At 36.5% G+C, this 50,404-nt stretch carries 49 protein-coding genes and 2 pseudogenes (1 of these 51 cut by a window edge); 40 read left to right on the forward strand and 11 right to left on the reverse strand.

The features are described 5' to 3' along the window. From EUBDOL_RS09145 to EUBDOL_RS09200, 12 genes are all read left to right on the forward strand, one after another. On the forward strand, nt 1-47 hold the 3' end of the coding sequence (locus tag EUBDOL_RS09145; RefSeq protein ID WP_040463704.1) for an acyl CoA:acetate/3-ketoacid CoA transferase. It extends 1,498 nt beyond the left edge of the window; only the last 47 of its 1,545 coding nucleotides appear in the window; the start codon falls outside the window, past its left edge; the stop codon is at nt 45-47. An 82-nt stretch (nt 48-129) separates the two neighbouring features. Beyond that, on the forward strand, nt 130-1,173 hold the full coding sequence (locus EUBDOL_RS09150; protein WP_004800656.1) for a threonine aldolase family protein: 1,044 nt from the start codon (nt 130-132) through the stop codon (nt 1,171-1,173). Further along, a complete protein-coding gene (locus tag EUBDOL_RS09155) occupies nt 1,166-2,398 on the forward strand; it encodes a helix-turn-helix domain-containing protein (RefSeq protein WP_004800657.1) in 1,233 nt (410 codons plus the stop codon). The genes EUBDOL_RS09150 and EUBDOL_RS09155 overlap by 8 nt, the downstream gene beginning before the upstream one ends. A 111-nt stretch (nt 2,399-2,509) precedes the next feature. After that, entirely contained in the window at nt 2,510-3,736 is a 1,227-nt protein-coding gene (locus tag EUBDOL_RS09160) for an MFS transporter (RefSeq protein ID WP_040463706.1), read from the forward strand. 26 nt (nt 3,737-3,762) lie between these two features. Continuing rightward, nucleotides 3,763-4,344, forward strand: a complete 582-nt coding sequence (locus EUBDOL_RS09165) for a nitroreductase family protein (RefSeq protein ID WP_004800659.1) — start codon at nt 3,763-3,765, stop codon at nt 4,342-4,344. A gap of 455 nt (nt 4,345-4,799) precedes the next feature. Beyond that, nucleotides 4,800-5,171 carry a GntR family transcriptional regulator gene (locus EUBDOL_RS09170; RefSeq protein ID WP_004800660.1) on the forward strand — a complete coding sequence of 124 codons (372 nt, stop codon included), beginning with the start codon at nt 4,800-4,802 and terminating at the stop codon, nt 5,169-5,171. Between the two features lie 3 nt (nt 5,172-5,174). After that, a complete protein-coding gene (locus EUBDOL_RS09175) occupies nt 5,175-6,026 on the forward strand; it encodes an ABC transporter ATP-binding protein (protein ID WP_004800661.1) in 852 nt (283 codons plus the stop codon). Next, complete coding sequence (locus tag EUBDOL_RS09180) at nt 6,023-6,679, forward strand: ABC-2 transporter permease (RefSeq protein ID WP_004800662.1); 657 nt, start codon at nt 6,023-6,025, stop codon at nt 6,677-6,679. Before EUBDOL_RS09175 ends, EUBDOL_RS09180 begins: the two co-directional genes overlap by 4 nt. 252 nt (nt 6,680-6,931) lie before the next feature. Then, nucleotides 6,932-7,600 (forward strand): response regulator transcription factor, encoded by a 669-nt coding sequence (locus tag EUBDOL_RS09185; RefSeq protein WP_004800664.1) that lies wholly within the window; start codon nt 6,932-6,934, stop codon nt 7,598-7,600. Beyond that, nucleotides 7,597-8,589: a sensor histidine kinase gene (locus tag EUBDOL_RS09190; protein ID WP_004800665.1), complete on the forward strand. Its 993-nt coding sequence runs from the start codon at nt 7,597-7,599 to the stop codon at nt 8,587-8,589. The genes EUBDOL_RS09185 and EUBDOL_RS09190 overlap by 4 nt, the downstream gene beginning before the upstream one ends. Before the next feature lie 107 nt (nt 8,590-8,696). Further along, a complete protein-coding gene (locus EUBDOL_RS09195; protein WP_022420712.1) occupies nt 8,697-9,464 on the forward strand; it encodes an ABC transporter ATP-binding protein in 768 nt (255 codons plus the stop codon). Beyond that, nucleotides 9,457-11,448, forward strand: a complete 1,992-nt coding sequence (locus EUBDOL_RS09200; protein ID WP_004800667.1) for an ABC transporter permease — start codon at nt 9,457-9,459, stop codon at nt 11,446-11,448. Before EUBDOL_RS09195 ends, EUBDOL_RS09200 begins: the two co-directional genes overlap by 8 nt. A gap of 213 nt (nt 11,449-11,661) precedes the next feature. On the opposite strand, the gene EUBDOL_RS09205 is transcribed toward EUBDOL_RS09200, so the two are convergent. Continuing rightward, nucleotides 11,662-13,536: a coiled-coil domain-containing protein gene (locus EUBDOL_RS09205; protein WP_004800668.1), complete on the reverse strand. Its 1,875-nt coding sequence runs from the start codon at nt 13,534-13,536 to the stop codon at nt 11,662-11,664. Next, the gene (locus tag EUBDOL_RS09210; protein WP_040463707.1) at nt 13,533-15,605 is read right to left on the reverse strand and encodes an efflux RND transporter permease subunit; all 2,073 of its coding nucleotides are present in this window, start codon (nt 15,603-15,605) and stop codon (nt 13,533-13,535) included. The genes EUBDOL_RS09205 and EUBDOL_RS09210 overlap by 4 nt, the downstream gene beginning before the upstream one ends. A 136-nt stretch (nt 15,606-15,741) precedes the next feature. On the opposite strand from EUBDOL_RS09210, the gene EUBDOL_RS09215 reads away from it, so the two are divergent. The 17 genes from EUBDOL_RS09215 (at nt 15,742) to EUBDOL_RS09295 (ending at nt 31,746) form a co-directional block, all read left to right on the forward strand. Continuing rightward, nucleotides 15,742-16,359, forward strand: a complete 618-nt coding sequence (locus EUBDOL_RS09215) for a TetR/AcrR family transcriptional regulator (RefSeq protein ID WP_004800670.1) — start codon at nt 15,742-15,744, stop codon at nt 16,357-16,359. Between the two features lie 967 nt (nt 16,360-17,326). Continuing rightward, complete coding sequence (locus EUBDOL_RS09225; RefSeq protein ID WP_004800676.1) at nt 17,327-18,619, forward strand: RnfABCDGE type electron transport complex subunit C; 1,293 nt, start codon at nt 17,327-17,329, stop codon at nt 18,617-18,619. Nucleotides 18,620-18,632: 13 nt separating this feature from the next. Beyond that, nucleotides 18,633-20,141, forward strand: coding sequence for an RnfABCDGE type electron transport complex subunit D (locus EUBDOL_RS09230; RefSeq protein WP_004800678.1), 1,509 nt, complete (start codon nt 18,633-18,635; stop codon nt 20,139-20,141). A gap of 12 nt (nt 20,142-20,153) precedes the next feature. Beyond that, nucleotides 20,154-20,663, forward strand: coding sequence for an FMN-binding protein (locus EUBDOL_RS09235; protein ID WP_004800679.1), 510 nt, complete (start codon nt 20,154-20,156; stop codon nt 20,661-20,663). A 15-nt stretch (nt 20,664-20,678) separates the two neighbouring features. Beyond that, nucleotides 20,679-21,338, forward strand: coding sequence for an electron transport complex subunit RsxE (rsxE, locus tag EUBDOL_RS09240; RefSeq protein ID WP_004800681.1), 660 nt, complete (start codon nt 20,679-20,681; stop codon nt 21,336-21,338). 3 nt (nt 21,339-21,341) lie between these two features. Then, complete coding sequence (locus EUBDOL_RS09245; RefSeq protein WP_004800682.1) at nt 21,342-21,923, forward strand: electron transport complex protein RnfA; 582 nt, start codon at nt 21,342-21,344, stop codon at nt 21,921-21,923. Nucleotide 21,924: 1 nt separating this feature from the next. Further along, nucleotides 21,925-22,095: a hypothetical protein gene (locus EUBDOL_RS11580; protein ID WP_004800683.1), complete on the forward strand. Its 171-nt coding sequence runs from the start codon at nt 21,925-21,927 to the stop codon at nt 22,093-22,095. A gap of 23 nt (nt 22,096-22,118) precedes the next feature. Then, on the forward strand, nt 22,119-22,427 hold the full coding sequence (locus EUBDOL_RS09250; RefSeq protein WP_040463782.1) for an RnfABCDGE type electron transport complex subunit B: 309 nt from the start codon (nt 22,119-22,121) through the stop codon (nt 22,425-22,427). 82 nt (nt 22,428-22,509) lie between these two features. Continuing rightward, nucleotides 22,510-23,730, forward strand: coding sequence for an RNA polymerase factor sigma-54 (locus tag EUBDOL_RS09255; RefSeq protein ID WP_004800685.1), 1,221 nt, complete (start codon nt 22,510-22,512; stop codon nt 23,728-23,730). Beyond that, on the forward strand, nt 23,730-24,230 hold the full coding sequence (locus EUBDOL_RS09260; protein WP_004800686.1) for a PTS sugar transporter subunit IIB: 501 nt from the start codon (nt 23,730-23,732) through the stop codon (nt 24,228-24,230). Before EUBDOL_RS09255 ends, EUBDOL_RS09260 begins: the two co-directional genes overlap by 1 nt. 3 nt (nt 24,231-24,233) lie before the next feature. Beyond that, nucleotides 24,234-26,954, forward strand: coding sequence for a sigma 54-interacting transcriptional regulator (locus tag EUBDOL_RS09265; protein ID WP_004800687.1), 2,721 nt, complete (start codon nt 24,234-24,236; stop codon nt 26,952-26,954). A 70-nt stretch (nt 26,955-27,024) separates the two neighbouring features. After that, entirely contained in the window at nt 27,025-27,489 is a 465-nt protein-coding gene (agaB, locus tag EUBDOL_RS09270; RefSeq protein WP_004800688.1) for a PTS galactosamine transporter subunit IIB, read from the forward strand. 21 nt (nt 27,490-27,510) lie between these two features. After that, entirely contained in the window at nt 27,511-28,317 is an 807-nt protein-coding gene (gene agaC / locus EUBDOL_RS09275) for a PTS galactosamine transporter subunit IIC (RefSeq protein WP_004800689.1), read from the forward strand. Beyond that, nucleotides 28,304-29,104, forward strand: coding sequence for a PTS galactosamine transporter subunit IID (gene agaD, locus EUBDOL_RS09280; protein WP_040463708.1), 801 nt, complete (start codon nt 28,304-28,306; stop codon nt 29,102-29,104). The genes agaC and agaD overlap by 14 nt, the downstream gene beginning before the upstream one ends. Before the next feature lie 61 nt (nt 29,105-29,165). Beyond that, on the forward strand, nt 29,166-29,936 hold the full coding sequence (locus tag EUBDOL_RS09285) for a Cof-type HAD-IIB family hydrolase (RefSeq protein ID WP_004800691.1): 771 nt from the start codon (nt 29,166-29,168) through the stop codon (nt 29,934-29,936). 365 nt (nt 29,937-30,301) lie between these two features. Then, a complete protein-coding gene (locus EUBDOL_RS09290; protein ID WP_004800692.1) occupies nt 30,302-30,547 on the forward strand; it encodes a hypothetical protein in 246 nt (81 codons plus the stop codon). Continuing rightward, nucleotides 30,544-31,746: a patatin-like phospholipase family protein gene (locus EUBDOL_RS09295; RefSeq protein WP_004800693.1), complete on the forward strand. Its 1,203-nt coding sequence runs from the start codon at nt 30,544-30,546 to the stop codon at nt 31,744-31,746. The genes EUBDOL_RS09290 and EUBDOL_RS09295 overlap by 4 nt, the downstream gene beginning before the upstream one ends. Before the next feature lie 233 nt (nt 31,747-31,979). On the opposite strand, the pseudogene EUBDOL_RS09305 reads toward EUBDOL_RS09295, so the two are convergent. The 3 genes and pseudogenes from EUBDOL_RS09305 to EUBDOL_RS09315 form a co-directional block, all read right to left on the reverse strand. Continuing rightward, a pseudogene (locus EUBDOL_RS09305) lies at nt 31,980-32,729 on the reverse strand (IS3 family transposase); the annotation flags it as partial. A gap of 63 nt (nt 32,730-32,792) precedes the next feature. Continuing rightward, nucleotides 32,793-33,683 (reverse strand): IS3 family transposase, encoded by an 891-nt coding sequence (locus tag EUBDOL_RS09310; protein WP_303395100.1) that lies wholly within the window; start codon nt 33,681-33,683, stop codon nt 32,793-32,795. Beyond that, nucleotides 33,680-33,970 carry a transposase gene (locus EUBDOL_RS09315; RefSeq protein WP_004798671.1) on the reverse strand — a complete coding sequence of 97 codons (291 nt, stop codon included), beginning with the start codon at nt 33,968-33,970 and terminating at the stop codon, nt 33,680-33,682. Before EUBDOL_RS09315 ends, EUBDOL_RS09310 begins: the two co-directional genes overlap by 4 nt. 98 nt (nt 33,971-34,068) lie before the next feature. Between EUBDOL_RS09315 and EUBDOL_RS09320 the strand changes: the two are divergent. Then, nucleotides 34,069-34,566: pseudogene (locus EUBDOL_RS09320) on the forward strand (transposase); the annotation flags it as partial. Between the two features lie 175 nt (nt 34,567-34,741). Here EUBDOL_RS09320 and EUBDOL_RS09325 read toward each other — a convergent pair. Beyond that, nucleotides 34,742-36,067: a class II D-tagatose-bisphosphate aldolase, non-catalytic subunit gene (locus tag EUBDOL_RS09325; protein WP_004800697.1), complete on the reverse strand. Its 1,326-nt coding sequence runs from the start codon at nt 36,065-36,067 to the stop codon at nt 34,742-34,744. 115 nt (nt 36,068-36,182) lie between these two features. Next, nucleotides 36,183-37,109: an RluA family pseudouridine synthase gene (locus tag EUBDOL_RS09330; RefSeq protein WP_050750095.1), complete on the reverse strand. Its 927-nt coding sequence runs from the start codon at nt 37,107-37,109 to the stop codon at nt 36,183-36,185. Between the two features lie 126 nt (nt 37,110-37,235). On the opposite strand from EUBDOL_RS09330, the gene EUBDOL_RS09335 reads away from it, so the two are divergent. The 6 genes from EUBDOL_RS09335 (at nt 37,236) to murQ (ending at nt 42,382) form a co-directional block, all read left to right on the forward strand. After that, nucleotides 37,236-37,619 carry a desulfoferrodoxin family protein gene (locus EUBDOL_RS09335; RefSeq protein ID WP_004800699.1) on the forward strand — a complete coding sequence of 128 codons (384 nt, stop codon included), beginning with the start codon at nt 37,236-37,238 and terminating at the stop codon, nt 37,617-37,619. 156 nt (nt 37,620-37,775) lie between these two features. Then, nucleotides 37,776-38,615, forward strand: a complete 840-nt coding sequence (locus tag EUBDOL_RS09340) for a MurR/RpiR family transcriptional regulator (protein WP_218915110.1) — start codon at nt 37,776-37,778, stop codon at nt 38,613-38,615. 80 nt (nt 38,616-38,695) lie between these two features. Then, nucleotides 38,696-39,160 (forward strand): PTS sugar transporter subunit IIB, encoded by a 465-nt coding sequence (locus EUBDOL_RS09345; protein ID WP_004800701.1) that lies wholly within the window; start codon nt 38,696-38,698, stop codon nt 39,158-39,160. A gap of 12 nt (nt 39,161-39,172) precedes the next feature. Continuing rightward, on the forward strand, nt 39,173-40,762 hold the full coding sequence (locus EUBDOL_RS09350) for a PTS system mannose/fructose/sorbose family transporter subunit IID (protein WP_004800702.1): 1,590 nt from the start codon (nt 39,173-39,175) through the stop codon (nt 40,760-40,762). After that, nucleotides 40,752-41,462, forward strand: coding sequence for an N-acetylmannosamine-6-phosphate 2-epimerase (locus EUBDOL_RS09355; RefSeq protein WP_004800703.1), 711 nt, complete (start codon nt 40,752-40,754; stop codon nt 41,460-41,462). Before EUBDOL_RS09350 ends, EUBDOL_RS09355 begins: the two co-directional genes overlap by 11 nt. Continuing rightward, nucleotides 41,459-42,382 carry an N-acetylmuramic acid 6-phosphate etherase gene (gene murQ / locus EUBDOL_RS09360; protein WP_004800704.1) on the forward strand — a complete coding sequence of 308 codons (924 nt, stop codon included), beginning with the start codon at nt 41,459-41,461 and terminating at the stop codon, nt 42,380-42,382. Before EUBDOL_RS09355 ends, murQ begins: the two co-directional genes overlap by 4 nt. A 119-nt stretch (nt 42,383-42,501) precedes the next feature. Here murQ and EUBDOL_RS09365 read toward each other — a convergent pair whose 3' ends face one another. Together EUBDOL_RS09365 and EUBDOL_RS09370 are read right to left on the reverse strand one after the other, a co-directional pair. Further along, on the reverse strand, nt 42,502-43,377 hold the full coding sequence (locus EUBDOL_RS09365; RefSeq protein ID WP_004800705.1) for an NAD(P)-dependent oxidoreductase: 876 nt from the start codon (nt 43,375-43,377) through the stop codon (nt 42,502-42,504). A gap of 18 nt (nt 43,378-43,395) precedes the next feature. Then, nucleotides 43,396-44,262, reverse strand: a complete 867-nt coding sequence (locus EUBDOL_RS09370) for a hypothetical protein (RefSeq protein WP_004800706.1) — start codon at nt 44,260-44,262, stop codon at nt 43,396-43,398. Between the two features lie 93 nt (nt 44,263-44,355). Between EUBDOL_RS09370 and EUBDOL_RS09375 the strand changes: the two genes are divergently transcribed. Continuing rightward, complete coding sequence (locus EUBDOL_RS09375; protein ID WP_004800707.1) at nt 44,356-45,522, forward strand: cation diffusion facilitator family transporter; 1,167 nt, start codon at nt 44,356-44,358, stop codon at nt 45,520-45,522. A 12-nt stretch (nt 45,523-45,534) separates the two neighbouring features. Here EUBDOL_RS09375 and pgeF read toward each other — a convergent pair whose 3' ends face one another. Beyond that, complete coding sequence (gene pgeF, locus EUBDOL_RS09380) at nt 45,535-46,302, reverse strand: peptidoglycan editing factor PgeF (protein WP_004800708.1); 768 nt, start codon at nt 46,300-46,302, stop codon at nt 45,535-45,537. Nucleotides 46,303-46,437: 135 nt separating this feature from the next. After that, nucleotides 46,438-46,947, reverse strand: a complete 510-nt coding sequence (locus tag EUBDOL_RS09385) for a peptidoglycan-binding domain-containing protein (protein WP_004800709.1) — start codon at nt 46,945-46,947, stop codon at nt 46,438-46,440. 109 nt (nt 46,948-47,056) lie between these two features. On the opposite strand from EUBDOL_RS09385, the gene EUBDOL_RS09390 reads away from it, so the two are divergent. From EUBDOL_RS09390 to EUBDOL_RS11585, 3 genes are read left to right on the forward strand one after another with little or no spacing between them, the layout of a single operon-like run. Beyond that, on the forward strand, nt 47,057-48,364 hold the full coding sequence (locus EUBDOL_RS09390; protein ID WP_004800710.1) for a M18 family aminopeptidase: 1,308 nt from the start codon (nt 47,057-47,059) through the stop codon (nt 48,362-48,364). A 57-nt stretch (nt 48,365-48,421) separates the two neighbouring features. Then, entirely contained in the window at nt 48,422-48,850 is a 429-nt protein-coding gene (locus tag EUBDOL_RS09395; RefSeq protein WP_004800711.1) for an MSCRAMM family protein, read from the forward strand. 44 nt (nt 48,851-48,894) lie between these two features. Further along, a complete protein-coding gene (locus EUBDOL_RS11585) occupies nt 48,895-50,364 on the forward strand; it encodes a GNAT family N-acetyltransferase (RefSeq protein ID WP_235713709.1) in 1,470 nt (489 codons plus the stop codon). The last annotated feature ends 40 nt before the right edge of the window (nt 50,365-50,404 follow it).

A 50,404-nucleotide genomic window follows, 5' to 3' on the forward strand; every position in this document is an offset into this window, starting at 1 on the left:
TGATGGACGAGCGTCTATTCCAACCGGAAATTATGGGATTGAAATAGTGATAAAACAGGGAGTCGAGAAAGATTCCTTGTTTTATTTTACTGTAAATCGCGATATAATGAATAAAAACGGAGGGATTGTATGAAATATAGTTTTACTAATGATTACAGTGAGGGAGCACATGAAAAGATTCTAGAGGCGATAGTGGAAAGTAATCGTAAGCAAAGTTCGGGATATGGGTGTGATGATGATTGCAAGGAAGCAGTTAAAAAAATAAAACGTGAATTGCAATATGAGGATTGTGATATTCATTTTCTTGTTGGAGGAACACAAAGCAATTTAGTAGTTATTGCAAATGCATTGCGTCCTCATGAAGCAGTAATTGCGGTGGACAGCGGACATATCAATGTTCATGAAACAGGTGCAATTGAAGCAAGCGGACATAAGGTTATTGCGGTAGCGAGTGTTGATGGAAAGCTAACGTGTGAAGAATTGCGGAAGGCTTTTATTTTGCATAGTGATGAACACATGGTAAAGCCTAAAATGGTATATATCTCCAATGCAACGGAAGTCGGAACTGTTTATTACAAACAGGAATTACAAGAGCTTTCTGCCTTGTGCCATGAATTAGGATTGTATTTATTTATGGACGGAGCAAGACTTGGCAGTGCACTAACAGCCAAGGATAATGATGTAACACTTTTGGATATTTGTCGTTATACTGATGTTTTTTATTTGGGTGGAACAAAAAACGGAGCTTTGTTTGGGGAAGCTGTCGTTATTATAAATAAGGAATTAAAAAAGGATTTTCGTTATGTAATGAAGCAGCGTGGAGCGATGCTCGCAAAAGGTAGATTGTTGGGGATTCAGTTTGATAAGCTTTTTGAGGATCGACTGTATTTTCAGCTTGCAAAGCATGCGAATGATATGGCTCAAAAGCTTCAACAATGCTTTTTGAAAAATGGATATAAGTTATATGTAGCATCAACAACAAATCAAATTTTCCCAATCGTTGATAAAAAGATATATCATCAATTACAAAAGCAATATGAATTTACGAAATGGTGTGATATAGATTTTGAGCATTATGCTTTGCGCTTGGTTACTTCGTGGGCAACTCCGCAAACAGCTGTTGATGAATTTTGTGCATATCTTACAAACATAACGGTTAAAACTGATGCATAAGATTGCAGGCTATTTAATTCGCTATCATCGAAATAAACAAGCGATATCACAAGAAGGCTTGTGCAAGGGTATTTGTGTAGTTTCATACTTATCTAAGATTGAGCAAGGTCTTGTGCAGCCTAGCACAGAAATTATCAAACAACTGTTTCAGCGGCTTTCCTTAACCTATTTTGATGATCCTAAGCAGCTAAGGGAAGCAAGGTCTCTATTAGATTCTTTTTTTGAAAAGCTGGATATGCGTCAACAGCCGCAAGAGGAATTTCAAAAACTGAAAAAGCTAGAAAAATCCTTATTATGCTCTCCTTTGTGTGTTGATGTGCTTCTTGCAAATGCTTTTATGCTCGGCTTTGAGCAATTCACAGAATCACTTAAGGATAACATCAAAGAATATGCGAAAAATCTTCATTCCTTAAAAGGAATTATGAATGAACAACAGCTATTTCTATACTATATGTTTTTTGGCTGTCTTGTATATGAAGTAGGTAAAGAGAGCATACAAAGCTTGAAGAAAGCAGGTATGTATCAACAAAGCAGCCATCAGCAGTTTCATTTAGGCTATCAATATTATTATCTAGGAAAACAAAGCAAAGCTGTGGAATGTTATGGTAAAGCCTATTATCTTGCCAGTGAAGAAGGAAATGCTCCCTTGATGATGGAGGCAGCATTACATTTGGGAAATTGTTATTGTATGTATCAACGAGATCAAGAGCTGATGTATAAGTATTATCATCGGTGTATAAAACTGGCAAAAGTAATTGGAAAAGAGGAGATACAGGCAGTTGTTTATTATAATATAGGCTCTAGCTTTTTGAGTTGGGGAATGCTAGAGGAAGCAAAAAGCTATTTGGAACGCTCAGTAGTATATTTAAATGATAATGATGATGAGCGAGTTTTATATTATCAAAAATTAGCTTTGGTCTATTGTGAAATGGAGGCTGATGAAAAAATGAAGAAGGCTTTAGCGCAAGCGAAGCATGAAATGCATCAACAAACCTCAGATTTATTTCGATATATGCAAATATTTGTAGAGTTGCATTGTGAGGAAACTACTCGATATCAAAAGGAGTATGTAGAAGCATTGGAGCATATTTGCTTTAAAGAGGATATGATTTCTTACGGTTTTCGTAATTTTCATATTCCGTATTTGATTTGCGCATATAAGAAACAAAGAAGGTATAAAGAGGCGTTGCAATTAAAAGAGGAAACAGATTGCAAGTTTTCCTAATAAATCGAAAATAATATAAGTAAGACTCTATATTGGTGATTTATTTTCTCAAATATAGAGTCTTTTTTATTGCTTATAATATTACTATAATAAATGCATGAGGTGATTTTCATGAAAAAAACATTATGGAGCTTTGACTTTACAATTATTACCATAGGAACGATTATCAGCGCAATCGGCGGGGTGGCGATGAGCTTTGCATTATCATTGGTTGTTTTTGATGAAACGGCATCAACAATGCTAACGGGTCTTTTTACTGCATGTTCCTTTCTTCCATCAGTCTTGATTCCTTTGCTTGCGGCACCCTATGTAGATACGCATAATCGCAAAAAAATCATTGTTTATTTGGATTATTTCAGTGGCTTATGCTATTTTGCTTTTTTTCTATTTATTCAACGATATGCGTTTCAATATATTGCTTATATGTGCTTCTCCCTATTGGTTAATTCCATCAGTGCCATCTATTCTCTGGCATATAACTCACTGTATCCGGATCTGATACCAAAAGGCTTTGCGCAAAAAGGGTATTCAATATCTTCGCTTATTTATCCGTCAATTACCGCAATTTTCACACCGATTGCATCAATATTATATACACAATTTGGAATTGCTTATATTGTTTTAGGAGAAGGAATTTTATTATGGATTGCCGCAAGCTTGGAGCATTGCATTCGCTTTCAAGAAAAGCGTGAACAGGTGCAGGTATTTTCTTTTATGCAATACAAGGAAAATATTTTAGAGGGATTACAATATATTAAAAAAGAAAAGGGAATTCGTAGTATTTACGAGTATATGGCTGTTACTAACGGTGCGGCAGAGGGACTCAATCTTATGAGCATGGCGCATTTTCAATCAAGTGATATATTGACAACAACCATGTATGCCGGATTAACGACAGCTGAAATGCTGGGACGAATTTGTGGAGCTTGCTTTCATTATGTTGTGAAGATCCCAAATCATTTACGCTATCGGATTGCGGTAATGGTGTATGGTGGTTATGAACTGTTGGATATGGTACTGCTGTTCATAGCTTATCCGCTTATGCTTGTGAATCGCTTTATCGCCGGCTTTTTAGGAATTAACAGTTTGAATATTCGAGAAGCGAGTACACAAAATTATATTCCCGCAGCCATGCGAGCAAGAGTCAGCGCTTTTTTCAATGTAATCGTTACAATGTTTCTCATTGGCGGAAAACTAGTGGCAGGTGCTTTAGGTGAATGGCTTTCTTATCCATATATTGCTGCCGGTTTTGCACTACTGTCATTTTGCAGTATTCTTATGCTTGTAGTTCGAAACAAAAAATATATTGCACCGATTTATAATCAAGAGCTTTCATGATATAGTTTAAAGCAGGAGGGATAAAAATGTTGAAAGATCTGTTGTTAAAGAATAGAAGCTATCGAGGATTTGATGAATCTCGTTTAATTACGAGAGCGGAACTGTTGGATTTGGTAGAGCATGCACGTTTGACACCATCAAGTGTAAATATGCAGCCGCTTGTCTATGCACTCGTTTATGAAGCAGAGGAAGTAGCTAAGGTACAGGCTTTGACCAATTGGGCAAAGGCATTATCTATCGAATTGCCACATAAGGGAAAAAATCCAACCGCCTTTTTGGTTATTTGTCAGGATTTGCGTATTGCCAAACAACCGGAAGCATACGCACGCGATGTCGGTATTGTTGCACAGACGATGTTGCTGCGAGCTGTGGAAATGGGGCTTGGAGGTTGTATGATTGGTAATTTTTATAAGCAAAAGTTTTCGGAGGTATTGGAGCTTGAGGAGCATTATTACCCCCATTTGGTGATAGCACTTGGTAAACCAGATGAAAAAATCGTACTATATGATATTGAAAAGGGAGAAAGCACTCGTTATTCGCGCGATGAAAAAGATGTTCATTATGTACCTAAACGGAAAACAAAGGATTTGATAATCGAAAAGCTATAACTGTATCATAAGATATATGCTTTAAACGGAAACAAAGAATAATCTGATTTCTGTTTTTTAGCTTATTTTGTAATAAGTTTCTTATCCTATAACATCAGGATAAATGCGTGGCTGTTTGCCGTATGATCAATGAGATAGCTTGCATGTGAGAGTTTTTTGTAAGCTGATGCTCTTTTGAAAACGCAAGATATCTTCAAAAAATATTCATAGGGTATCCTTATTTAAAGGGTACTTTTTTTGTGGCTTATTCACTGGGTACTGTATTAAAAAGTAGCAGATAAGGACATATTGCCACTCGTTTCTTGGTGCATGAATTTATAGAAATTAAGTATATACAAGATGAGATGATGAAAACTGTATTTTTATTCAATTTTACAATAAACAGTAAATAACACTTGATAACAGTTATAAACTGTTATATACTGTTAATAGAAAGGTGGGAGGTATTTCAGATTATGAAAATTATTGTCAATACATCTTTAATGGTTCCTATTTATGAACAACTTGTTGATCAAATCAAGCTGCTTATACGTAGGGGAGAATTAAAGGAAAATGATCATTTACCATCGGTTCGCGCATTGTCGAGAGATTTAAAAATAAGTGCTTTGACAGTTAAAAAGGCTTATGATCTTTTGGAAGAAGAAGGCTTTACCATTACAGTTCATGGGAAAGGAACCTATGTAGCAGAAATCAATACGGAGTTGCTTTTAGAGGAACAAAAAAAAGAACTGCAAATGGATTTTGAGAAAGCTATTCAAAAAGGACGGCGCTTTGGAATTGATGATGCGGATATGAAAGAGTTATTTGAGTTACTTATGGAGGACTAAACAATGTTAGAGGTTAAACGTTTACAAAAAGTTTATGATACATTTGAGCTTGATTGCTCCTTTACTGTGAAAAGTGGGCGTGTTACCGGCTTAATCGGACAAAATGGTGCAGGAAAGAGTACGGCTTTCAAGGCTATTTTAGGATTGATTGCGAAGGATAGCGGAAAAATCGTTATGTTTGGTAAGGATATAGAGCAGTTTACGAATCAAGATAAGGAGCAAATAGGAGTTGCTTTGGCAGATTCCGGTTTTAGCGGATATTTGCGAATCAAAGATATTTTGCCGGTTTTACAAGCTATGTATGCTGAATTTGATAAGGAGTTTTTCTTACGACAAATGAAGCATTTTCATTTACCGATGGATAAAAAAATTAAAGATTTTTCTACCGGAATGAAAGCAAAGTTAAAGGTTTTGGTTGCTGTTTCACATCATGCTAAGCTTTTGATCTTAGATGAGCCGACTGCCGGCTTAGATGTTGTTGCCAGAGATGAGCTGTTGGATATACTACGTGAATTCATGGAGAAAGATGAGGAGCGTGCCATCTTAATTAGCTCGCATATTTCTGCTGATCTAGAAACCTTATGCGATGATTTGTATATGATTGATAACGGAAAGATAGTTTTACATGAGGATAGTGATGTGTTGCTAAGTGATTATGCGATTCTTAAGCTTGATAAACAACAATTTGATACCATTGATAAGCAATATATTCTTCGAGTGAAGAAGGAAGTCTATGGGTATCGCTGTTTGACAAATCAGAAACGGTATTATTTGGAAAACTATCCGGAAATGGTAATTGAAAAGGGAACGATTGATGATGTTATCTTAATGATGGTAAGGGGGAATGAACAATGAAGGGATTATTGATAAAGGACATTAAGTTGACGTTGATGCAAAAAAGCTACTTTGGTATTGTTTTTGTCATTATGCTGGCATCATTTATATTTAGCAATGATGCTTCCCTTGGCTTAGGCTTTATGCCTTTGATCATGACCCTGTTTACGCTAAGCACGATCAGCTATGATGAATTCGATAATGGAAATTCGTTCCTATTTACCTTGCCGATTCAGCGTAAAGAGTATGTTGTTGAGAAGTATTGCTTCGGATTGTTGATGGGAAGTATAGCATTGCTAATTGCTCTTGTATGTGCCGGTGTGATTGCCAGTATGCAAGAAACATTATTTATTAAGGAACTTTTGATGACAGCCTTTGTTATTGCTTTGCTAATGGTTGTTATGCTTTCGATTATGCTACCATTTCAATTATGCTTCGGTCCTGAGAAGGCGCGTATCGCTTTGCTTGCCGGTATCGGAATTGTAAGTGTTTTAGGAGTGCTTGTTGTAAAAGGGGCATCGTCATTATTCGGTGTTGATAGTATTGATCTTCTATCCTCTCTTTCTACAATAAAAGCAGGTGTGTTGATGTGTGCGGCTGTTATTGTCGCTATTGTATGCTTGTTTATATCTGTCAAAATCAGTGTGCGTATTATAAAACGAAAAGAGTTTTAGCTTTTCATAAGTAACAAAAAAAAGAAGCTGTTGCTATGGTTAGAGAATGCTTTTCAGATTCAAAAAATAACGAAAAGATAGTTTGCAAATCATTTTATAGGACAAAAGACATTGAGATTCCTTGATGTCTTTTTCTTATTTGGTTCGTGGGAAGGATTGAAAAAAATATGTTCATTTCGATTGCTTTATACTATAATAAAACAGAAATGCTTTTGATAGGTGTCTTTTGCGATTGGTTAGGAGGTATGGATCATGTATAAGATTATGATTGTTGAAGATGATAGTGTCATTGCCAATCAGATGAGCAAATTTTTATATACATGGGATTATCATGTGGAAATTGCAACCGATCTTAGAAATGTGATGAATGATTTCTCCAATATTCGACCGGACCTTGTTTTCATGGATATCACGTTACCGTATAAAAACGGTTATTATTGGTGTGAAGAAATTCGTAAAGTGTCAAAGGTTCCGATTATATTTATATCTTCCGCTTCCGATAATATGAACATTGTTATGGCAATGAATGCGGGAGCTGATGATTATATTGCAAAGCCTTTTGATTTGCAAGTTTTAGTGGCAAAGCTACAAGCTTTATTAAGAAGAACCTATGATTTTGCTAACCAAATGAATTTCCTTGAATATGAAGGTGTACGTTTAAATATTGGGAATAATGTGGTTATATATGAAGATAAAAGTGTTGAATTAACAAAAAATGAGGGGAAGATTTTAAAAATCCTATTGGAGCGTAAGGGGGAAATCGTTGAACGGGATACATTGATGGAATATCTATGGCAAACCGATTGTTATGTTGATGATAATACACTTTCTGTAAATGTGAATCGTTTAAGAAAAACATTAGAGGAAATCGGTATTTGTGATTTTATTAAAACAAAAAAAGGAATCGGTTATATAATATGAGCAAATTTCATGTGTTTAAAAGATATTGCAAAGAGCGTATGCCGATAGGATTGCTTATAGGTGTTGTTGCAGCTATTTATATCGGTGTTTATTTTGTTTATAATGTGAATATCGAGCCTTTTATATATGCTACTTATCTTGTATTCCTTGTACTGTTTTTATACACTTGTTTTGATTTTTATCACTATTATAAGAAGCACGAGCAATTACATAGAATAAAAGCATCTATCCTATATTCTGATGATTTACCGAAACAAAGCTCTTTGATTGATAGCGATTATCAAGCGTTGATTGCAACGCTTAAAAAAATCAATTATGAAAGTGATGGTGTTAGCAAACAGCAATTTCAAGAAATGGAGGACTATTTTACCTTATGGGTGCATCAAATAAAGCTTCCGATTGCGGCAATGAAATTATTGATTGAAACCGAGGAGACACCGGATCGAAAGCTATTGAAATCCGAGTTGTTAAAAATCAATCAATATTCCGATATGGTTTTAGCATATTTGCGCATGAAGAGTACAGATACCGATTATGTGTTTAAAACCTGTGAGTTAGATGAGCTTGTTCGTCAGGCAATTCGTAAATTTTCTTTTGAATTTATAAGAAAGAAGATTCGAATTGATTTTGATGAAACAAGAGAAAAGGTTTTAACAGATGAGAAATGGTTGGTGTTTGTGTTAGAGCAGTTATTATCCAATGCAATGAAATATACAAAGCAGGGAAGCATTCATATTTATGGACAGGATTCTACTCTATATATCGAGGATAGCGGTATTGGAATCGATCCTTCGGATTTACCGAGAGTGTTTGAGAAAGGCTTTACCGGATTGAATGGTCGTAATGATAAGCAAGCGTCGGGCTTAGGATTATATTTGTGTAAAAGCATTATGAATAAACTATCGCATGATATGGAGATACAATCACAAATAAATAAAGGAACAAAGGTTATTTTACATCTTGAACATAAGGATTTGAGAGTAGAATAACCTTTTCTTACAAAAATGTTTGAAACGCGTTCAAAATGTAAGACAAATCGATGGTTCAAGTCTTTTGTTTCTTTTATACTATGCTTGTAAATAAGGAGGAAATCACTATGGGCTTATTAAAAGTAAAAAATATTAAGAAAATATATGCTACACGTTTTGGAAATCAGAAGGTAGAAGCACTGAAAAATGTATCTCTTGAAGTAGAGCAAGGAGAATATGTAGCAATTATGGGAGAATCCGGCAGTGGAAAAACGACACTGTTGAATATCTTGGCTGCACTTGACAAACCAACCAGCGGCGAGATTTTGTTAAATGGAAAAAATATTGTAGAAATCAGCGATAAAGATATTTCGGCTTTCCGACGGGATCATTTAGGATTTGTATTCCAAGACTTTAACTTATTGGATACTTTTTCTTTAAAAGATAATATTTTCTTGCCATTGGTGTTATCTAGAAAAAGCTATAAAGAAATGGAAAAGCGAATGGCACCACTTGCTGATGATTTAGGAATTAGTGATATATTGGGAAAATATCCATACGAGGTGTCCGGTGGTCAAAAGCAAAGATGTGCAGTAGCAAGAGCCTTAATCACACAGCCGGAGCTGATTCTAGCTGATGAGCCAACAGGGGCGCTTGATTCCAAGTCAACGAATGATTTATTAACACTGTTTAATAAAATCAATGAAAACGGACAAACCATCATTATGGTTACTCATTCGACATTAGCTGCCAGTCATGCCAGTCGAGTGTTATTTATTAAAGACGGAGAGGTTTTCCATCAAATTTATAAAGGTGATAAAACCAATGAAGAGATGTATCAAAACATTTCCGATACCTTGACATTGTTAACAACAGGTGGTGTTAGCAATGAATAAGCTTTTTTACCCTAGGCTTGCGATTACAAATATAAAAAAGAATAGCAAAACCTATTTTCCTTTTCTGTTGACATGCATTGTAACGATTGCTTTATTTTATGATATATGCTCATTAGCCGGTAACAGTGGCTTGGATTCAATGCCGGGCTCTGCCGAAATGCGAATGATGCTGATGCTTGGTACGTATGTGGTAGGCTTTTTTGCAATTATCTTTTTGTTTTACACAAATAGCTTCTTGATGAAACGTAGAAAAAAAGAATTTGGATTATTTACTATTTTAGGAATGGAAAAACGTCATGTAGCTTTCATCATAGCTTATGAAACATTGATAACGGCATTGATTAGTCTTGTTTTTGGATTTTTGATCGGAATTTCTTTAGATAAGCTTTTATTTATGGCGATAGGAAAGATGTTTGATGCTGATATAACTCTTGGATTTTATATTTCCTCAAGTGCTATGAAATCCTCACTGGTTTTGTTTGGACTTATCTTTTTGTTTATGTATTTGAATTCTATTCGACAAATTAAACTTGCCAATCCAATCGAGCTTCTACATAGTACAGAATATGGAGAAAAAGAGCCTAAATCGAAATGGATCATGACTATTTTAGGAATCGTGTGTTTATTGATTGGATACTATATTTCTTTAACAACCCAAAATCCGATTACAGCGATGATACTATTCTTTTGTGCAGTTATCTTAGTTATTATCGGTACCTATTTGTTATTCACAGCAGGAAGTGTAACGCTATTAAAAGCATTAAAAAAGAATAAACGATATTTCTATCAGCCAACACATTTTATTAGTGTTTCAGGTATGGTTTATCGTATGAAACAAAATGCAGCCGGACTTGCGAATATTTGTGTTTTATCAACAATGGTGTTGGTAATGATTTCTACGACCTTTTGCTTATGGATTGGGATTGATGATTTAATAAAGCAAAGATATCCAAGAGAAGTGATTGCTTATACCCATGCCAATGAAGAGGATATACAAACCATTCGCAAGGTATCGAATCAATTGTTGAAGGAAAAAGGACTTGAAAAAGAAAATGTATTGGATTATAGATATGTTGAATTTTCCGGATATCAGCAAGAACAATTTATTAAAACGGATAGAAATAATACCTATGCCAATATGACAAATGATATTTGTACGGTATTAGTAACAGATTTAGAGGATTTTAATCGTAATATGAATACGCATTACACCCTTGATGATAATGAGATATTGTTGTATGCAAATAGAACAGTATTTGAATATGATGAATTTGAGGTATTTGATTATAAATTTAAAATCAAAGAGCAGGTTGAGGAGTTCATGGGGAATGGCAATTCGGCAGCAAATGTCGCATCAGGATATTTTATCGTTGTAAAAGATGAGGCAATCGTCAATGATATTTATCGACTGCAAAAGGAAGTATATGGAGATTATGCTTCGAACTTATATAATTATTATGGATTTGATATAGATGCATCGGATACTGCAATCGAGGATTATTCTCATACATTGGTGAAAAAGCTAGGAAATGTCGGACTTGAGGGCTATGATGTTGAATGTAGAACAATTAGCTATGCGGGATTTATTGCATTGTACGGAGGATTTTTATTCATCGGTATTTTCTTAAGTATTTTATTTATCATGGCTACAATTTTGATTATTTACTATAAGCAAATTACGGAAGGCTATGAAGATAAAGAACGATTTGAAATCATGCAGAAGGTAGGAATGGATCACAAGCTTGTAAAAAAATCAATCAATTCACAGGTCCTAACGGTATTCTTTTTACCACTAGTTACAGCGGTTATTCATTTGGCATTTGCATTTCCGATTGTAAGTAAGCTGTTATCTATGCTGATGTTATCGGATATTGAGTTATTCATTTATTGCACAGTTGGGTGTATCGGAGTATTTACGATTGTTTATATTTTGATTTATTCAATTACTGCGAAGTCGTATTATTCTATTGTTAAGAGAGATTAAATCTAGTGATTTTACGCTTTAGGAAATTAAATTATAAATATATAAAAAACGAATAGAATGAAACCAGATACTAGAATCTTAACTGGCATTATGTGTCTTTCTGATAGAAAAAATAGTTTTAAGATGATAACTTCTAAATTAGTGAAATAAAAAGAATCTCTCATCTAAATAGTCTTTAGAAAGAGATTCTTTTTTATATTGTAATCACATCATTTATTTTTTAGCCTCATCAGATTGCACAGTATAAATGAATTTTACATCACTTTGAATGTCATTATTAACTTTTGTAAATGTTTTGTATTCGTCTGATAATTGAATTAAACGATCAGCTTTATCACCTGCATTTTTTAGTATCGTAGAAAGAGAGGAAATATTTTGAATACCGTCTTTATCAAATTGCAGCATTCCTTTCTGTAAAGCAACTGCACCATCTGCCAACTTACCGATTGCTTGCTTGATTTGGGTGTTTGCTTGATAAAGTGTATTTGTGGATTGATTCATAAATACAAGTGCATTATTTACTTTTGTACTTCCATCACTTAACTGTTTTGAACCAGCAACAAACTGCTTTAATAGATTAGGAAGATTAGCAGTCTGTTTTTGAATCATAGCTAAGCCTTGTTTTAATTGCTCATTACCTTTACTGAATTCATTGATAGCACTATTTAATCCGCTTATAACACTCTCATTCATTTGTTTAGATAACACATTTAATTCATTCATATCTTGTGCGATTACTGCGAGCTTTGCCTCTAAGATATTCATGCCTTGTGCTAACTGCTGAAGGTTATTGGTAAGCTCTTGGATTTGGGTGTCCAATTGAGCTTTAATATTTTGCAGAGTAGCTTTTTGTTCTTCTTGTGTTTCTTTTGCAATCGCTGTTTCTAGCTGTTGGGAAATTCCTATAAAGGATTGGACACGAGTTTGTAATTGCACCTGTAATTGTTTCATGCTGCTTTGTAAAGCTAGCAGCTCTTGTTGTTGTGTGGTTAAGTCCGTTTGTAAAGCATTTAGCTTTTTATTGATTTCGCTATTTGGATCGCTGCTAACTTCCACACTTTGCTTTAAAGTCGCAATACCTTGATCCAGTGCTTGTGTTGCACTGCTTAAGGAAGAAAGCTTATCTAACAAAGTAGTAATGGATTGAAAAGATTCGCTTTGCTTTGCTAAAGTTTGAATTCCTTGATCAAGTGTTTGATATTGTTTGGCAAGGGTACCTGTTCCTTCTAACAGCTTAGCGATGCCACTATCAAATTGTCGATAGCTAAAAGATAACTGATTACTTCCTGATGCCAATTCACCGCTGCCATTTACTAATTGGGAAGAAGCGTTTTGTAATGTTTGTAGTTGTGAACTGATGTCATTAAAGCGACTATCGAAATCAAGATCACTTTCTTCTAATAGTTTTGGTGTAGCCATTGCATAGATTGGCAGAGATTCGAATTTTTCGGTGTTATAACGAATGGTGATTGTATCAAAATCTTTTAACAATGCATTCTTATCAAGGCTTTCATATAACCCGGGAGCTGCTACTGCAACGATTGCATTGCTTTTACCATTGGAGACAACTTTTCCGTTTGTTACCTGTATTTCACTATTGCCATCGGTTGGTAAAACAGAAGCAAGTGTTACAACAAAGGGAGTATATAAATCTTCATGTTTATCTAAGTTTTCTAAATGAATTTTGATTTCGACAGTACCTTTCTTTCCTTTTAGTTTTTGAGGAGTTATTGACTCTCCATTTAAGGAATAGCTAATGTTCATTTTTATAGGTAATTCTTTAGAAGAGGTACCTTCATAATAAATGTCATGTCCTTGGTTATCCCAAACAAGAGTTTCACCATTTTGTTTGAAGTTTTCATCACCATTCACATTTTGAATGTTTTTAAGATTGCTGATATCACGAATTTGTTTTTCACCATCGGCCTTTAGCTGATCTCCGACAATGACTTCTTTTAAAGATCCGTTTTCGTGTAATGTTATATATACGGTTTCATCTTTTTCATAAGCATATACCGGTGTTATAAGACTGCCTGCCATACCTGCACATAAGGATAATGTTATAAGTGTTTTATATTGCTTTTTCATGCTTGTTTACCTCCTTTAAAACCCTTGGTTGTTTTTAATACAATTTTATCAAATACGATTAACAACGCTGGTAAAATAATCATAACGGTGCCCATAGAAATGATTGCTCCTCTGGATAATAGGGTACAAATAGATGCAATCATATCCAATTTTGAAATAAAGCCTACACCACAGGTTGCTGCAAAGAAACAAAGCGCACTGACAAAGATAGAATCACAGCTTTCCTTTAAGGCATCGCCAACCGCTTGCTTTTTCTCCACGCCGCTTTTTCGTAAATTTAAATAATTGTTCGTTAATAAAATAGCATAATCAATCGTAGCGCCTAACTGAATGGTGCCTATAACGATGGAAGCGATGAATGGTAGTGTCGTTCCTAAATAAAAGGAAATCGCCATATTTGCCATAATCGCAAATTCAATAACCGCAACTAAGATAATCGGTAATAAGAAGGATTTTAAAACAAAAATCATAATAATCAGGATTACCGCGATTGAAATAGAATTTACAACTTGGAAATCATGATCGGCAATTTCTACCATATCCTTCATCAATGCACCTTCACCGGCAACGATGCCATGAGCATCATAGCGTTTTACGATTTTATTAACCTCATCAATCTGAGCATTTAATTCATTGGTGGCAGTTTCATAAGTGGAATTGATTAAGATTGCTTGATAATCTCCGTTTTGATAGATGCTTCGAATGGATTGCGGAAGCATGCTTTCACTAATTCCATATTCAGAGAATAAAGCACTGCTTAATGTCATATCAATACCATCTAGTGCATTTAGCTCCTTACTTAATTGTTCGATTTCAGAAGGCTTTAAGGAATCATCTACTAAAATGATTGATGGGCTGACAATATGATAGGTTTCTTTTAATTCTTCATTGGCTATACTTGAGGAAAGATCATCGGGTAGTGATTTATTTAAATTGTAATATACCTCTGTATTGGCATTTCCATAAAGTGCAGGAACACATAAAATTATAAATACCAACAGAATTTTACGGTAATGTTTAACAGTAAAATCACTGATACGCGAAATAGAAGGCAGCCATTTTACATGTGCTGTTTTTTGTAATAGGGGATCAAACAGTAATAAATATGCCGGGAAAATGACAAGTACACTGAAGATTCCGAAAATAACACCCTTCGCCATAACAAGTCCGATATCAGCTCCTAAGGTTAAGGACATCGTACAAAGCGTTAGAAAACCGGCAATAGTAGTAAAGGAACTGCCTGCAACCGATAAGGTGGTTTCCTGAATGGCAGCACTCATAGCTTCGTTGTTTGTTGCGTACAATTGCTTTGATTTTTCATATTTGTGATAAAGAAAAATCGAAAAATCGGTTGTAACACCCAATTGCAAAACGGCACTGATAGCTTTGGTAATATAGGAAATTTCTCCTAGAAAATAATTTGTTCCCATATTATAAAGAATAGCTAAACCGATATTTCCTAATAGTAACAAAGGGGCAAGCCAAGAATCTAAGGAAAGCATTAAAACAATCAGGCATAAGACAACCGCAGCAGCGATGTAAATCAAGATTTCCTGATCTGCAATTTGCTGTGTATCAAGTACCATGGCAGACATTCCGCCGATTTTACAATGTTTGTCGGTTATAGAACGCATTTGCTCTACGGCTGCCAAGGTTTCATCAGATGAGATGGAATCGTGGAAGGTAACAAGCATGAGCTGAGAATCTCCCTTACTTACCTTTTCCGCAATGTTTTCCGGAAGCATTTGAATAGGGAAGGTGGTACCGGTAATATCACTGACGGATATTGCTTTTTCTACTCCTTCAATCGTTTTGAATTCTTCCTCTAAGGCAAGAATTTCTTTGGGTTTCATTCCATCAACAATTACTGTTGAAAAGGAACCCATATTGAAATCTTCTGTTAGAATATCCTGACCTTTCATTGTTTCGATATCATCTGGTAAATAGACAAGGATATCATAGTTGATTTTTGTTGCTTGCATGCCAAGTACAGCGGGAATTAGAGCAAACAGGCTGCACAAGACAATGAATAACTTATGTTTACAAATAAAAGATGCAACTTTTTTCATTCTTCTCCTCCTTTTCTGACCATTGGTCATTAGGTATTCTATTACTAAAATGACCAATAGTCAATAGTCTACTCATATAAAATTGACGATACGTCATTTATGTGATAAAGTTAGCATAAAGTAGGGTGATAAAGCTATGTTAGAAAAAGAAGAAAAAACTAAAGTAAGTTTAAAAAAGGAGGATAAAAAGCAGCGATTATTAGATGCAGCATATCATTTATTTGTAGAAAAAGGGTTTCGAGATACAACAATTCAAAATATTGTCGATTATGCCGGTGTTGCAAAGGGGACATTTTATTTATATTTTAAAGATCGCTATGATATTCAAGAGCATGTCATTGCCGCACAGGCATATCAATTATTCCAGCATGCCATTGAAGCAATTGCAATACAATGTCCGGATAGGTTTGAAGATCGTGTGATTATGGCAGTCGATCATATTATTGATGAATTGATGGAAAATCGTGATTTATTGCATTTAATACGTAAAAATCTTTCAGCAGGGTTATTTGAACCTAAATTGGTACGATTGTTAGAGACACAAAATTCTGAATTCATTAAGGTGTTTGAACAGGATTGTAAAGCTTCGAATATTCCTATCTCAAATCCTCAGCTTATGCTGTTTATGATTATCGAATTGGCAGGTTCTTCTTGTTATAACTGTATCTTGCATGGACAGCCGATGGATATTATGGAGTATAAACCGTATTTATACAAAGCGATTAAAGCAATATTACATATGGAGGAATTATAAGAATTTTATAAATTGATTATTATGAAGAGGGTGCTGAATCAGTAATTACTGTTCCAGGTAAACCTGAGTGTTAGACTTGTAGTATGTTTAATTTGGCAATATATGATAATCCTAAATACGATCAATTGATAAATACAAAGAATTATATGAGAGTTTGGAGTTTTCATGAAAACTATTTTCTACAAAAAGCACATATTAAATTTAAAACGCTAGGTGGAAAAAATATACCGTTAAATTATCTTTTGCTTTGTAAAGAATGTCATCAAGAGAGTTGCGATTTTGATGATCGTTATTTTTATGCTTATATTTGCTATATGAGAAAAAACAAATATAAGATTATTGAAAAACGAAATAGACGATTTATGCAAGCAATCTATGAAATAGTATATCAGATGAATAAAAAATATACCGACAATAGATAAAGGTGTTGAAAAATTATCTTTAAACGTTAAAAAAGGGATTGCATATTAGTAATTTTTCTTTACACACATGTGCTGTAGGGATTGTAGATGGTATGAAAAAGCTAGATTTAAAACAATTATCAAAAGAGGAGTTTGTGAAAATGAAGTCTGAATTTTCTGAATACAATATTTGTGTTGATTTCTGAAAAATCTTTAGTAGAGAACTGGAATTTTCTACTTTTTTCATTTGGAAATGAGATTCTAGCCAGTTGATATAATGATGAGACTAATTTTATACTACCAATCAATATGATAAGAATTAAAGTGTGGTTTCATCAATATGTAAATAGGGTTTATACCTAATCTACTATAAAAGTAAAATCTGTTTTTCTTAAAACTACTGTATGCTATCTGCGAATATGGTATAAGAAAACACATATCATCTTTTCGTTATGTTTTTAGAAAAACAGAAAATAATTCTTTATTCTTATGTGGGTGAAATGTTATAATACTTTTGATATGTGGTTTTGTAAAGAAATCACAAATGGAAAGGAAAGGTGAACAAAATGTCATTGTTTAAAGGACCAATGCGCCAGCACATCGAAGGCTTTAAAGGACTGACAAACAAAAAAGACGTTCTGGAAGTTCAGCCTGGAAAGGAAGTTTGTATTCCTTTGGTATGTGGTGCTGTAACTAACATTGATATTCTTGTCAAAGAAGGCGACCATGTTTGTATCGGCACAAAGATCGCACAGTGCAATGAAGGTAACGTGGTTCCGATTTATGCAAGTGTTTCCGGTACGGTAAAGGGAACAAAGAAACTTATGCATGCTTCTCTTCGTCCGCAGGAGCATTTGGTGATTGAAAACGATGGAAAGTATGAGAAGATCCAATCGTTTGAACCGGTAGATTATGAAACTGCCGATCGTGAAAGCTTGATTGATTTCATGATGAATGCCGGTATTATCGGCTTAGGTGGTGCAGGTTTTCCGTCTTATGTAAAATATAAATTTGCAAAAGATGTGAAAATGCTGATTATCAATGCGGTAGAATGTGAACCGTTTATTACAGCGGATTATCGCACGATTCAGGAAAATGTGAAGGAATTTCGCACCGGTGTTCTTGCAATGCGAAAAATGGCAATGGCAAAGGAAGTGTCGATTGCTATTAAAAAGACGCATCAGGATTTGATCGATTTTGTAAATGAAGCCTTTAAAAACGATGAAGGTGTTAAGGCAGTAGGTGTTCCTGATGTATATCCGATGGGTTGGGAGCGTGTGCTTGTTCGTGAGCTGCTGCATAAGGAATATGAGAAATTGCCTATTGAGGTAGGTGCAATCGTGAATAATGCAGAAACGGCAATCGCCTTTGGTGAGGCATTGCTGTATGGACAAGCAATTACACATCGTATTTTAACGGTCAGCGGGCATGGCGTAAAAGAACCGCAGAACGTAAAGGTTCCTGTTGGTGTTGCGGCAAGTGAAGTCGTTGCGGCATGCGGTGGCTATGCTTTTGATGAAGTGAAGCTGATTGCCGGTGGACCGATGATGGGAAAAACGATCGTGAATGATCAGTTTGTGATCGATCGTAACATGAATGCTTTAACGGTTTTGGAAAATAAACCATACGACAGCATTTCTTGCTTGCGTTGTGGGCAGTGTAGCGATCATTGTCCGGCAGGACTTCAGCCGGTTCGTATTGCACAGGCAGTGAAAACGAACGATAAGAGTGCAATGGAGCGTTTGTGTGCGATGGATTGTATCGAATGTGGTCTTTGTACCTATATTTGTCCATCACGCTTAGATGTTACGGAAAATGTACGTAAAGCGAAACGCCAGTTGGCAATGGCAAAGAAGTAAGGGAGGTTAAAGCATGAAATATATCTTTAATGTATCGCCGAACTTACGCCAGAAGCAAAGCACTCAAAAAATTATGCTGGAGCTGACGATTGCATTGCTAATCGTATTTGGTTTCTCTTTAGCATATTATTTTCAAGCCTATGGCATGGATTATGTTATACGTGCACTTGTTTTAATGGCATGTTCGGTTTTGACAGCACTTGTAACGGAGGTGGCATTTGCCTTCTTCATGAAAAAAGGTGTAAAATTTGATTTGAAGTATGTAGGAAAATTTTTAAATAGCAGCTTTGGGTGGATTACCGCTATTATCCTTGTATTGATGACACCGATCAGTATTCGCCCATTTGCGTTGATTGTTTCTACATTCTTGTGTATTCTATTCGGAAAGCTGTTGTTTGGCGGATTCGGTAACAATATCTTTAACCCGGCAGCAGTCGGAAGAGCAATTATTTTTGCGACTTTTATGGGAGCTACTACCGATGTTGTTACAACGGCAACACCGACTACTACGATTGCGACAGAATTTAACTGGCTTGTATTGGACAGTGATTTGATTACGGAAATGATGGACGCAATCGGCGGCTTGGGTACTTTATTTACCGGTTGGTATCCCGGGGCACTTGGAGAAACGAGTGCTTTATTGATTTTGATTCTAGGAGTTATCTTAGCAATTCGCAAGGTTATTGATTGGCGTATACCTACGATTTATTTGGGAAGCATTTTTGTTTTAACAGCAGCCATTGCGTTGTTTAGAGGAGTTGGAAGCTATGGAAATCTTCCTGGTTTTATTTGGTATCCACTTGTTCATGTTTTAACCGGTGGTGTCGTATTCGGTGCGGTGTTTATGCTGACCGATCCGGTTACTTCGCCAACGAGTGCGCAAGGTAAAACGATCTTTGCTTTGGGTGCTGCGATCATTACTGTTTTGATTCGTATTAAGGCAAATCTTCCGGAAGGTTGCTTATACTCTATTTTAATGATGAATATGCTGACACCGATGATTGAAAGAGCGCTTGACGGTAAGCAATTGGCTCTTCGCAAGAAAGCTGCTTTCATGTTCGGTGGTGTAGCGATTGTTGGATTAGGAAGTGTTTTGCTTGCCGCAAGTGCGGTGCAGGCAAAGGAGCCGGATCCAAAAGTATTTGTCGCAACCAGTGATGCGGAAACACAAAAATTCGATGCGCGTATTGATGCAAGCGTAGATAATGGTGATGGTACGACAACCTTTACGGTTGCGGCACAAGGTTACCATAGTCTTGAGGACGCAAGTCAATACAATATTTTTGAAATCATTGTGAATACAGAAAATAAAACAATTGTTTCTGTGAAACCGACAACGATCGTTGATACGGAGTATGTCGGAGATAAGATTTTAGATGAAGGATTCCTTGCTCAATTCAACGGACTTGATTTGAGTGCAGATGTCAGTGTAGAAAGAAATGATGCTGTAACAGGTGCTACCTATTCTGCACGTTCCACTGTACGTGCTGTTCAGGAAGTACGCAGTGCATTAGGATATTAGGAGGTAAGAAGCATGAAAAAGATTATTCATTTAACTGTATTCTTAGCTCTGATTGCCGGATTGGCAGGTGCTGCATTGGGCTTTGCGAACAATATGACAGCACCGGTTATTGCTGCAAATGACCTAAAGGCTGAGGAAGAAACCTTGCGTGTTATTTATCCTGATGGAGAATTTGAAATTGTCGATCAGGGAGTCAGTGATACCATTGAAAAGATTTTTAGGGTTGATGGGAAAAACTATATCTTTAAAATGAAGGTAAGCGGATATAAGGACGGAACCAGCTTTTTAGTTGCCTTAAATGATGATGGTACGATTTATGACTATGTTGCGATCAGCAACGGAGATACCAACGGTATTGGTAGCAAGGTTACTGAAGATGATTTCCGTAATACCTTAAAAGGTGCTGATGCGACAAGCGATGAGCTATTAGACGATACGATTGCCGGTGCTACGGTTTCCAGTAAGCCGGTACTGGAGGGTATCAAAGAAGCTGCAGATTATCAAGTAGACAGTTTAAAGTAAGGGGAGGAATGAAATATGAATCGTAAAGAAAATTTTACTGCAGGTTTCATTCGTGAAAACCCTGTATTCTCATTATACTTAGGATTGTGTTCAACACTTGCGATCACAACCTCATTGAACAATGCGATTGGTATGGGTGTTGCCGTTATCATCGTATTGATTATGTCCAATGTTATTATTTCCTTAGTTCGTAACATTACACCTAATGAAATTCGTATTCCGGTGTATATTGTTATCATTGCAACTTTGGTAAAGGTTATTCAGATGCTGATCAAGGCGTATGCACCTAGCTTGGATAGTGCTCTTGGTGTATTTATTCCTTTGATTGTAGTAAACTGTATTATCCTTGGCCGTGCTGAAGCATTTGCCAGCAAGAACGGTGTCTTTGATTCCGCACTTGATGGACTTGGTATGGGACTTGGTTATACAGCCAGCATTATTTTGATGTCTTTGATTCGTCAAGTCATTGCTACCGGTGTGATTAGCTTTAATAATCCATTCGATGCGGCACAGACATTCTTCTCCTTCCGTATTATTCCGGAGGATTTCACGATTTCAATGTTTACTCAGCCATTTGGTGCTTTTGTTACCTTTGCATGTTTGGCCGCAGGACTTTCTGCCTATAAAACACATAAGGAAAATAAAGCAAAACAGCTGGAAAAGGAGGCGAAATAATCCATGAATTGGTCAGAATTATTTGTCATGTTGATTACGTTTGTCTTTATTAACAACGTTGTATTAAATCAGTTTTTAGGTATGTGTCCGTTTATGGGGGTTTCCAAGAAAAGCAGTTCTGCTCTTGGTATGGGAGCAGCGGTAACCTTTGTTATCGTAGCTGCAAGTATTGTTACCTATGGACTATATTATCAAGTATTAGAACCACTTGGCTTGGAGTACATGGATCTGATTACCTTTATCCTTGTCATTGCGGCTTTAGTTCAGCTCGTAGAAATGATCATCAAAAAGCTAAGTCCTGCATTGTATAAAGCACTTGGTGTGTATTTGCCACTAATTACTACCAACTGTGTGGTATTGAATGTAACGTTAAATAACATCAGTGCAAAATACAATTTTATTGAAATGCTGACATATTCGATTGCAATTCCGGTTGGCTTTACTTTGGTATTATATATTTTCTCAACTATTCGCGAAAGACTAGATGCGGCGAATACTCCGGCTTCTTGGAGAGGCAACCCGATTGCTTTGATTGTTGCAGCGATCATGGCGCTGGCATTCAGCGGTTTGATGGGCTTGGTGTAATATGAACTTTGTTATGCCGGTTGTGTATCTTGGAATTTTAGGCGGTGTGTATGCGCTTGTCTATTATTTGAATCACAAGACACCACTTCCAAAGGGCTGTGAAAATTTAAAGGCAGAGTGCTCAGGGTGCCATGATAAATCCTGTTGCAATCACCCTGCACATGATCAATAGGAAAGGGGACTTGTATAATGACTATTATAACTGCTGTCGTTATGATGCTTGTACTAGGTGCTATTCTCGGTTTGGGTTTAGGTATTGCCGATCGTTTCTTAGCAGTAGAAACAGATGAGCGTGTTGAAAAAGTAAGCAGTATGCTTCCAAACTATAACTGCGGTGGCTGTGGCTATGCCGGTTGCTCCGGTTTAGCAGAAGCTCTTGTCAATGGCGAAATTACGGTCGTAGGTACTTGTAAGCCATGTAAGGCAGATCAAAAAGCAGCAATTGCTGAGTATTTGAATACGACACCGGGACCAGACGGAAAATGTCTGAAGGTAAAGGCATAATTGCTTGGGCTGTGGATTTATCCATGGCTCTTTTTCTTTATTCATAATTGAAAGAGGAAGCAAATTCTTATATACTTAAGACATGGAACAAAAATTGCTATTAAAGCCGGATATTAAACAAAAATCAAATTTTCATTCTGCTAGAGAACAGGCGCTTCAGATTTTGCAAATGAATCAACAGGATTTACAGATGTATATTCGAGAACAAGCTGATCACAATCCGTTTTTGGTGATGAATACGATTGGAGAGGACAGCGATATATTTGATGTATACTCTCCGAAGCAAAGCTTAAGCGATACTTTGTACGATCAACTATGCTATATCGAGAAGCCCTACAAAGAGGAGATTGTGGATTATTTGCTTTCTCGACTCAATAGTAATGGGTATTTCAAGATTAGCCTTGAGCAGCTTATTTTAGGAAGTTGTTTTTCGCAGAAAGAGATCATAGAAACAATCGCTGTTTTACAGCGCTTAGAACCGATTGGTTGTTTTTGCTTTAACTTAAAGGAAAGCTTGCAAATCCAATGTGAGATGCATGAGGAGGCTTGCAGTGAAACCGGATATATTTTATGTGATTATTTAGAGGATTTGGCGTTTCATCGCTTTGCACAGGTGGAAGTGAAAACAGGTCTTTCTTTAGAAGAAATCGAAGAAGGCTTTGCTTTTATTCAAGGACTGAATCCTAAGCCTGCTTCAAATTATGCAACACAATCGGCCGTAATTCTTCCGGAAATCAGAGTTAAGCTTGTACAAGGACATTTGGTATTGGAAACAGTGCAGGAGATATTTCGTTTGCAGTTGGAAGAAGATATGGGGACACATCATGAATATTTAAAAAGACAGCGTAAGGAAGCTACGCTGATTATGAATAGTATTCAAAAACGAAAGATGACCATAATGCAGATCATGGAGTTTTTGGTGGATAAACAAAAGGCTTTCTTTTTAGAAAAGAAACCATTATGCTATTGCACTTTACAAGATGTCAGTAAAGCATGTGGTTTGCATGTTTCAACGATTTCAAGAGCTATTCAAAACAAAAGCTTTGAGTTTCAAAATAATTATTATCCGATTAAATATTTACTTGTGCATGGTGGTGATAAAGCTCATCACAGCCAAGAAATCAAAAGCAGAATCAAAGCATTGATTGATAATGAGGATAAGCAGCGTCCATATAGTGATGAGCGTTTGCGAAAGCTTTTAGAAAAGGAAGGTATTCGGATTTCCAGACGTACGGTTAGCAAGTATCGCGAGGCTTGCTTACTTTTTAACGCATCGCAAAGAAAACAAAGAGAGGGAAGCTAATGAAAGCGGAAATTAAACTTATACGGGTTGATAATCGATTGGTTCACGGACAGGTAGGAATGTCTTGGACTAATTCTTTAGATGTAGATACGATTGTTGTAATTGATGATGAGGGAGTGAATGATATTTTCTCTCAAAAGTTAATGATGAGTATTGCTAAGGCAGCCGATGTACAGCTGCGCTTTTATAGCATCGAGGATTTCATGGAGGTTATTTTTAAAAACGAAAGCAGTCAAAAGTTGTTTATTGTTGTAAAAACCATTCAGATTGCTAAGCAGTTGGCACAGCGAGGACTACCTGCCCAACGCTTGAATTTGGGGAATATTCATTATGAGCGAGGACGAATGCCATTTAATAAAAAGGTGTATTTAACCAAAGAAGATGTTGAAGATTTAAACTATTTGAATCAAAAGGGGTACTCTGTCTTTTATCAAGATGTTCCGGGCTCACCGATTGAAAAGATTGAAGAATTGCACTATGAAAGCTTGATAAGGAGGTAGAATATGGATATTCGTGAGCAGCTTTTAAATGAATTACAGAAACGTTGTAGGGAGCATGGCTTAGAGGAAAACGAGATTTTTACGGCAGCTTCTTTGAGTGAAACCTTACAGCTAAGTCGTAATACCGTATCGCAATACTTAAATGAATTTGTTAAAAAGGGCGTGCTTGTGAAAATCAATTCTCGTCCGGTATATTTTTTTGATAAGAAAAGTATGGAAACAGTATGGGATACTACCATAACTCAAAATATCTTTTCATCATTTGAAGAATTGGAAGCCTCTAGAGAAAAAGATTTTGAAAAATTAATTGGTTATCAGGGTTCTTTGCAAACAGTTGTGGAGCATTGCAAGGCAGCTGTTTCTTATCCTGATAACGGACTTCCGGTTTTATTGTATGGAGCTACGGGAAGTGGAAAAAGCTTTTTAGCAGCACTTACCTACCAGTATGCATTGCATCACAAGATTGTAAAATCACCTGCAAAATTCATTACAGTGAATTGTGCGGAATATGCGAACAATCCCGAGCTTTTAACAGCGAATCTATTTGGCTATGTAAAAGGTGCCTATACTGGTGCAGAGGAAAATCAAGAGGGCTTATTAAGCTTAGCGAATGAAGGTGTATTGTTTTTAGATGAAGTACATTGTTTAGAAGCAAAGTGTCAAGAAAAGCTATTCCAATATATGGATAAAGGAATTTATCATAAGGTTGGAGATAATGAAAAGTGGTATCGCTCCAACTGTCGTTTGATTTTTGCTACGACGGAAAATCCACAAACCACATTATTGAAAACATTGCTTAGAAGAATACCGATTACAGTTGTTGTTCCTAGTTTAAAGGAGCGCCCATTACAAGAAAAGCGTGAACTTATTTATTCAATGTTTATGAATGAAAAAAAACGAATCCAAAAGGATATCTTTATTTCCAATTTAGTATTTCAAACTCTATTGGATTTTACCTTTGTAGGAAATGTCGGAGAAATGGAAAATTCCATAAAGGCAATCTGTGCCGGAGTTTTCGTGAAAAAGGAACAAGACGCACTTAATATTCATTTTCTTGATTTACCGTCTTATTTCTTTAAAACGATGAAATCCGTACAGATGAAAACATACGATCGAGAAAGCGAAACGATGCTTCCAATTGAGGAATTGCATGGAACAAAAAAAGCGGCTACTCCGTTGTTGTTGCTATATGAACGGATTTTAGGTGTGCATAAGAAAAATGATGATTTTTTACAAGGGATTGAACGCTGTCGTTTATTGATTCAAAACTTCATTGATTATATGTTCTTTAAGGAAAAATACAATGTTGTAAGCTCCAATGAGGATTTTCTTTTAAAGATGCTAGATAAGATCTATTCTATTATCATGAATAAATATTCTTTGGCAGTATCGAATAATCAAATAAAAATCTATTCTAAGTTTTTCGTTGAATATACGAAAAATGTAACCGATGCAAAGATTTGGATTGCAATGCACCAAGAAGAAGTTACCTTGTTTCATAATAATTTACAGGATTATTATCCAAGAGCATATCGCATAGCAAATGAAGTCGTAGAAAATGTAGAATTGAATCTTGATGTAGAATTAGATGAAATGATTGTAATTATTTTAACATTATCCTTTATTGATATTGATCAGGATACCAATAATGGCCGCATCGGTTTGATTTTATGTCATGGGTATTCCACTGCTAGTTCGATTTCTGATACTGCCAATCACATGCTTGGTTCTCATGTATTTGATGGTATTGATATGGAGCTTAGGATATCAATTGATAAGATCGTTCAGTTGGTAGATGATTATTTAAAACAAAAAGCACCGATACAAGAGCTGATGCTTTTGGTTGATATGGGAAGCTTGGAAAAAATTTACGAGAAGTTAGCGCCTTTATCGGATTGCAATATCGGTTTGATTAATCGTGTATCTACTGCTACGGCATTGGAAGCCGGAAATATGATGAAACAGGGAAGAAATGTCAAAGCCATTTTGGAGGCTTTAAAAAATAATAATGTGATTTCTACTCATTTTATCGAAGGAAAGAAGCGAAAGGAAGCTATTTTAACTGTTTGTGCAACCGGATTTGGTACGGCAAAGAAAATCAGTGAATTGATTATTACCTCGCTTCCTCGTACGATTGAGCTGGAGGTCATTCCTTACGATTATCAATCCCTTTTGGAAAATGGATTAGAGGATATGATTTTTTCGGAATATAACGTGCAGCTTATGGTAGGAACACTTGATCCTGAGGTCAAAGGCATTCCTTATATGGCGATGGAAAGTATTATGACAAATGATGAGGCACAGGAACTTTATCAGCTGATTGGAAAGTATCTAGATGCAAATGAACTGGAACAATTTAGTAAAAATATCATGAAGAACTTTACGCTTTCCAATATTGTAAATCATTTGACGATTTTGAATGCGGAAAAGGTGATGGAGGACGTAGAAGATATTGTAACGGATTTGGAAGAACTGCTGGAAAAGAAGCTTTCGCCAACAACCAAGGTAGGTTTGTACGTGCATATCAGCTGTTTGATTGAGCGTATGATTTTACGCCAAGAGATTACCACGGTGGAGGGCTTTGATGCACTTTTAGGAGAACATGGGGATATTATCATGAAAATGAAACATGTATTTAGTGGCGTAGAAATGCGTTATAGTGTCGAAGTTCCGTATCCGGAAATGTATTATATATTAAATTATTTTAAAATTAGCGACAATTAATTGCGATAAAGTGTGCTCGACAGAAGTTGGCATACTTTTTGCTATATATAGGTTGTCAGGAGGTGGAAGTATGCCAAACATTTTATTAACAAGAATAGACAATCGTTTGGTACATGGACAGGTTGGGGTTACCTGGACAAAAACGATTGGCGCAAATCTTATTGTGGTAGCTGACGATGCTGTTGCACAGGACAAGATGCAGCAGTCCTTGATGACGGTTACCGCAAAATCATCAGGTGCCGGTGTGCGTTTCTTTTCCGTTGAAAAAACAGCGGCAATTATCGGAAATGCTGCTCCGGAACAGAAAATCTTTATCGTCTGCAAAACTCCAAAGGAGGTACGTCGTCTTGTAGAGCTTGGTGTTGAGTTAAAGGACATCAATGTAGGGAATATGCATTTCTCTGAAGGGAAAAGACCTCTTTCCAAAAAAGTATATGTAGATGATGCAGATATGGAAGATTTGCAATTCTTAGCAGCTAAGGGTTTGAATGTATATATTCAAGATGTACCCGGAGATTCTAAAATAACTATTTAATTGAAAAGGAGATGAAAAAATATGGAGATTACGTTAATACAAGGACTCATGCTGTCCGTTATGGCGGTCATTGTAGGCCTTGATTTCTTTCTAGAAGCGTTCTTCATTTTCCGTCCGTTGATTGTTTCAACCTTGACGGGATTGATTTTAGGAGAGCTGGAAACTGGTTTAAAGGTTGGAGCTCTTATCGAATTAGCATTTGCAGGTTTAACACCTGCCGGTGGAACACAGCCACCAAACCCGGTATTTGCAGGCTTAATGGGCACAGTATTGGCACATACAACCGGTGCTTCTCCAGAAGCGGCTTTGGGATTGTGTTTACCATTTTCATTTTTAGGTCAGTATGTTATTCTATTCTATTATTCTGCCTTCTCTTTCTTTATGGGAAAAGCCGATAAAGCGGCAGCTGAAGCGGATACCAAAGCACTTGCACGTATTAACTATACAACGATGGCTATTGTTTCATTAAGCTATGGATTGTTGGCATTCCTATGTACGTATGTTGCTCAGCAACCAATGATCAGCTTTGTCAATGCACTTCCGGAGGTTATTACACATGGTTTGGAGGTAGCAGGTAATATCTTGCCTGCTGTTGGTTTTGCAATGCTGCTGCGTGTTATGATGAAAGCAAAATACGCACCTTATTTTATTGCAGGTTTCTTAATGGCTTGCTTCTGCACAATGCCGAATTTACTGCCGGTTGCATTACTTGGTGCAATCTTTGCACTTATTGACTTCTTCTCTGCGAAACAACGTAAAGAAGAAATTGCTGAAGCACTTGCAAATGCAGATGTAAATGGAGGAGGTAACTCAAATGTCGGAATCTAAAAAGCTAACTAAAAAAGATATAACGATGCTGGGACTTCGTTCTTCCTTTTTACAAGCATCTTTTAACTATGAACGTATGCAGGCCGGTGGATTTACATGGGCAATGCTTCCATTATTGGAAAAGATACATGGTAATGATAAAGAAGGTTTGTCTGAAGCAATGAGTGATAACCTTGAATTTATCAACACACACCCTAATCTAGTGGGCTTCTTGATGGGACTTATGATGTCATTGGAAGAAGGAGGCAAAGAAAATCACGGAGCTATCAAGGGCTTGAAGCTTGCATTATTTGGTCCGATTGCCGGTATCGGCGATGCGATTTTCTGGTTTACGATTCTTCCAATCGTTGCAGGAATTTCTTGTTCCTTTGCATCACAGGGTTCTGTTTTAGGACCGATCATTTTCTTTCTAACCTATGTTGTGATTTGGGTACTTCGTATCGTATGGACACATTTGGGGTATAACTTAGGTACAAAATCAATTGATATTATTACGGAGAACTCAGAAACGATTGCAAACTCTGCAACTATTCTTGGAATAACCGTTATCGGTGCATTGATCGCAAGCTATGTAAAGATCAATCTGTTGCCGGTTATTAAGGTTGATGGCGGTATTGAGGTTGCATTACAAGCTGACTTCTTCGATCGTATCTTCCCAAATCTATTGCCAATGTGTGTAACTCTACTGTTGTTTTATCTACTAAAGAAAAAGCAAGTAAATCCGGTTGTATTGATCATTGGTATCATTGTATTATCAATCCTTGGATCTTGGGTAGGATTGTTATAAAAGTATACAAAGGGATTGAGCGAATGTATCGATCCCTTTCGTTATATGGAGGATATCAATTATGATAAAGGCAGTATTCTTTGATATAGATGGCACCTTGCTTTCCTTAAAAGACAATAGCTTTCCTGATAGTGCTCGTTTTGCGCTAACGCAGCTAAAGAAAAAAGGAATAAAAATTTTTATCGCTACTGGCAGACATTTGTCGGAAATGAAGTCTTTGGCGATTATGGAACTTCCTTTTGACGGATATGTGTTGTTAAACGGGCAGCTTTGTTTAGACGCAAATAAAAAAGTTTTATGCTCTTACCCGATTTTTCAAGAGGACAAGCATATACTTGTTGAGCTTTATGAGAAAAAGGACATTCCTATTATTTTTGTTGAGCAGGAAAGCCTCTATATCAATATGTCCAATGAGATAGTAGAGGCAGCTCAAAGAACCATCGCTTTGCCAATTCCTCCGATTGCTGCTTATAGTGGAAATCCTATTTATCAAGCGACAGCTTTTGTAAACAAAACGGAATGTGAACAAATCATGAAGCATCTTCCACATTGTAAAATGATGCGTTGGAATGATGTTGGTGTTGATATTATATCCAATCAAGGTGGTAAGGCAATCGGAATGGCACAAATTTTAAAACATTATCATTTACAAAGAGATGAGATTATGGCCTTTGGAGATAATGAGAATGATATGGATATGTTAGCCTTTGCAGGTCTAGGCATTGCTATGGGAAATGCTTTGGATATTGTGAAGAAGGTTAGCGATGATGTTACGGATACCGTAGATGAGGACGGTATTTATCACGCTTTACAAAAATATCAGCTGCTTTAACCCTTTCTAAGCTGATAAACGCTAAAAATCTAAGTGCTCTTTTTTGCTTATAAGGGCTGTAATAGTGAAAACAAGACATGAAAATGCAAATTACTTTTGATGTCTTGTTTTGCTTGTATGGGGATATGGAAAATAAAAGGATAGGTAAAAGATATTTGAAAATATAGGATAAGCAATCATACAGTTTATGTATAGACTAGGACTTTTCGCTGTCTTTTCTTGCTGTACATTCGCTTAGAAGATGCACCAAACACGAAAATATTTGTTATAATGAAAGCAAGCAAAGTGTAGGAACTCGCAGCATCGGCTGTTACCGGTGTAGGAGCAAAGTGTTATTTCGATTTCTTATATACAGAGGTGAGGTTATGCTTGATCAGAAAACTTTTTTTGTTGTTCGTGCTTGGAGAAGCAATGTTTACTTTTTAAATAGGAAGCATACAGCAGCTTTTATGGAATTTTTTGGCAGTGTCGTACAAGCTTGTATAGTACGCTGTCATCAGTTTAAAAAGCTTTCCGGTATCGGAAATAAAGTGTTTGTAAAAATAACTCATGGGATATTTGCGCAAAGCTTAGAAACGAATACGGTAAGTAGATTGGAGCTTTGTGTATGAAACGCGTTCTTGTTTTCGGCGGCGGAGGAAGTAAGGGAGCCTATGAAATCGGTGTTTGGAAAGCCTTAGACGAATTGGGATTACATTTTGATGCCGTATGTGGAACAAGCATCGGCGCTTTGATTGGAACTATGTATGTGCAGCAGGATTACGATAAGCTTGTTGAACTATGGGAGAAGATTGATGTAGAAGATGTGATTGCCAGTGGGATAAATTTGGATTTCGATATGGACTTGCTCATGTCGCAAAAGGGAAAATATAAGGAGCTATTAGCTGGATATGTACAGCATAAGGGTGCTGATATTCGTCCCTTCAAAGAAATGCTTACCAAGCTTTTTGATGCAGATAAATTCTTTTCCAGTGATATTGATTTTGCTTGCATGTGTGTTAATGTAACAAAGCGTAAGGCTCAAAGAGTCTTTAAGAAGGATATGGACGCAGATAATGGAGTAGATTGGTTGTTGGCAAGCAGTGCTTGCTTTCCGGCTTTTCCGATGCATATTATCAAAGAGGAAAAGTATATTGATGGAGGGTATTCCTCTAATGTTCCGATTTCCTTGGCGAAAGCAATGCATGCAGATATGATCGTGGCAGTAGATTTGAAGTATGAGCCAAAGAAACGTCATAAATCTACAAAGTATTTGATGTATATACAGCCACATGTTCCACTAGGTTCTTTTTTGTATTTTGATCAGACGCGTATTTTGCGCAACCGAACCCTTGGTTATCTTGATACTATGAAAGCTTTTCAACGTTATGAAGGTACCATTTATACCTTTTACCATGAAGAAAAGCTATTGTATTATGAAGAAGCTATAAAAGGAAGCTGCAAAGAAATTGCTGACTATATGAAAGGCTTATGGAAACAAGTGGAGCATGAGCGCTATCCTTATCTTGCGATATTGGAAATGATTGCCTATGATTTTCAACTGGAAGATAGCTGTATTTATCATATTCAAGAGCTTGTTGAACACTGCTTAGATGTTGTTGATAACAGTATGTATCATGGAAAGAAAATCGACAAGGAGCGTTTGAAAGAAATGATAAAGATGCGTACGATATCAACGAAAAAGGAGAGTATTTTAGTTATGCTTGCCTATTTAAAGGATAATCATGAACAGCCTAAGCTTTCACGTCTTATGAAAGAAACATATATTAAAGCTTTTCTTCTTTATCAGCTACAAAAAAAGGTACTGTGACAGATAAGTCAAGCTCTAAGACAAAAAAATACACCCAATTCCATAAGGAAGAAGGTGTATTTTTTTGGTATAATTTATGTATGACAAGTACTCAAATTAACCAAGAAAATTATACAGCATATCAGCCACATATGCTACTAGATTTTAATTTTTCTTTTCAAAACGATGTTCTTAAAGATGATTTGGTACTATGTCAAGATTTCGGACAACTAAAATATAAGAATTTTCAATTTTTAGTTTAAATTATTCTGGTAGTAGTTTTTTTCATATTTGTTTGGAGATTGGTAATCACAATGAGAATGTATTCTTACTGTATTGTAAAATCCTTCTATGTATTCAAATACCATCTGATAGGCTTCTGAATAGTCATTTATCTTTTTTCTGTTTAGCCATTCTCTTTTTATCAATGCATGAAATGATTCTATGCATGCATTATCCCATGGATTCCCTTTTTTAGAGTAACTGCCGATCATTCCTACCGTTAGATTATAGTATTTTTTTGATGTGAATTGAACACCTCTGTCACTGTGTATTACTACCGGATTATCTGTTTTTCTCCTCCTTTTTGCTTCTTCCAGACATTTTAATACTTCCTCTACTTCCATTGTTTTTGTTAGTTTCCAGGCTATTATTTTTCTTGAGTATAAATCCATTATACTTGTCAGATACACAAATCCTTCTTCCTGTGTCCAAATATAGGTTATATCTGTACACCAGGCTGAATTCGGCTTTTCAGGATTGAAATTACGTTTTAGAATATTCTTCAGTTTTGATGAAAAATCACTGTCCTTAGTGGTTATTGTGCATGGTCTGATATAATGGGCTTTAATACCCATCTCACGCATAATATTGCCCACATATTTTTCGCTGACTTTTATTCCTGACTGATTCAGTTTTACAGTTATTTTCGGTGCTCCATAAATTTCATGTGATTCTTCATGAATTGCTTTTATTTTTTTACTGAGTTCCTGTTTTCTAACTTTTTGTTTAGAAGGTTGGTACTATGTCAAGATTTCGGACAACTAAAATATAAGAATTTTCAATTTTTAGTTTAAATTATTCTGGTAGTAGTTTTTTTCATATTTGTTTGGAGATTGGTAATCACAATGAGAATGTATTCTTACTGTATTGTAAAATCCTTCTATGTATTCAAATACCATCTGATAAGCTTCTGAATAGTCATTTATCTTTTTTCTGTTTAGCCATTCTCTTTTTATCAATGCATGAAATGATTCTATGCATGCATTATCCCATGGATTCCCTTTTTTAGAGTAACTGCCGATCATTCCTACCGTTAGATTATAGTATTTTTTTGATGTGAATTGAACACCTCTGTCACTGTGTATTACTACCGGATTATCTGTTTTTCTCCTCCTTTTTGCTTCTTCCAGACATTTTAATACTTCCTCTACTTCCATTGTTTTTGTTAGTTTCCAGGCTATTATTTTTCTTGAGTATAAATCCATTATACTTGTCAGATACACAAATCCTTCTTCCTGTGTCCAAATATAGGTTATATCTGTACACCAGGCTGAATTCGGCTTTTCAGGATTGAAATTACGTTTTAGAATATTCTTCAGTTTTGATGAAAAATCACTGTCCTTAGTGGTTATTGTGCATGGTCTGATATAATGGGCTTTAATACCCATCTCACGCATAATATTGCCCACATATTTTTCGCTGACTTTTATTCCTGACTGATTCAGTTTTACAGTTATTTTCGGTGCTCCATAAATTTCATGTGATTCTTCATGAATTGCTTTTATTTTTTTACTGAGTTCTTGTTTTCTAACTTTTTGTTTAGAAGGTTTTCTGTTAACATAATCATAATATCCTGATTTACTGACATTAAGTTTATCGAGCATACCGGAAATCGAAGCATTATTATCATTCTGCTTTTTTATTTTGATTTGATAATAAAGTTCCTGTTTCGTTATTTTCCCAGTATGCCAATAGCCTTTTTTAAGACATCAAGCGCATCCTGTGTATCTTTAAGCTCCTTACGCAAACGAGCAATTTCTTTAGCTTCATCACTAGAGAAATTACCAGAACCTCTGGAAACAATAGTACCATTATTTTTATCAGCATCTTTCACCCATTTATGAACAGTACTGTCAGCAATGTCAAAACGTTTAGCAATAGAAAGTTTAGATTCATCAGGATGATCAAGTACATACTGAACAACTCCTTGTTTAAATTCATCTGTAAATGTAGGTTTAGCCATAATTAAATTCCTCTTCTTTCTGTGTTAATAATTTATGACAGTATACCATAAGATGCTTTAACTCTCACATTTAACTGATACGGTTTTTATTCTAGCATCAATACAGCGGATATGAAAAAAAGAAAGAAAAAATAACGGACAAGAATCGTTATCAGCTACGACACATGGAGCGAGATGAAAACGGAACACCTGTATGTCCTGTCGGATATGTATTTGAAGTAGAACGTGTCGGAGTCAGCCTTAAGGGACAATACCCAAAAACGACCGTGTATTACAGAAATAAGAACTGCGTAGAATGTCCGCATAGGAGCAAATGCACGACATCAAAAAATGGAAGAAGCGCAAGGATCGTACCAGCCTTGGAGAAGATGCATAGAGAAATAGATGAATGTCTAAAGAGTGAGGAAGGAAAGAATCTGATGAAGAATCGCAGTGTACAGGCAGAGGGAGCGTTTGCGGATATCAAGCAGGACTTTGAATATGTACGACTTCATCGGCGAGGAGAAAGTGGAGTAAAAGTAGAATTAGAGCTAGTATGTATAGGATATAACCTTAGAAAGTATCATAATCGAAAAATAGCAAAAAATATGAATTAGTTTTCCACAATGGTAATTGTAAATATAAAAAAGAAGATTCAAAAAAAGCTTTTAAGAAGGAAGCTGTTTTCAAAGTACCCAAAATTAAGGGTTATCCAATGATTCGAATAGAAAAAGGCTGTGATTTTCAGAGAAATACTAATTTCTCTTACTCGTCACAGCCCCTTTTGTATTCTTAACGGAATAATTCTTCCTGATGACTAGCGTAGCAGTATTCGGAAAGAGTGTAATCAATACGATCGCGAATCAATGCTTCCGGATCGTTTTTCAATTCACCTTCACGTACTTTCGTATATTGCATAGGCATAAATTGTGATAATACACTTAATGGAATACCGACTTCACGAAGGTTTTGAATCATGGTATCCTTAGCCTTTGCTACTCTTGCATCTGGCATATAGTAACGGCTGCGATCAGAGAAAGAGAATTTGCGCTTGAACCATAATTCATTTTCATTTCCATGATAATGCTTTGCCCAATTCTTTGGTTCTTCCAACATAACTTCTTCAAGTACGTTGATGAAATTGCTTGGCTTTTTATCTGTTCCATGCAATACCATTTCTTCAATATAAGCTAGTGAGAATAAGGCTTCACGCATTGCATACGTCAATGCCGGTCCTACCTTTAAGACACCGACACCATCTTCTACCAATTCACGAAGCTTATGTTTGGTTTGGTAATCTGTGGAATGTCCTTCAAATACAAGGTTAGGGAAGTCCTTGATACTTGCCATAAGATCTTTGGCTTTTTCACGATCATATTCTGTACAACCGGCATCTTTTTCTTCAACTCCTGGCTGTACTACAACGGCGATAACTTCCTTCCAAGCATCTTGTAGATTTTCTTTTGCAAATGCAGCCTCAAATGCGGCAACGGTTGCTTTGAAATCTTCTACACGAGTTACCTGCATACCGGCATTTTCTTCCTGTGCTCCACCTGGAATCGGTACTTCGCTTCCGACGATATAGACAGGGTGAATTGCATCAGGATTTGTTTTTAATAGTTCTTGGTAAGTATCCTCGCAAACACGAACCAAACGAGCTCCACGTGCGGCAATGATTTCATCGCTTAGACGAGTATTTGGATCATCACTTGCAACCTTCATGCTTGTATCAATATGAATTTTCGTAAATCCTGCTGCTACATAGCAACGCACTAGTTCTTCAGCAAGTTCCATGGCTTTAGCTTCATCATTTCCGACAAAGGTCAAAGGACCAAGGTGATCTCCACCTAAAAAGATACGGCTTTTATCAAGGCCGATAGCATCAGCCTTTTCCATAACAAAGTTATAGAAGTCCTGTGGTGTCATACCGGTATATCCGCCGTTTTGATCTACCTGATTTGCTGTTGATTCAATAAGTACACATGAATCATCTCTTTTTGCACGCTCAAGAGCTGCTTCAATCACATAATCGTTGGCGCTGCAGCAAGAACAAATTCCTACCGGCTGCCCGTTTTTCTGTTTTACTACCATTTGTTTCAATGGATTTGCTTGTGGCATTTTATGTATCCTCCTTTAAGCTTTTTGCTGTAATCATTATAGCATGATTTTATAGGAGCGTAAATGCGTTGCACTTTTTGTATAAATGAATCGTTGAAAAGTGCAAAGAAATGAACTATTTTTTAAATATGCTTCTATCATTACAGAGATTGATAGGTTCTACAAGCTTTTTCATATCTGTCGGTAAAGGACATTCGATGGTGATATTTTGCTGTGTGAAGGGGTGGCATAATTGAATACGATAAGCATGCAGAGCACAACGATTGATGCGTTTATCATAATTGCCATAAAGGGTGTCATGCAGTAAGGGGTGGGTGATACTTGCTAAATGGACTCGTATTTGATGTGTCCTTCCTTGGTATAGCTTACAGGCTATAAGTGTATAATCTTGATATTGGGCGATTACATGAACATCTGTTTTAGCACTCTTTCCTTGCTTAGAAATGCGCATTTTCTTGGCATTGTGGCGATCTCTTCCAATTTGTTTGTCGATTGTAAGATCATCGTTTAAGACTTTGGCACAGAGGGCAAGATACTGGCGATCGATTTGTTTTTCCTGTAACATATAATCTAGCAGAGGCTGAAGCAAAGGAATTTTACAAAAGATAACCGCACCACTTGTTTCTTTGTCTAAGCGATGAATAGCACGTACGGGAATATCTAAGCCTTGAAGCAGATAGTAGCCTTTTACGATATCGTATAAGGTTGTTTCCGTTTCATTGCCATCACTATGGACAAGCATAAAGCTTGGCTTATAGACAATGAGAAATAAATCATCTTCGTAAAGAATGCTGAGAGGATCGAAGCAGGGAATCAGGTGTTTTTCTAAATCGTATTGTGGAAAAGGCTGAATGCGGATAAGATCTTTCCTTTGCAAAGGAGTATTATGCAGAATTGTTTGTTGATTCACTTGAATGCGCTGTCCTTGATATAATTGTTTTTGCATCTTTTTGGCAATATGAAAATAGGCGAGCAGTTCATCGCTTGTTGTCATTGTGCAGTTTTCAATAAAGAGGGTGTTGTGCTTCCATTTTAATTCCATAAATAAACTCCGAAAAAATTTGAGCATTCTGCTACATATTTCATTTAAAAACGTGTTATACTTTATACATAAGTGATACCGTTGTATATCAATGGAAGAATACCACAAAATTAGGAGGAAATAAATATGAAACTATTAAAATGTGCAGTATGTGGAAACATTGTGGAAGTTGTAAAAGATGCCGGTGTACCGATTATGTGCTGTGGAAAGCCAATGGAAGAATTAAAGGCAAATACAACTGATGGAGCATTGGAAAAGCATGTACCGGTTGCTACTTATGCTGATGGAATGTTGAAGGTAGCTGTAGGCTCTGTTGCCCACCCAATGCTTCCTGAACACTTTATCACAGATATCTTTGTAGAAATTGATGATAAGGTATTGCGTGCTAAATTGGAACCTGGAAAAGAACCGGAAGCAGTATTTGCATTAGGTGATTTCAAAGGAAAAGCTCATGTATATGAATACTGCAATCTACATGGTTTGTGGAAAACAGATCTAGTGATTGAATAAAAGCATTTTAAATAAGAATATTGATAGAGATAAACAGATGATGAATGGCGGTTTAGCTAAGCATCGTCTGTTTTTTTAGTTTAAAAAACGATGTTTCTGTTTTACAGGCTTTCGATTATAATATGATATATAAATTAAGTTTAAAGGAGAATGAAAATGAGTGTGCTTGTTAAGTTGAGAGAGTATCATACCCTCTCTAATTCCGAAAATGAAGTAAGAATGTATATTTTAAGAAATAGTAAGAAAGTTATTTCAATGTCTACACAAGAACTCGCAGCGAAGAGCTATACTTCGCCTGCGACAGTTATTCGTTTATGTAAACGTTTGGAATTAAAAGGATACAGTGAATTAAAAATACAATTAGCTAGTGAAATTAAAGCATTTGAAACGATGAATTTAGATGTTGTAGATCAAACAACTTTTAAAAAAGGTGATAGTTTAACAGAATTAATAGATAAAGTAACAGATATAAGTATTCATTCTATTGAAGAAACGCGCCTTTTGTTGGATTATGAGGTATTGCTTTGTGTTGCAAGACAAATTATGGATGCCAGTATTATAGATTTATATGGTGTAGGGGCAAGTAATAATATTGCATTTGATGCAGGCTATAAGTTTATGCGTATCGGTAAAAGTATTTCTTGTTTATCTTTGATTGATCGTCAAAGAATTCAAGCGATTAATTCAGACTCTAGCCATTTCGCAATCATTATTTCTTATTCTGGCGAAACTCCAGAGATTATTGAAATTGCAAAAATATTAGAAAAAAATAATGTACCTGCAGTATCTATTACTGGTAGTATTCAAAATCAATTAGTAAACTTAGTAGAATATAATTTATTTGTTAGCTCGAGAGAAAGTAATTTTAGAAATGGTGCAATTGTATCAAGAACATCAACATTATATATGCTTGATTTGATTTATATTACTTGTATTTCATTGAATTATGACGATTCCGCTAAAAGGTTAGGACAAACCTTAACCATTTCAAAATAAGGAATAAAATTTCATAATATATCTAATATATTGAAATAATAATCCACCTAAATTACAATGTCGATAAGGAGGTAAGAAACATGATTACATTAGCAAGAGTCGATGAACGACTTATCCATGGACAAGTAGCTTATGCTTGGACAATGGTCTATCCAAGTGATGCGATTATTGTAGTTGATCAAGAAGCAGAAAAAGATGCATTACAAAGATCATTGTTGGAAATGGCTTGTCCGCGAACGATGAAGTGCTTTATTGCCAATGAAAGTAAAAGTGTGGAAATTTTGAAAAAATATCCGAAAAAGAAATTCTTTCTTGTGGCAAAACACCCGCAATCATTTTTAACAATTATGAAACAGGGAATTGAGATGAAGAACATTAATATTGGTGGAATTTATTTCAAAGAGGGTAGAAAACAAATTACAAATACTGTTTTCTTGGATCAAAAAAGTATGGATATTTTGAAGGAGCTTCATGAAAGGGGAGTATATCTTGATGGGAGAACTACTCCTTCGGATAATGAGCTTGATTTATTTACGAAATTATAAAGAGGTGGGAATATGAGTTTAGTTACAGCGTTGTTGCTCAGTACTTTTATTGCATTATTAATTACAGAGAATTATGGATATGGGTATTGGATGATTTCCAGACCTGTTTTTGCTGGACCACTTGTTGGTATGATTTTGGGAGATATTGAAACAGGATTATATGTTGGTGCAACAGTGGAATTGATGTATATGGGAATATTGCCGATAGGTGGTTCCGTACCTCCAAACGCACAAATTGCCGGGACAATTTCCACCGTTTTTGCGATAACTAGTGGAGATGCTTCCGTAGGTATTGCGTTGGCTATTCCAATTGGAACATTGGCTCAATTATTGATTATGTTAGCATGGAATATTAACATTTATCTGATGCATCGTGCAGATCAATATATTGAAGCAGGGAATTTTAAGGCAGTTGAACGTGCACATTTAATGGGAATTCCAATTTTCTTTAGCGTTTTCTTTGTTTCTAGTTTTTTAGCTATTTATTTTGGTTCAGATTTTGTAAAGATGCTAGTAGATGGTATGCCAATTTGGCTAAGTAATGGTTTAACCATAGCTTCTAAAATGCTTCCGGCAGTTGGAATGGCAATGTTATTAAAAATGATGGATTTCAAGAAATATTGGTGCTTTTTCTTAGGTGGATTTGTTTTGGTAGGATATTTGAATTTGAATCAGACAGCAGTAAGTTTGATTGCCGTAGTGATTGCTGTGGCTATTTATCAGCTTAGCGAAAATAATAAGCAAGATGATTTCGATGATGAGTTTCAAGACGAAAATGAGGAAATTGTTAGCAATATAGATTTATCATTAACAAATAAAGAATTGAGAAAAACTTTTATTCGCTCTTTCTTTTCAATGACATCTATCAATTATGAACGCTATTGTTCTTTAGGATTTTGTTATGCTATGATTCCTGCAATTAAAAAGTTATATACAAGCAAAGAAGAACAAATAGCAGCATTAAGAAGACATAATGAATTTTTTAACTGTCATCCTTATACAGGAAATGCGGTAATTGGAGTTGCCTTAGCGTTGGAAGAACAAAGAGCACAAGGAAAAGAAATTTCTGATGAAGCAATTGCTTCAACAAAGACAGCTCTTATGGGTCCTTTGTCTGGTGTGGGAGATTCTATATTTAAGGCAGTATTTATGACAATTTTTGCAGCTCTAGCAGCTGGTTTAGCATTGGAAGGAAATTATTTGGCACCATTTGTGTTTATCATTCCTAATGTTGCTTTAAATCTTGCATCACGCTGGTTGTTTATTAAATATGGTCATAAAATGGGAGTATCTATTGTATCTAAAATGAATACCGGTGGTTTGCTTGATAAGTTTATTAGTGGTGCTACGATTGTCGGAATGATGGTTACAGGTGCAATGACAGTAGGTTTTGTGAGTGTTCCATTGAATGTTACATGGAATATTAGCGGAAAAGAAATTGTTTTATTAGATATTATTAATTCGATTCTACCGGGATTGTTACCATTGATTTTAGTTCTTATTTTCCATCAAATTTTAGTAAAGCAAAAAAAGGGTATGTATATTTGTATCTTAGCGTGTTTTGTAATTGGTATTTTAGGAGCTGTTGTCCATGTGTTCTAATAGAAAGAAACAAGCAGTATTGAATAAGCTGCAAAATAAACTTATTGTGTCTTGTCAAGCTCGTGTAGGGTGGGCAATGTATGGTTCTGATATTATGGCAGCCTTTGCAAAAGCTGCGGAAGAAGGAGGTGCAGCTGGCATAAGAGCTACCGGAGCGGATAATATTACAAAAATTAAGGAAAAGGTTGATTTGCCGATTATTGGTATCAATAAGCAGTTTGGAAAATATCCTGTCTATATTACTCCAACATATCAAAGTGCTAAAGAGATTCTCGATTGTGGAATTGATGTGATTGCTCTTGATGCTACGAGTCGCCTAAGACCAAATGGAGAAACATTAGAAACGATTGTTGAACAAATTCGTTTAAATTACCCCGATGTATTGATCATGGGTGAGATATCTACACTAGAAGAAGCAAAAGCAATTTTACCTTTAAAGCTTGATTTAATTTCAACAACTCTTTCCGGCTATACAGAAGAAAGTAAAGAGGTTACTGCTGTTAATTTAAAGTTAATTCATGAAATCAGTCAGATTACAGCGATTCCTATTATTGCCGAAGGAAAAATAAAAAATGAGGTAGAAGCACAATCCGCCTTAGATGCAGGAGCATTTGCAGTTGTAGTGGGAACCTCTATTACACGTCCTGAGATTATTACATCTCGTTATGTTACTTACTTAAAGGAGCATGAGAATATATGAAAACCAATGGGATAATTGATTCTTTGACTACGGAAAAGGTTAATGCTGATACGAAAAGAATTGATGAAATGAATGCCTATGAAATTGTGAAGCGAATCAATGAAGAGGATAAGAAAGTAGCTTTAGCAGTAGAAAAGCAGTTAGATAAAATAGCAAGGGCTTCAGAGGCCATGACAAAACGCTATGTAAAGGGTGGACGAATCATTTATATAGGAGCCGGAACAAGTGGAAGGCTAGGAGTGATGGACGCGGTGGAACTCGTACCTACTTACTCTGTTCCTTTTGAACGCGCAATTGGTATCATGGCAGGAGGAGAGGGAGCTTTTATCAAAGCAGTTGAAGGTGCGGAGGATAATGCTGAACTTGCTATTGAAGATTTAAAAAAGATACAGCTTTGTGAAAAAGATATTGTAATTGGAATTGCTGCTTCCGGAAGAACTCCATATACGATTGGTGCACTTGAATATGCTAACAAAGTTGGTGCACTTACAATTTCTGTAGTATGTAATGAGCAAGGGAAAATGAATGAAATTGCACAAATTCCGATTGTCGTTGCAACAGGGGCGGAAGTTATTGCAGGAAGTACAAGGATGAAAGCTGGAACCGCACAAAAGCTTGTGTTGAATATGCTTTCTACTTCAACGATGATCCAAGCAGGATATGTATATCAGAATTATATGGTTTATGTGCAAGCTACAAATGAAAAACTGATAGAACGAGCACGAAGAATGCTTGTATCAATTTTGGAAATATCTTATGATGAGGCATGTGAGCTTTTTGCGAAAGCGGATAATTCGGTGGCATGTGCAATTGTTATGAAGAATACAAAATGTAGCAGAGAACAAGCTGAAGAAGCATTAAATTATGTTCATGGAAAAGTTCGTTTAGCAATTCAGCATATAAGTAAAGAAAATCAGTAGTTTGATGAAAAGAGGTATGGCTCATATAAAACATATATGAGTATATCTCTTTTTTACAAAAAAATGCTGATAGAGAAATTTCTATCAGCATAGTAACAAATTTCTAAATATAAGTGAAATCATATAAGCTTTTCATCGTTATCATAATAATGAATAAGAGCCTGAGTTCCGAGATTTTCTTCTCCGTTTTTAGCTAATGTACGATACATTTCCAAAACTGTATTTAACATCATCAATTCCATATCCTTGGCGTTCATCTCCGCTTTGATTATATTCATATCTTTAATAAAATGCTTGATGTAAAAACCAGGTTGAAAATCATTCGCTAAAACACGAGGAGCCGTATGTTCTAACTGCCAACTACCGGCAGCACCCTTTGAAATAGCATTAAGCATTTTTTCTACCGGAAGATTCTGCTTACAGGCATATACGATAGCTTCGCTCATTGCCGCAACGGCACCTGCAACAGCGATTTGATTACAAGCTTTGGCATGCTGTCCACAGCCGGCTGCTCCCATGTAATGTATAGAAGTTCCTAAGATTTTAAACAAAGGATATGCCTGTTCAAAAACCTCTTTATCTCCACCGACCATAATAGATAAAGTAGCGCTTTTTGCACCGCTATCTCCACCGGATACCGGAGCATCTAACATATATGCGTGATACATTTTAGCTTTTTCATATAAGCTTTGAGCTAATGCAGGAGAAGAAGTGGTCATATCAATTAAGATACAGCCCTTTTTGATATGTTCGAAAATACCGTCTTTACATGTATAAATATCTTCTACATCTTTTGGATAGCCAACCATTGTAAAAACGACATCTGCATCTTTTACACAGGCGGCAATGGATTCGCAAATATGCACACCATGTTCCTTTAAAGGCAACATTTTCTCAAATGTACGATTGTACGCTGATACATCGTGTCCTGCTTTTTTTAAATGTATAAGCATAGCACTACCCATAACTCCTGTTCCGATCCATGCAAGCTTCATTCTATCACCTCTATGCCATTATAACAAAAATAAAAAGAGAATAGAAGCTAAGACTGCTTGCAGGATACGAAAACCACAATAGCAAGCATAAGAATATGGAAAGGAGCATAAAGAACGGGTTTGTAAATGTACACAAAAACCACCGAAACTTAGTAGTATGCATATAAGCAATTGCTTGATGACAAGGGGATAGGGGAGTGTCATACTTAAAAATATTCCACTTGAAAATTCGCTAAGCATTTGAACGATATGACATTGAGAAGGTGAAAGCCATAAACAAATAACAGCGGTAATGCTTGTTACTAACATTAAATAACCACCGAGCATAAATAAGGAAAGACCACTATCAAGCATCGCTGCCTTCAAACTCTTGGTTTCTGTTTGCAAAGGAAGCATGGAAATGGGAGTAGAACGCGTTATCAATAGCAGTAGTGCAACAGCTGCAATTTGTATAAGAAATAAGCGCCAGCCGATCTGAGCGGATTGGAAAATACCGATTCCACAGCTGATGAGGATAAAACCGGGAGAAGCGATGCTACATGTATATAATAAACGTTTTGCTTGCCGGTGGGTAAGTCGTTGTTGCTGATATGCTTCTTCAATAAGCAGTGCACCATTAGGAAAGCCTAGTAATAAAATGCAAAAAAATAAGGAAAGTGCATATTGATTCATATGAAATGTTTTTTCCAGCAGTGGAAGATGGAGTGATGGAAAGAGTCCTTGATAATATAGATAACGAATGCAGATCAAACTTACAAACATAGATGGTACGAGAACTTCAAACCACAAGGTAAGTGCCTTTTTGGAGCTATCAAGAATTGTAGAGCCATAAAAAAAGATGAGGAAACCGACACCGAAGAAAAGAAAATGACGTAGTTGTTTCATTGTATCACCAGTTTCATTGTATGTAGAAAAAAAGAAATCTTCCCCAAATTTTGAAATTGTGTTAAAATTTATCGTACGAAAGCAGGTGATTTGATGTTTTCTTTTTTAGTCAAAAAATGTATCTCTAATGCCGAACAGTACGAAAAATCGGAAGTTCGTACGGCATATGGCAATTTGGCAAGCTTGGTGGGAATCTTTTTGAATATTGTGCTATGTGCTTTAAAGTTTTTAGCCGGAACGATTGCCAACAGTGTTTCGATTACTGCCGATGCCATTAACAATTTATCAGACGCAGGAAGTTCCTTGATTGCGTTGGTCAGCTTTAAACTTTCCAGTAAGCCCGCAGATGAAGACCACCCATTTGGACATGCTCGGTATGAATGTATTGCATCAATGATTGTTGCGACTTTAATTTTGTTTCTAGGAATTGAGTTGATCAGCTCTAGTGTGGACAAGATCCTACACCCGGAAATCGTGGTATTCAGCTGGCTGTCTTTTGCTATTTTGACGTTGTCAATTGCAGTTAAGCTGTATATGTTTTTATACAATCGTAAGTATGGACGCTTGATTCATTCTTCTGTTATGCAGGCTACTGCCGCAGATTCTATCAGTGATGCGATTGCTACGGCAGCAGTGCTTATTTCTATGGTTATTTCTCCGCTGATTCATTTCAATCTTGATGGCTATGTCGGAGTAGTGGTAGCTTGCTTTATTCTTTTGGCAGGCTATGGCATCATTAAGGAAGCCTTAAATGAGATTTTAGGTCAAGCACCGAGTAAGGAGCTTGTGCATGAGATTGCAAAGCGTATCGAAGGTACGTCGGGGGTGTTGGGTATGCATGATTTGATCGTGCATGACTATGGAGCAAATCGTTTATTCGCTTCCGTACACGTAGAGGTTGATTATCGTGAAGATGTGTTCAAATCGCATGATATGATTGATAACTTAGAGCGTGAGTTTAAGCAGGATATGAATATTGAGATGGTTATTCACATGGATCCGGTTGTTGCTAACGATTCGAAGCTGAATGAATTGAAGGAATATATGAATCTCGGTGTTAAAGAAATTGATAAGGAGTGCTCCTTGCATGATTTTCGAATGGTTCCGGGAGAAACGCACACCAATTTGATTTTTGATGTCGTTGTTCCTTTTCATGTGAAAATGAGCAATGTAGAAATTCAGAAGCGTTTGGAAGAACATATCAAAAAAAAGGATCACATGTATTTTTTGGTTATTACCTATGATCGCCTATACGTATAAAAAGAAAAGCGTCTAAACGCTTTTACGTAGGATATAGCTTAGATGGCGACCACACTGCTTATCTCTTCGATAAGAGAAGAAAGCATCGTTATCAAAAAAGGTATCGTTTGGATTCACGGTAATATTTTCCTTTCGAACACCGCAGTTAATGAGCATTTGTTCATTTAAGCCCTTATTGTCGATGAGGGCTTTTTCTTTGCTGATACGTTGGATAAAGCGAGCGGTATCAAAGCTCATAGAGGCTATTTGATCGACGACCTCATTGCCTACCTCAAAGCTTTTAAAGCCGATTGCACAAGAAATATATGCAAGTAAATGGCTAGGGTCGACTCCCTCCTGTTGCGAAAGTCTTTCAACACATTTTCGTGTAATTTCCTTTACACTTCCTTGCCAACCACTATGAATGGCTGCGATAATGTTTGTGTAGGGATCATACAATAGAACCGCAACACAATCAGCATGAAATACACCAATGCCAATATCGCTTTCCCTTGTATAGAGAGCATCACAATCATCAATGCCATCGTTAAAAGCAAAGGCACCTTTTCCTTTATCCTTGCTTTCTACTTTATAAATGTGGTCGCTATGAGTTTGCTTGGCAAATACCCAATCCGATGCTTTTGTATCTAAAGTATTTGCTAAAACGGTACGATTTTCTAAAATGCTATCCGCGTTATGGTTGGTATGCAATGCCAAATCAAAGCATTCCTTTTGTGCTGGATCGCGTAACGTAGTTCCAGCTAGGATATGCATGGCTGGTTTCCAAAGTATTTGTTTCATATCGGTTCCTTCTTTCGCTTATTAGTATATGCCAAGAGGGTTTAAAAATTCAACAAAAGAATTGAAAAAGCAATCATGACTTATTTGTGAATACTTTTTGTATGTATATGCAAAAAAACCGGCGGAAACACCGGTTTAGAAACCATTGCGGGTATTGATGATAGCGTCCCACGTTGCTTTGCCGATAGTAGCGTCAATGGTGAGATCATATAAATATTGAAACATGGAAACCGTAGTAGCTGTTTGCTCACCAAACATACCGTCCATTGGTACAGGACGCAAGCAGCTGTTTTTAGTAGCAATTTCATTGAGATATTCTTGCATTTTGAAAACCTCTAAGCCTTGACTTCCTTTCGCAAGGAAAAAAGAACGGCTGGCAACGGGAATATTGGTAATGATGCGTAGCTCTCGTAATTTGTTGACGATTGCGCTCCATGTGGCATCATCTATCTTGCCGTTGATCGGAAGTCTTGAATACGCCTGGAACTCTCGTACGGCGTTTGCGGTTATCGCTCCGAAATCACCGTCTTGATTAACTTTTGTAGTAATTAAGCCACGTTCCTGAAACATATTGAGATATGCTTGCATTTTATTCACTCCGATTCCGGTAGAACCGATAGTTAAGGGTGTAAATGTATGATTCATATTTTTTCCTCCTCTTTAACAGTCTATGAATTTTTACGATAGAAAGCTGTGTACTTGCCTAATTTTTTCTGTTTTGTGGTATAATAAGCGCTATCGGAGGAATGAACTTATGGAAACTACACAATTTACGGATTTTTTATCTTTTATGGAAGAAAGCAAAAGCTGTTTTCATGCAGTTAAAGAAATGAAAAAACGCCTTGCTATGGAAGGTTTTACAGATTTGCAGGAAAGTAAGCATTGGACTCTTGAAAAGGGTGGGAAATACATGGTTACGCGCAATGGCTCCAGTTTGTTGGCGTTTCGAATCGGTGAGGAGGTTGAACGTGATTACAGCTTTATGATTGCGGCCTCTCATAGTGATGCACCGACTTATAAGCTAAAAGAAAATGTGCAAAAAGAAAGCGGGCACTGTATCCAGCTAAATACAGAAGGCTATGGTGGTATGATTGCGGCAAGTTGGTTGGATCGTCCTTTGTCAATTGCCGGTCGCGTATTGATCAAAACAGAAAATGGCTGTTGTACAAAGCTGGTTGATTTTGATAAAGATATGGTTATGATACCGAACTTGGCTATTCACATGAATCGAGACATCAATTCTTCTCATTCCTATAATGCCGCAAAGGATATGGTTCCTTTATACACTGATGAACGTGATGCCGATTTTTTGGCAGAGCTTGCGAAGCTGTTGCAAGTGGAGAAGGAAGCGATTGTAGGACATGATCTGTATTTGTATAATCGTATGAAACCAAGTGTTTGGGGAAATGGTCGTTTCTTTTCCTGTGGACGCATTGATGATTTGGAATGTGCCTATACTACACTTCAAGGCTTTTTGCAGGGAGGTCATCGAAAAAGTGTACAGGTGTTTGCGTGCTTTGATAATGAAGAAGTAGGCTCCGGCACTAAGCAGGGAGCGGCTTCTACTTTCTTACAAGATGTGTTGCTGCGGATTCATGAAGCATTGGGCTTTACAAAGGAAGAATTTTACATGGCGATTGCTCATAGTATGATGCTGTCCGCAGATAATGCACATGCTTTTCACCCAAACTATCCGGAAAGCTATGATAAGGAGCATGCCGTATATATGAATGAGGGGGTTGTTGTTAAATTCAATGCCAATCAAAAATATACCAGTGATGCTATTAGTAAAGGAATTTTTGAGGTTATGTGTCAAAAGGCGAATGTGCCATTGCAGTATTATGCCAATCGCTCGGATATGGCAGGGGGAAGTACTTTGGGAAATATTTCGACAAGACAGGTTTCCTTGCACAGTGTGGATATTGGCTTGGCACAGCTGGCAATGCATTCCAGCTATGAAACTGCCGGTGTAAAGGATATTGCTTATATGATTGCTGCAGTACGTGCTTTCTTTACAACCTATTTAGTAGAAAATGAAGAATTGTCTTTTGAACTAATCTAGTCCGTGAAAGCGGACTTTTTTTTATTTCCTTCACATATAGTTATCTAGGGTGAGAGAATGTATATCCTATCTATTTTGGTAAGTATTCAACTGATTTTTGCTGGTTATAACAGCATTGATATTTATATTTGTGATGAAAATCAAAAACCGCTCGAATATGCGCAATTAAATGTGCAAGATGCGCAAGGTAAGCTTGTGGCAAGTGGAAAAAGTAATGCACAAGGATATGTGGCAGTCGGACAATTGCTGAAGGGTAGCTATGTGCTGTCGGTGGCAGGTGTTGAAGGATATGCCTTAAGTGAACCGGTGGATTTACAGGTTACTTCATACAATGAGCAGCACCATGTGGTTGTTTCCATTGCTTTGGAAAAGGAAAAGCCGACGAAGTTTTCTGTCAATATTTCGATGCTGATCTTATTTAGTTTCTTGTGTGGAGGATTTTCCTTAGGTACTCGTTATGTTTGGAAAGTATGCAAGAAGGGATAGGAAAGAAAAGAGATTTCGTTTATAATAACAGTATGAAGAAAGTATTGGAAACCAAACGTGTCTATTTACGGGAAATGGATTATACAGATTTCGATGATTTATGTGAAATACTTTGTGATGCTCGAGTCATGAAGGCTTATGAGCATGCCTTTTCAAAAGAAGAGGCATTGGATTGGTTGAAGCGTCAAATGCAGCGCTATAAAGAAGATGGAGTCGGTTTATGGGCGATGATTCGAAAAAGTGATCAAGCATTTTTGGGGCAGTGTGGAATCACAGTGCAGCAGCTCTGCAATCGCCAGGTGTATGAAATCGGTTATCTTTTAAAGTATGAGCATTGGCATCAGGGATATGCAAGAGAGGCAGCGATTGCTTGCCGTGAATATGCTTTCCATACACTTAAGCTAGATGCGGTATATTCGATTATTCGTGATACTAATTATGCCAGTCAAAAGGTGGCGTTAGCAAATAATATGAAGCCGATCGTTACCTTTGTTAAGCATTATTATGGTATGGGTATGCCGCATATTGCTTATGAGGTAAAAAATCCGTGTTTATGCTTATATGTAGATAGTGAGTTTGATGCGGTAAGGTATGCAGGAAAACATTATCAATGCGTGATTTCTCTTGGAGCAGTATTATGTGATTTTCAAGGGAATCAAGTAACGAGTTTTTATGAAACGATACGACCACGCTATTTCAAATCACTAACAAGGGTGGTTTCGCAAATAACCAAGTTGACCGGACAAGAGATTCGCTCTTCCAAATCATTGGCAGAGGTATTGGAGCATTTTGAAAGGTGGCTGTGTCAATATAAGAAACAGCAGCCGGTGTTAAGCTTTAGCTTCGGTCCAGATGATAAGCGCACCCTCAGCAAGCATTGTGAGTTGGAAAAGGTGGATATGCCATTGGTTTTACAGTATATGCAGGATTTGCAAAGACCGCTTTCGCAAAGTGTTGTTTATCATGGAAATGTTGTGTCGCCGACACTTTCCCTTGATGCTTTGAAAAAAGTTTATGGAATACTTGGAAAAGTAGAGCATAATGCAAGAAGCGATGCGCTTGATTTGATGGAGCTGCATCACTGTTATCAAGCAAGGCAACCGGTACTTGAGGAAGAGGTGTTAAAACTTGTAAAGAAGCGGGAAGAAAAAGCCTATGCCGCACGTATGAAACAGCAACAAAAACTGTATCAAATCATGAAAGAGCGCTTTGCTTTTTGTTCGGGAAAAGTGGAAATCCGTTTTTATCCCGAGGTATTACAAGCCTTTGCCACATGGCAGTCATACGATGAACAACTGCCTTTGCGTTTTCGAAAAAAAGGGGTATATTATGAGGGCAAAATGGTAGCCTATGATCATTTACACATGTGCATGTATATGGAATGGGAGGGAGAGCTTCCAAGTGTCATATTATCGTTATCCGATGGAACAACAAAGGGACACGTAAGGCTTTTGGTAAATTATCGCAATGCGACGCTTATCGAGACAATCTTAAAACGGTGTATGGATTGTTAAAAATACAAGAAAAGGATTGAATTTTTTTAAGAATATGTTA

It is taken from the genome of Amedibacillus dolichus DSM 3991 (assembly GCF_000154285.1).
Classification (GTDB): Bacteria; Bacillota_I; Bacilli_A; order Erysipelotrichales; family Erysipelotrichaceae; genus Amedibacillus; species Amedibacillus dolichus.

Excerpts from the sequence above, each read along its gene's own strand:
- EUBDOL_RS09155 (WP_004800657.1), top strand. The coding sequence starts at position 1,166 with ATGCATAAGATTGCAGGCTATTTAATTCGCTATCATCGAAATAAACAA.
- EUBDOL_RS09200 (WP_004800667.1), top strand. The coding sequence starts at position 9,457 with ATGAATAAGCTTTTTTACCCTAGGCTTGCGATTACAAATATAAAAAAG.
- EUBDOL_RS09260 (WP_004800686.1), top strand. The coding sequence starts at position 23,730 with ATGAAAGCGGAAATTAAACTTATACGGGTTGATAATCGATTGGTTCAC.
- EUBDOL_RS09345 (WP_004800701.1), top strand. The coding sequence starts at position 38,696 with ATGATTACATTAGCAAGAGTCGATGAACGACTTATCCATGGACAAGTA.
- EUBDOL_RS09290 (WP_004800692.1), top strand. The coding sequence starts at position 30,302 with ATGCTTGATCAGAAAACTTTTTTTGTTGTTCGTGCTTGGAGAAGCAAT.
- EUBDOL_RS09325 (WP_004800697.1), bottom strand. The coding sequence starts at position 36,067 with ATGCCACAAGCAAATCCATTGAAACAAATGGTAGTAAAACAGAAAAAC.
- EUBDOL_RS09165 (WP_004800659.1), top strand. The coding sequence starts at position 3,763 with ATGTTGAAAGATCTGTTGTTAAAGAATAGAAGCTATCGAGGATTTGAT.
- EUBDOL_RS09160 (WP_040463706.1), top strand. The coding sequence starts at position 2,510 with ATGAAAAAAACATTATGGAGCTTTGACTTTACAATTATTACCATAGGA.
- EUBDOL_RS09315 (WP_004798671.1), bottom strand. The coding sequence starts at position 33,970 with ATGGCTAAACCTACATTTACAGATGAATTTAAACAAGGAGTTGTTCAG.
- agaD (WP_040463708.1), top strand. The coding sequence starts at position 28,304 with ATGTCGGAATCTAAAAAGCTAACTAAAAAAGATATAACGATGCTGGGA.
- EUBDOL_RS11580 (WP_004800683.1), top strand. The coding sequence starts at position 21,925 with ATGAACTTTGTTATGCCGGTTGTGTATCTTGGAATTTTAGGCGGTGTG.
- EUBDOL_RS09205 (WP_004800668.1), bottom strand. The coding sequence starts at position 13,536 with ATGAAAAAGCAATATAAAACACTTATAACATTATCCTTATGTGCAGGT.
- EUBDOL_RS09255 (WP_004800685.1), top strand. The coding sequence starts at position 22,510 with ATGGAACAAAAATTGCTATTAAAGCCGGATATTAAACAAAAATCAAAT.
- EUBDOL_RS09215 (WP_004800670.1), top strand. The coding sequence starts at position 15,742 with ATGTTAGAAAAAGAAGAAAAAACTAAAGTAAGTTTAAAAAAGGAGGAT.
- EUBDOL_RS09265 (WP_004800687.1), top strand. The coding sequence starts at position 24,234 with ATGGATATTCGTGAGCAGCTTTTAAATGAATTACAGAAACGTTGTAGG.
- EUBDOL_RS09395 (WP_004800711.1), top strand. The coding sequence starts at position 48,422 with ATGTATATCCTATCTATTTTGGTAAGTATTCAACTGATTTTTGCTGGT.
- EUBDOL_RS09195 (WP_022420712.1), top strand. The coding sequence starts at position 8,697 with ATGGGCTTATTAAAAGTAAAAAATATTAAGAAAATATATGCTACACGT.
- EUBDOL_RS09180 (WP_004800662.1), top strand. The coding sequence starts at position 6,023 with ATGAAGGGATTATTGATAAAGGACATTAAGTTGACGTTGATGCAAAAA.
- EUBDOL_RS09150 (WP_004800656.1), top strand. The coding sequence starts at position 130 with ATGAAATATAGTTTTACTAATGATTACAGTGAGGGAGCACATGAAAAG.
- EUBDOL_RS09350 (WP_004800702.1), top strand. The coding sequence starts at position 39,173 with ATGAGTTTAGTTACAGCGTTGTTGCTCAGTACTTTTATTGCATTATTA.
- EUBDOL_RS09375 (WP_004800707.1), top strand. The coding sequence starts at position 44,356 with ATGTTTTCTTTTTTAGTCAAAAAATGTATCTCTAATGCCGAACAGTAC.
- agaB (WP_004800688.1), top strand. The coding sequence starts at position 27,025 with ATGCCAAACATTTTATTAACAAGAATAGACAATCGTTTGGTACATGGA.
- EUBDOL_RS09235 (WP_004800679.1), top strand. The coding sequence starts at position 20,154 with ATGAAAAAGATTATTCATTTAACTGTATTCTTAGCTCTGATTGCCGGA.
- EUBDOL_RS09210 (WP_040463707.1), bottom strand. The coding sequence starts at position 15,605 with ATGAAAAAAGTTGCATCTTTTATTTGTAAACATAAGTTATTCATTGTC.
- EUBDOL_RS09175 (WP_004800661.1), top strand. The coding sequence starts at position 5,175 with ATGTTAGAGGTTAAACGTTTACAAAAAGTTTATGATACATTTGAGCTT.
- EUBDOL_RS09365 (WP_004800705.1), bottom strand. The coding sequence starts at position 43,377 with ATGAAGCTTGCATGGATCGGAACAGGAGTTATGGGTAGTGCTATGCTT.
- agaC (WP_004800689.1), top strand. The coding sequence starts at position 27,511 with ATGGAGATTACGTTAATACAAGGACTCATGCTGTCCGTTATGGCGGTC.
- EUBDOL_RS09230 (WP_004800678.1), top strand. The coding sequence starts at position 18,633 with ATGAAATATATCTTTAATGTATCGCCGAACTTACGCCAGAAGCAAAGC.
- EUBDOL_RS09335 (WP_004800699.1), top strand. The coding sequence starts at position 37,236 with ATGAAACTATTAAAATGTGCAGTATGTGGAAACATTGTGGAAGTTGTA.
- EUBDOL_RS09390 (WP_004800710.1), top strand. The coding sequence starts at position 47,057 with ATGGAAACTACACAATTTACGGATTTTTTATCTTTTATGGAAGAAAGC.
- EUBDOL_RS09385 (WP_004800709.1), bottom strand. The coding sequence starts at position 46,947 with ATGAATCATACATTTACACCCTTAACTATCGGTTCTACCGGAATCGGA.
- EUBDOL_RS09330 (WP_050750095.1), bottom strand. The coding sequence starts at position 37,109 with ATGGAATTAAAATGGAAGCACAACACCCTCTTTATTGAAAACTGCACA.
- EUBDOL_RS09370 (WP_004800706.1), bottom strand. The coding sequence starts at position 44,262 with ATGAAACAACTACGTCATTTTCTTTTCTTCGGTGTCGGTTTCCTCATC.
- EUBDOL_RS09295 (WP_004800693.1), top strand. The coding sequence starts at position 30,544 with ATGAAACGCGTTCTTGTTTTCGGCGGCGGAGGAAGTAAGGGAGCCTAT.
- EUBDOL_RS09225 (WP_004800676.1), top strand. The coding sequence starts at position 17,327 with ATGTCATTGTTTAAAGGACCAATGCGCCAGCACATCGAAGGCTTTAAA.
- EUBDOL_RS09285 (WP_004800691.1), top strand. The coding sequence starts at position 29,166 with ATGATAAAGGCAGTATTCTTTGATATAGATGGCACCTTGCTTTCCTTA.
- rsxE (WP_004800681.1), top strand. The coding sequence starts at position 20,679 with ATGAATCGTAAAGAAAATTTTACTGCAGGTTTCATTCGTGAAAACCCT.
- murQ (WP_004800704.1), top strand. The coding sequence starts at position 41,459 with ATGAAAACCAATGGGATAATTGATTCTTTGACTACGGAAAAGGTTAAT.
- EUBDOL_RS09355 (WP_004800703.1), top strand. The coding sequence starts at position 40,752 with ATGTGTTCTAATAGAAAGAAACAAGCAGTATTGAATAAGCTGCAAAAT.
- EUBDOL_RS09170 (WP_004800660.1), top strand. The coding sequence starts at position 4,800 with ATGAAAATTATTGTCAATACATCTTTAATGGTTCCTATTTATGAACAA.
- pgeF (WP_004800708.1), bottom strand. The coding sequence starts at position 46,302 with ATGAAACAAATACTTTGGAAACCAGCCATGCATATCCTAGCTGGAACT.
- EUBDOL_RS09340 (WP_218915110.1), top strand. The coding sequence starts at position 37,776 with ATGAGTGTGCTTGTTAAGTTGAGAGAGTATCATACCCTCTCTAATTCC.
- EUBDOL_RS09245 (WP_004800682.1), top strand. The coding sequence starts at position 21,342 with ATGAATTGGTCAGAATTATTTGTCATGTTGATTACGTTTGTCTTTATT.
- EUBDOL_RS09190 (WP_004800665.1), top strand. The coding sequence starts at position 7,597 with ATGAGCAAATTTCATGTGTTTAAAAGATATTGCAAAGAGCGTATGCCG.
- EUBDOL_RS09185 (WP_004800664.1), top strand. The coding sequence starts at position 6,932 with ATGTATAAGATTATGATTGTTGAAGATGATAGTGTCATTGCCAATCAG.